The organism is bacterium, from assembly GCA_037147175.1.
GTDB lineage: Bacteria > Cyanobacteriota > Vampirovibrionia > Gastranaerophilales > UBA9971 > UBA9971.
On record JBAWVS010000011.1, the window covers coordinates 1 to 54560 of the forward strand.

The following is a 54560-nucleotide window of genomic DNA, read 5'->3' on the forward strand; positions in this document are numbered from 1 at the left end:
GAAAGGATGATAACTTATATTTTTTTCTGTCCGATTTCTACGGCATATTATATTATAAGACCGAATATATTTTTACTACTTTATTTTTTCCTTTAACCAGCACTTCATCCAGATATACTGAATCGATTTGATCTTTAACTTCTTCGTATGTAGATTGGCTAATAATTATACTTGTATTATATTCTTTATTTAGCCCTTCCAGTCTTGATGCCAGATTTACACTGTCTCCCATAACCGTATAACTGAGCATTCTTTTTGCACCTATATGACCTGCAATCATATCCCCAGTGCTGATACCAATTCCCAACTTTAACGTTTGTCTGCCTTCTTGTTCCCATTTTTTATTTAATTTTTCAAGAGCTTTAAATATTTCTTTTGCACTCAAAATTGCCTGAAGCGCATGATTTTTTATGGGCAGTGGATCTCCGTAAAATGCCATTACACCGTCTCCGATAAATTTATCCAGTGTGCCGTCATGGCTTAGAATTATTTCATATACTTCATTGTAAAGTTCGTTTAATTGCGCTACAAGCTGATGAGCTGGTAAAGTCTCGGATAAAGTTGTAAATCCTCTTACATCAGAAAATAAAACCGTAAGATGTTTTCTTGAGCCTTCTTTGGAAATTAACGAGGGGTCTTTTAGCAGCTTATTCAGAATTTGAGGAGATACGAATTTACCAAATAAGCCTTCTATTTCTTGTATTTCATTTTTTATAAGTTGATTTTTGTAGACATACGTCGCTATAGCGGTAATAAACATAAAAATTAGCGGATAAACAATATTTATCCAATATTTAAAATAAACGAACGAAGCAAAATTAAAGAATATAAACGTAATAATCAGTAAAAAGAACCAGAATATACTTAAATAATTTGATTTTGTTTTTATGTTAAAAACGCCGATAGCAAGACAAAATACTGCTAATATTATGAAATTAAGCCAGATAGGAGCATTTAAGGTGAATCCTCTCCGGTGTGAATCAGGTAAGTAAGAATCGTTTAAGATGTTATCTATGCAGGTAGCTACTATTTCTACTCCTGGATGATTTACTTCCATTGGAGTCTGGTGCAAGTCTGTGCCGGAAGCCGTTTGACCGATGACAATGATTTTATCTTTGAATATATCAGGAGAAATTTTATCTTCTTTGTCTATGGAGCTGATTTTTTTATTGTTGAATGCATTTGAAAGCACCACTTTAGCTATTGATATATTTTTATAAGTACTTCCAAAACGCCCATGCCAGTTAATTAAAAATTTGCCTTCATTGTTTAAGGGGATAGATCTGTGTCCTATAATGATTTTATCTTTTGTAAGTTTGAATTTTGTTTTTTCTTCGTCGGGAATAACTGTTAAAAGCGCAGAAAAAGCCAGTGACGGTAAATATATGGTACCGTTTTTCGTCATTAGTCTGTATACGGGAATGTGATAACGTGTAATTCCATCTGCGCAAGTTCTTAAATTAACAATACCAACATGATTCGTGTTTTCTATAAATGGTTGAAATAAAGGATCGAAAGAGAAAAAAGTTATTTTATTTCGCAAATCATTTGCTTTTGACAGGCTGTCAGTGACTTTCAATGCCAGAGTATTTTTAATAGGCAACAATTTTTCTTGAGATTTGCTTAAAAAGGCTTTTTCACAGATATCAGCTGAATATGGGCATTGAGCTTTTAGTACCATTCCTATAGAAGTATTTTTGGATTTTTTTAGAACTCTTGCCAGCTGTTCATCTGATTTTATATTTTGAGGGTAATCTCCCTCTTGCCCCATAAACATAAGGTCTAGAATAATTGCTTTAGGTTTCCCTTTATTTATAAAAGAAATAATATCAGCTATCGTGCTTCTTGCCCATGGCTGACGACCCGTTCCAATTCCTTTGTACGTTGAAAGTTTTGTGACGGCATAATCATCAATACCAACTAAAATAATGCTTTTGTCTGCTTTTTTATAGCTGTGTTTAAAAATACTGTAATCGGTTGTAAGCCCTACTCTAAAGTCGTATAGTTTTGTTTCAATATTAAACAGAGTTTGTTCTGATTTTGACCATAGGAATATTATCATTAATAATGTAGTAATAATTATAAAGGTATACTTAAAAGATTCTATTATTTTATTTTTATCATTCACTATCTTTTTATCCAATATATATTTTATGCTGATTATTCTATAGCCTTAAGTAAAAACATTCAAATTGATTAACAAATTGTAATACTAATGTTTAGAAACCCTTTAAACTTGTTTTAAAATGTGATAAAATAAAATAAACAAATTTTGGATAAATCAGTGTTTTATAATCAGGAAAGAAATTAATGAAAGTTATCAGAGCGTTCGGATTTAATAATAAATGCAAACATAAAAATGGAGAGAATTTAGTAGAGACCAATCTGATAATTGGTCTTGTTTCAATAATATTAATATTAGGAGTATATTCTCTGTCAACGACTGTAACAAGTATTTTTAGTACTGTAACTACACAGGCAGCAACAGCTAGCGCCCCTGAAAAAACAGGTGATGCTCCAATGATAGCCAGTCCTCCTGAAAAAACAGGTGCTGTGGCATTTAGTCCGGCACATCTATAACTCTATCACCATTTGCATTTGACTGTTTGTCAGTGATTTTTTATCCCAATAAAGTTATATTAATTAAAAAAAATCGAACTTAATATAATTATTTTGTTTAATATTCTTTTAATTTGGGAATAAATGATATAGAATTTATTAAAGAGAAATAAAACAGATGAGAAGAGTAAATGTGCATAAATACGTACAAACAGTTTGCGTGTAAATATAGTACAAGAATACTCAAAAGAAGAAGCAAAAAGCATTTAGAGTGCGGCTTTTCACTTTTGGAAGTCCTAATAGCGTTAGTAGTTGTGTCAATACTAATGGTGGCAACTGCAGCTGTTGTTTCTTCAAAATTAAAAGCTTCTACCAATGTCAGCAGGTATATAAGTACCTGTATAGTTAAAGATGCCGCTAATTTGACTACAGTCTCCTGCTTGGGAGCGATAAAGGGCTGTCAGGGAGGAGTAAAAAACGATTGCAGTGCGATATTCTCTTATGTTGATAATTATCCTACTCCAACATACAAACTGGCGAAGGCTATCTGTGATCAAAACGGAGAGATTGCCTGTAATTTTCTGATGGATAAATGTAATGAAAACTATGCAAATTGCGATATGACAGGCTCTAATGATATTGATTATTATCTGGGGCTTCTTCCTACGGATATTAATAAGGGCAGGGCGTATATAGAAACACTGGGTGCTTATTATTACAATCAGGGAATGACAAATTTCAGGACATTTGTTGTTTCAAAGTGTGGCGGCGCAAGCCCTCCTCGCAGCAACACAGCTTGCAGAATAGCAAATTTTGAAAAGGTTAATTATGACTACACGTTTGATACAAATACAAGAGCTCAGTACAACGAAAAAGATCCTATAAATGCCACACTGTTTGATGGAGGAGTAGTAAAACTTCTGTCACCCGCAAGTGCTTTGTGCTGGACAATGAACGGTACTTGGGATAGCAATGCTTACGGACAGTTCGGTGATGCAAATACTGGCGGTGGTGTAACAGGCGGACATACTTTTAATTCTATATCAGCAGGGTCTGAACATAACTGCGGAATAGATAACACCGGTTTGCCGGGAAATGCATGGTGCTGGGGTCGGAATAATTATGGACAGCTTGGCATTGGCAATACTACTAATAAAAATTTACCTGTGCAGGTAAATGATGGGCATATTTTAAATTCTATATCCACTGGAAATAGTCATACTTGTGGACTTGATACATCAGGAAATTCATGGTGTTGGGGATTTAATAATTATGGGCAACTTGGCATTGGCAATAATACTAATAAAACTACTCCTGTACAAGTAAGTGGGTATACTTTTAATTCTATATCTTCAGGAGTTGACTATACATGTGGGGTTGACACGTCAAATAACGCTTGGTGTTGGGGATTTAATGGGAATGGGCAACTAGGAATAGGGAACACTTCCAACAAGTCTACACCCAATGCCGTAAGCGGAGCTTCTTTTTCCTCTATATCCACAGGATATTATCATACCTGTGGAATAGATACATCTGGAAATGCCTACTGTTGGGGGAGAAATGACTTCGGACAGCTAGGTAATGGCTCAACTGCTAACAGTACTGTGCCTGTGTCAGTGTCGGGCGGACATATTTTTACATCCATAGCTGTGGCTCAATTTCATACCTGCGGATTAGATACATCTGGAAATGCCTACTGTTGGGGAAGAAATAATTTCGGTCAGTTGGGTATAGGCATTCAAGACCTCAATAATCATACTATTCCTGAAGCAGTGGGAGGAGGAAAGCTTTTTACTTCTATAACAAAAGGTTATAATTATAGCTGCGGGATAAATACATCCGGAAACGCATATTGTTGGGGACAGTATTTTGGTTCTCCTTACACTCCAATAATACAATCAAGCTCGAATCAATTTGCTGCTCTGTCAGCACTTAATTTAGTTATTTGTGGAATAAGATCAACAGCAGGAGTTTTTACCCACTCCTATGTGACGACCACCTGGCAAAACAGTTTGCAAAATGTAGGTTTAATTGATTCCGTTGACATCGATGAAACCGTTATAGATACCACAACACCATATCAGTCTACAACAAGATGGCTTGTCTCATTTGACGGTACAACATGGGGTAAACTCTCGGCACCTGTACTCTACAAATGTCAATGGACAAGCAAAACAACTGATCTTAGTACTTTTGATTTTCTAAATAACGGCAATACTTCAGCAGAAATAGAAAATTACCTGAATACATGCTCTCTTCCCGGTACAGCTACCACTCTTTATTTTGCAGTTGACCTTATCTCGGCAGACGGGCATGTATTGCCGCAGGTTAATAATATACAGGTTAAGTATTATAAATAAAAATGGCGGATAATTTAATGAAAGAAAATAAAAAATTTTTAAAGGGTTTTACTATTGCGGAGATATTAATCTCAATGATAGTATTATCTGTCATAATAGCAGCTGGTGCTTCTTTGGTAACAGTAGGTAAGTTGACACTAGGAGCAAGCAGGTATGCTCAGGCTTGTATATCCCAGAATAATGGGGATATAGCATCTAATAATTGCCAAAAAGCTATTTTAAGCTGCAAATATAATCTGGGGAAAAGTTGTCAGTCATTGTTATATATTGCGAACGGAAGCATCGCATCTTCAGCGGAATCTGCAAAAACTGTGCTTAAAGAAACATGCCGGCAGGGAGGCTCAAAAGCGTGTGATTATTTTATTGAGCAGTGCGTTGCTGACAGCACAAAATGTGATGTATCGGGCAGTACAAATGATTTAAGGTATTTTTTGGATTTAGATACAACTGATTCTTCAGCAGGAAAAACTTATGTATACAACAAAGTGTCAAAATGGTATAAAGACGGCATAACCAATATAATGAACGAAGTTAATAATGCATGCCAGGCTAACGGAGCAGGCATAGCCTGTACAATATACCTGAAACAAAAAGTTTATAACTTTGACAGGTCAGAAAGGGCAGAGTTTAGTGAACAGGACCCTATAAACGGAACTGTATTTGACAGCGGAATGGTAAAACTTCTTATTCAATCAGGTGCTCTATGCTGGGGATATAACGGTAATGGACAGCTAGGCAATAGCTCTACTAAAAACGCACTATTTCCTACGAGAGTTGTAGGTGGGCATGATTTTCAGTCTATAGCAATAACACACGGGACTTCCTGCGCAATTGAAAAAGGAACCAACTATGTCTGGTGCTGGGGACTAAATGCTAATGGACAGCTAGGCAATGGTTCTACTACAAGCTCTGCTGTTCCTGTAAACGCAAAAAATTTGGATGGCAGTAATTTTATTCTTTCATCTATAACAGCAAATGTAGCTATGTCGGATGGTGGAAGTACTGCAGCAAGTCCTTTTTGTGGTTTGGATTCTTTACAACAAGCCTGGTGCTGGGGAATTAATTCTAGCGGGCAACTTGGAGATGGCACTACTGCAACAAAAACTCGCCCTGTAAAAGTAAAAGCCTATGCCGGAACTCCTGCTTCTTTTATTTATATCTCACCGGGATATTCTCATACCTGCGGGATTGATTCAACTCATCAGGGATGGTGCTGGGGGAATAATTCTTATGGACAGCTTGGTAACGGTACTTTTACAAGTAATCTGGTTCCTCAAAAAGTTGTTGATGCAACGGGTAATCCCTATTATTTTAATACTATAGAGGCCTCGTTGAATATGACCTGTGCGCTGGATACGGCAGGAGTCCCTTGGTGCTGGGGAGACGGAACTACCGGAAAATTCCCTGCATCTCAAGATATTAATGTACTTAACCCGACAAAAGTTGTAGATTCAGTCGGTAACCCCATCAGCTTAAAATTTATAGGTCAACATGCAAGGATGCTTGGTCAGAGCGGAAGTTGTGGGATTGATGATTTAAGCAATATTTGGACCTGGGGGCGTTATGCTTCTAAGTCTACTTCCCTAGCCAGCTATAATTTTACTTATATAGGAGCAGGGTATGGATATTTCTGCGGATTAAATCCTTCAGGAACTGCTTATTGTTGGGGTTTAGGTAGTTATGGATCGTTGGGAAGCGGTACTACTGCTAGCTATTCTTCTCCTCATGCTGTGGATGGCGGTCATACTTTTTCTTCACTGTCTGTTGGAGGAACTAACGGTTATAGTGTCTGCGGCATAGATACAGCAAACCAGGCCTGGTGTTGGGGAGATCCTTTTTATAATTATCCTACAGTAGTAAAAGACGGCAGCGGAAATATTATGAATTTTAAAGAAGTATCTATATTCGCAAGCAGGTACTTTCTTGATATGGCAGGAAATGTATGGAACAGTACCCCCTCACAGATATCGAGCGGAATTGTTCTTCATTCTTTAACTGCAGGAAGTAGCTTTGGATGTGCTCTTGATGTGGCAGGCAACGCTTACTGCTGGGGGACGAATGGTTCAGGACAACTTGGTTCAGGAAATTCTACAGCTTATTCTTCTCCGCATGCAGTATCAGCCGGCGGTAAGCAGTTTTCTTTTATAGTCGCAGGAGTTTATCACACTTGCGCTATTGATAAAGATACCAATTATGGCTGGTGTTGGGGTTCTAATTCTCGCGGACAGCTCGGGAATGGGACTACAACAGCTAGCAATATTCCTGTATTAGTAACAGACACCGCTGGAAATCCATATACTTTTTCTTCAATAATAACAGGACGCGATTATAGCGGTACACAGTATACATGTGCGCTTGACTTATCAAAGCAAGTCTGGTGTTGGGGAGGCAGCAAGGAGACACTTGGAACCGGCGTGTCTCCTTATACAAAAAATCCGATAAGGGCTACTGCATCAAAAGTATTTACTTCATTGAGCTTGGCGGGATACCCGTCGATTTATGCATTAGATTCTTCGAATGACCTTTGGGTGTGGAGCGGCAAAGTGTCAGGGCATCCTAAATATACTTCTATATCACCTGGATCTGGTTGTCTCTGCGGGATTGATTTATCGAATAATGCATGGTGCTCGGGGTATAATACTTACGGGCAGTTGGCTGTTGGTTATACTTCTAACTGGATTTCGACACCTACATTAATATCCGGATATAAATTTTCTTCTATATCCTCTGCAGGTTACCATGTTTGCGGGATATTACTTACCGGTACTGCAAGCACACCTGTTAGTTATTGGCTATCCACAACAACAGCCAATCACGTCACAGACATCAACAAAATAATCAGTGTAGGCATAACACAGAGTGCGGACAACGCTAATGCCTACATAAAATGGCTGGTATCTTTTGACAACTGGGCAACATGCAAAACCTGGGACAGTGCCGGTTCTGTATGGGTTGCCGCTGCTGACTGTTCTGCAGCTTCTGCTGTAAATACTTCAGATGACATAGTACAAGGGCTGCAGGATTATGAATTTGCCTCAGGAGCCGGCAGTCTGGACTTTAAAGCTGTTTTGTACAACACAGACGGTGTAACAATACCTGATATAGATCAGGTTGTAGTCAATTATTATTAATTAAACTAATCAAAGGAAATATAAATGCATAGAAAAGGATTTTCACTTTTTGAAGCGCTCATTGCACTTTTACTCAGCGCAGTCGTTGCTACAATGATAATGCCTTTTATGACAACCAAAAAAATTAACAAAAATTTAGAGAATAATTCGGTTGTATGTGTGAGAAAAGATAATGGAGATTTAACTTCAAATGCATGTATAAATTCTGTAAATTTCGCCACATACGGAAGAATGAACGCCATAAAAGCTTTAATTTACTTCGCGGATCAAGGGACTGCTACAGAAAAAACAGCCGCAACAGCAGTTATAAATCAGGTTTGCGATAACGGAGGAGAAGATGCTTGCGCTTATCTGGCTGACAGTTGCAGAGAAAGCCCGACAAACTGCGCTAATCTGGTTTATTATCTTAATCTTGCCAATGATTATAATTATACCGGAACACCGCCTGCCAGAAACCCCTCACTTGGCAGAATGAGAATGCTGGACATAGTAAAATCCATGTATAACATTAGAAACAGTAATATTGTAACTATAGTAAACAATAATTGCTGTAATTCCTCTGTTAATACAACAGCCTGTAGTATTGCAGACGTCATAAGCTGCATTAAAAGCTGGAGTTGGGGCTTGAATACCAGCGGACAGCTGGGAGATGCTTCTGTTACTCAGCGTACCGCCGCGGTACTTATAAGCGGTTTGCATGTTTTTTCTTCAGTATCCGCAGGAACTTCGCATACTTGCGGTTTAGATACATCAGGAAACGCTTGGTGCTGGGGTGTCAATACTAACGGGCAACTTGGCGACAATTCAACTACTCAACGTAATGTTCCTGTAATAGTAGCAGGTTCGCATGTATTTACTTCCATCTCCTCAGGAGTTTCTCATTCCTGCGGTCTAGATGTAACAGGAAGCGCGTGGTGTTGGGGACTAAATACTAACGGACAGCTTGGCGATGCTTCTACTACTCAACGTCTTGTTCCTGTACTTGTAGCAGGTTCACATGTATTTACTTCGATATCTGCAGGCGGTTCTCATACTTGCGGAGTTGATACAGCAGGAAATGCTTACTGTTGGGGACTTAATGCCAATGGACAGCTTGGCGATGCTTCTACTACTCAACGAACTTCCCCTGTAGTTGTTAACGGTTCTCATTTTTTTACTTCCATAGACTCAGGTGGTTCTCATTCCTGTGCTATTGATACAATAAAAGCCGCATACTGTTGGGGGCTTAATACTAACGGACAGCTTGGCGATGGGACTACTACTCAACAGACTGCTCCTATACTTGTAACAGGCTTACATTCTTTTAATTCAATATCTTCAGGAAGTGCTCATACATGCGGTGTCGATGATTCAGGAAATGCTTACTGCTGGGGACTAAATAACAATGGACAGCTCGGTAACGGAACTACTGCCGATAGTTCATATCCTTTAAGTATAAGCGGGGTTGTTTTTTCTTCCATATCGTCAGGAACAGCTCATACCTGCGGAATTAATACTTCGGGGCGCGCGTATTGTTGGGGATTGAATACTAACGGACAGCTCGGCATAAGCAGTACTGCTTCTCCTAAGACTACTCCCAATGCTGTTACGCTTATAGCCGGTTCTTATCCTGTTACTTCCATATCAGCAGGCGGTACTCATACATGTGTAACTTCTTTGCCTTAATATATGTTTTAAATCAATTTTATTTATGCAAACTTTTGTTTAAGTAAAAAAGTTGTTATGAAAAAACCGGCACTAACTAAAACAATTGTTGCTCCGGTTGCAGTTCCCAAAAAATACGACAGTATTAAACCTGATACCCCTGAAATAATTGAAATTAATACAGAAAAGCGATGATATTGTCTTACATTTTTGGCAATATTTCTTGCTGCGGCAGCAGGAAGAATAAGCAATGAGTTTATAATCAAAAGACCTACCCACTGAATAGAGATAGTTACAACTACTGCAATAATAAGCGTAAATAGATATTCAATCAGCCTGATATTTACCCCTCTGCTTTTTGCCAGGGATTTATTTACACTGACCAGTAAAAGTTTATTAAAGATAAAAAACCACAATATAACTACGCATATCAGTACAATTACAAGTATAAAAATATTTTCAGGCGTAATGCTTAATAAGTCACCTATAAGGTATACGGAATATTTTGTAAATCCTCCTGCATGAGAAAGTATTACAATACCAAGAGCAACTGCTGCCGAAGAAAACACTCCGATAATAGTATCTGTTGATGCAGTGTTAGCATTTTTTACTGTCAATATTGCTACACCCAGCAGGACAGAAAAAGCAATCATTGCCCATATCGGGTCTTTTATGCCTAGAATAACGCCAATCGCAATCCCTGTTAAAGTCGAATGACCCAATGCATCAGAAAAGAAAGCCATTTTGTTATTAATAACCATAGTGCCAAGAAGGCCAAGAATAGGTGTTATTAATAGAACAGCGAGCAGGGCATTTTTCATAAAAATGTGCTGCAAACACTCAAATGGCAGTAGTTTATCAATTATAAAATACCAGATATTCATAAATCCTCTTGTTCTTCGTTTTTTGGCTTGTTAACAGAGTATTTAAACCAGATTTTACCAAAAACTTTTGTCAAACAGTCTTCATTTAAAACTTCTTCCGGTAATCCGACAGCTTGAATTGATTTATTCAAAAGGACTACACGATCAGAATGCTGCGCAACAAGGTTTAAATCATGTGAAACTAAAATTATAGACATATCGTAGTTTTTACGAAGTTCGGAGACAATATTATAAAAAAGCTCAAGACCATTCTGATCGATTCCCGATACGGGTTCATCAAGCAAAAGCAAATCAGGAAGAGGAACAAGGGCAAGCGCAAGCAAAACTCTCTGCAACTCCCCACCGGAAAGACTTCCGAGTCGTTTGTTGATAAGATGTTCAGCCTGAACAATTTTTAAGCTGTCCTCTGTTTGTTTGCGGATTTGTTTGTGCTTAAAAAGCCAGACAGGATTGTCTGTCAGGCATGCTGTAAAAATATCCGAAACACTTATGGGTGAGCTTTTATCAAAATCAAGATGTTGTGGCACATAACCAATTAATGGTTTTCTTGTATGAACATTTTTCATGTCCAAAAATTTCATTTTTCCTGAATGTTTGATTTCTCCAAGAATAGCTTTTAAAAGGGTGCTTTTTCCGGCTCCGTTAGGACCAATTAGCGCTGTTAATTCTCCACAGTGTATATGCAGATTGATATCTTTAAGTATTTCAGTATTTCCGTAGGTTACGCTTAGATCTTTTATTTTTGTGCAGCATAGCCCGCAGTAACTTCCGTAAGAAGTTTGTTTTTCGTTCGAGTGATTCATTTTAGCGCTTCTTGTAATGATTTTAAATTATTATCCATAATTTTAACATAAGCATCGGGGTTTAATTCTCCTGTTACTGCAGGATCTAAAGTGTACACCTTCGCTCCTGTTTCCTGCGCAATTATTTTCATGGATTTTGAAGGATACTGCGGTTCTGCAAAAAGAGCTTTTACTTTATCTTTTTTAATAATATTTATAGTTTCTTTTAATTCCTTTGCACTTGGCTGAGAACCTGGTTCACGTTCAATAACATCAACTATATTCAGATTAAATTCTTTTGCAAAATATGGAAAAGCTTCATGAAAAGTAATAATATTACGATTTGGTAATTTGTCTAAAGCTTTATGCATTTTTTCTCTTTCAGCTTTAAGTTTTGAAATATAAATATCCGCGTTTTTGCGATAACTAATAGCGTTTTCAGGGTTATATTCTGCTAATTGTTCCTTAATATTATTTACTTGCGAAATTGCGTTTGAAATACTCACCCAGACATGCGGATTCGGTTCACCTGTCTTTTGATCTTTTATAAGTTCAATTCCCCTGCTTGAATCCACAATTTTTAATTGAGGCTGCTGCTTGATAATTTTCTCTATAAAAGATTCCATGTCGGCTCCGTTTATGACAAAAATTTTCGCCTTTTCAAGTGTCTTTAAATCATCAGGGGTAACGCTGTAATCATGCAGACACCCTGTTTGAGGTTTTGTCATATTGATTACTTTAACGTCAGGAATATCCTTTGTAATATTAATTGTAGAAATATAAATCGGATAAAACGACGTACAAATTACAAGATTTTTCGCTGCAGATTTTTCAGAAGAAAGGTTTTTATACGAGTTGCATCCGCTTAAGATACCACATAACAAAACTAAAATAATTAACCTTGTAAATTTGAAATTCATTTTATTTACCCCTTTTAGATACTATTATAATTAATAATTCCATAATTAAAACAGTTTTTATTGGTAACAGCTTTGTACATATTCCTTTTTTAAAAATGTATCTTTTGTTGTATTATTAAGTAGTCATAAAGACTTATCGAGGAGATATTTCAATGAAACAAAAAGTTGTTTTAGCGTATTCAGGCGGACTTGATACAACTGTAATAATCCCATGGCTCAAAGAAAACTATGATTTTGACGTAATTGCGGTTTGTGTTGATGTCGGACAAGGGAAAGAAACAGACGGACTTGAAGCAAGAGCATTAAATACCGGTGCGTCCAAATTTTATCTTGAAAATGTAGCTGAAGAATTTATAAAAGACTATGCTTTCCCTACAATGAAAGCGGGGGCTGTTTATGAAGGTAAATATCTTCTCGGCACTTCTATAGCAAGACCTTTGATTGCAAAAAGGCTCGTAGAAATTGCACTTAAAGAAGGCGCATCAGCAATTTGTCATGGAGCAACCGGAAAAGGTAATGATCAGATAAGGTTTGAGCTTACAATCAAAGCACTTGCGCCTCATCTTAGTATAATTGCCCCATGGAGAATATGGGACATTAAATCCAGAGAAGACGCTTTGGCTTATCTTGAAGAAAGAAATATTCCTGCTCCAATGAAAAAAACTGATATTTATTCACGCGACAGAAACTTATGGCATTTGAGCCATGAAGGAATGGAACTTGAATATCCTGATCAGGAACCGATATATGAAAGGCTTTTGCAGCTGTCTGTTACCCCTGAAAAAGCTCCTGATGCACCGACATATCTTGAACTTGATTTTGAAAAGGGTATACCGATAAAACTTAACGGAGAAACTTTAAGTCCTGCAACTTTGCTGGCTAAACTCAATGAAATAGGCGGTAAAAACGGTGTAGGTATTATAGATATTCTCGAAAACAGGGTTGTAGGAATGAAATCAAGAGGAGTTTATGAAACTCCAGGTGGAACAATCCTTTATGCGGCTATCAGTGAACTTGAAAGAATGTGTTTTGATAAGCAAACTCTGGCTTTTAAAAATACTTCTGCCGTTAAATTCGCTGAACTCGCTTATAGCGGAGAATGGGAAACTCCTTTGAGAGAATCACTTTCTGCGATGTTCGATAAAATGCACGAAGTTACAACAGGAAAAGTAAAATTAAAGCTTTATAAAGGTAATATTATTCCTGCAGGAACTACATCGCCATATTCTCTGTACAACGAAAGCCTTGCCAGCTTTACTACAGGAGAGCTATACAGCCACAAAGACGCTGAAGGCTTCATCAATCTTTTTGGCTTGCCTCTAAAAGTCAGAGCGTTGATGAATGAAAGTAATAAATTATAAAAATTTAAATATATAAGAACAGAAGCGGTCTTGATTTTAACAAGACCGCTTCTGTGCAATATTAGATATAAAAAAACGGAAAGGCTTTAAATCCTTCCCGCATAAGAGTGACAGGGAATCTTTTTGAGGTAAAAGTTGCCGGAGCTGAATATTTATTTTTTTTCCTGCAGATGTTTTCCGATTAAAAATTTCAGCTCATAAATCAACTCTGACCATTCATTTTCTGATCTTGTTTTATTATCAAGACCTACGATTGATATGAAATTCTGAAAATCACCAATTTGTTTTAGTAAATCAGGAGAAATATTTTTATTTTCAGAATTTAAAAATTTATCGCTAACAATATTTTTTTCTTCAGTAAAATATTCATCTTCCTGAATAATACCGCGTGCGATCCGTTGAAGAAATTCTACAGAAACATCTAAACCTTTAGATAATTTTTCAAAAGTTATAAGAGTAGGACTTATATTTTTCTTTGTACTTGGACTAATGCCCTTAATTAACTGGTTTAAATATGAATGACTGATTCCGCATTTTGCCGAAATTTCTCTTTCTGAAACTTTTAATTCTTTCAGTTTTTTCTTTAAGTATTTTCCAAGATAATTCATTGCTTTGCCTTCTTCATAATACTGTACTCATTACAAATTCAGATAAATTAATCTAATCATTGTCCTATTAAAACGATTTTGATTTACAAATATTTTTACAATTACATATAAATTTATCTCCATATTAATATTAAGTCAATGTTAAAAGTTTGTGTGTGAATTTATATGTCTTTTTATTTCTTATTTTTGTATAAATATCATTGTCATTTATTATAACTCTAAATATAAAAATTCCAATATGTTGTTGAACATTTTAAAAAAAATTAAAAAGTTTTTTTATCTGTTTATATTCTTGGTTTTTCAGACATAATTGAAGCGAAATGAAAAATAATACTTTATAATAAAATATAGAAGTATTTGTTTAAGAGCCTATTTTGTTAAAAAGATATAAAGATATTATTTAATATAAGGAATAAATTATGAAAAAAACCATGCTGATTCTTTTCTCTATAATTTTCTTTAATTGTATTTTTTTAATAAAAACTAATGCGCAAGAAAACGCTTTAAATTTGATTATAGGAGCAGAAGGGCAGTATTCTAAACAAAATTTAGAACTTATTCAGCAAAAAATACATGATTTGAGTATTAAATTAAATCTAACAGATGAACAGAAGCAAAAAGCTGAAGAACTTGGAAAATATTCTGATGAAAAACTTAATATTTATAGAGTTAAATTTATAAAAGAAAAAAATAAATTAATTACACTAAAGAAAAGCAGCGCACCGCTTACTCAAATTCAAACACAGGTTAGGCTTGTAAAATCAGCTAAAGCGAGATTAAATATTGCACGCAAAAAAAATATTCTGGAATTTGAAGCAATACTTACTCCGGAGCAGCAAACATATTTTGATCAATTTAAAGTTGAGTTACAGGGAATAAAAGAAAAAGAAATTCGTGTTAACAGAGAGCAATATGAAGTTAAGAGCAGAGACGACGCTTTGAAAAATATAGAAGATTCAAATTAATAAATTCTAACTAACCCGAATTGCCAAATAGTCGAAATCTAAATGAATATTGGTATTGTCATTCTGAGGGCTAAAGCCCGAAGAATCTGTCCAAAAAAGTATTTAAGCTTAAAACCCAAAAAGGACAGATGTTTCGCTTTGCTCAACATGACAAGAAGAAAATTAATTGGCAATTGAAGTTAACTAAAGAAATTTAATAACTGGTATTTAAGAACATGTTAAAATCAAAACAGGTTATTAAATGTCGGGAGTTCATAAATGATTTATGATATAGCTGTTATAGGTGCTGGGCCGGGAGGGTATGTTGCAGCAATTCGCGCAGCACAACTCGGAGCAAAAGTTGTACTTATAGAAAATGATAATCTTGGAGGAACATGCCTGAACTGGGGATGCATTCCGTCAAAAGCAACTTTAACCTGCGCAGAAAAATATAATTCTGCAAAAAAATTCTCAAAATTTGGTATTAATATAGAAAATTTGAGTTTTGATTTTCAAAAAGTTTCAGATAGAAAATGGTCAGTAGTTGATAAAATGAGGAAAAATCTCACACAACTGATTAAAAGCAACAAAATAGATGTTCTTTTTGGAGAAGGTTGTATTGAAGCACAAAATAAATTAAAAGTTATCAATAATTCGGAAGAAACTTATGTGGAATTCAAAAAGCTTATAATTGCATCCGGCTCAAGACCAACTTCGCTTCCCGGGCTGCAAATTGACCATGATTTTGTTCTTGATACAAATGACATTATAAAGCTTGAAAAAATCCCCGAATCTGTTTTGATTGTTGGAACAGGTCCTAGCGGAGTTGAATGGACAAGAATTTTTGAGATTTTCGGATCAAAAGTTACTCTGGTTGAAATGGCTCCAACCCTTGTTCCAATGTGTGACAAAAGTATTTCTGAAAGGCTTGAGCGGATTTTCAAAATAAAAAAAATCGAATGCTATACCGCTGCAAAAATTAAAGAAATTACGGAAAGAAAAGTTACTCTGGATAACGGGCATGAAATTAAGCCCGAAATAATTTTTGTAGCCGCAGGAAGAACTCCGAACACTGATATAAAAGGAATAGAACTGTTAAATCTTTCGATGAACGGTCGTTATATCAAAACAGACAACAATTTAAAAACAAGTGCAGATAATATTTATGCGATTGGCGATGTTACAGGTCTTGTTCCATTGGCTCATACAGCTTCTCATCAGGGTGTTGCCGCTGTTGAAAATATTCTTTTGAATAAGCAGGCAAATATTAATTATGAAGCAATTCCTCATATTGTCTACGGAAATCCGGAGTTATGCTCGGTAGGATTAAGAGAGCAAGATTTAGTAAGAAAAAAAATTGAATATAAAGTGAGTACTTTCCCAATAAGCGCAGCAGGAAAATATTTTATAGAAGATGAACTGGAAGGGTTTGTAAAAGTTCTTTCATCTGAAGACAAAATTCTCGGAGTTCATATTGTTGCAGATCACGGCTCAGACTTGATTCAGCAGGCAGCAATAGCAATCAGTAACGGATTAACTGTCAAACAGCTTCAAGAAACTATTTTTGCTCATCCGACTTATTCTGAAGCACTATACGAAGCTTTTTTAGGTATAGATAATAAAGCTTTGCATCTTCCACCCAAGTAGTTAAATTGGATTATTACCCATTACCTATATAGCCTTCTGTTTCCGCAACTCTTTCAAAACTTTTATCCAGCGCTTTACTAATAAATCCATCATCACTAAACGGATTGTTTTCAGAGTTATCTCTATGCTTCGCACGAGCAATGCCTTCTTTTAGCAGATTATAATCAGTTAGTGACCATTGTCTATTATTTGTAATTACATAAACATCTGTTTCTTTAGGATAAGCTTTTAGTTGCATTTTCATTTTATCGTCAGTCGGCGTATTATTAAGATGTATTGTTAAGTTATCTGCGTTTTTCTTAACGTCTGCCTTTATGCAGTAATTACCGCTAAATCCAATTTTAGGAACATTCATGTTCATTTTTTGTTCTCCTTTTTATTTCTTATTAAAATTAATTTTATTACTAATTACTTAATGTCCCTGATAAAATATTATTGATAATAAGAAGAAGAATTATTAATTTTTTGTTACAAAAAAAGGAAAAAAAATGCATCAACGTCTTCCTGATTGGATTAAAAGAGGAATAATAGACACAGAAAAAACAAAATTCGTCAGAAGAATTTTGAAAAAACATAACCTTAATACTGTTTGCGATAGTGCAAGATGTCCTAATAAAGGGGAATGTTACGCAAAAAATACGGCTACATTTATGATTTTAGGCAAAATATGCACAAGAAATTGTCGTTTTTGCAGTTGTGAAGCAGGAGGAAAGCAACTTAGAAATAAAAACGGCAAGTTCCTGCTGGAGGATTTGAGTATTTCCGGTTCATTCAACGGAAAAGAGACAGAACCGATAAATTGCGAAGAGCCAAAACTTGTCGCGCAAGCGATTGCAGAACTGGGCTTAAACTATGCGGTAATAACTTCAGTAACAAGAGATGATTTGCCTGACGGAGGTGCAGGGCATTTTGCAGGAACAATTCAAGAAGTAAAAAAACTTACTCCCGAAGTAAAAATTGAAGTTTTGACTCCGGATTTTCAAGGAAATAAACAATCAATAGATAAAGTAATTAACGCAAAACCTGATGTGTTTAATCATAATATTGAAACAGTAAAAAGGCTTTATTTTGTTGCAAGACCACAGGCAAATTATGAAAACTCTCTTAAATTTTTAGACTATATAAAAGAACAAGCTCCTGAGATTTATACAAAATCAGGCTTTATGGTGGGACTTGGCGAAACTGTAGAAGAAATTAAAGAATTATTATGTGACCTAAAAAAACATAATTGTGACATCGTAACAATAGGACAATATGTACAGCCGACTAAAAACAATTTGAAAGTCGAAAAATACTATACCCCTCAAGAATTTGAAAATTTAAAGCAAGAGGCAATAAAAATTGGGATTAAACATATTATTTCTTCTCCTCTTGCAAGAAGCTCATATAAAGCCTCAGAAGTTAAAATTAACTGAATATTATGGACTGCGCTTAAAACCTATATTGCTTGTTTGAAATATCAGTTTTGATTTTAACAAGACAGTTTTTGCATATTTAATACAAAAAAGAAGTTTTTCTAACTAAAGTTGGAGAAACTTCTAACTTTATATGAATGTAAACAAAACGTAATAAAGCTTAATATAAATTTACTAAGAAATGTAACGGCTCTGAATGATTTAGAGCCACAAGGATGTAATTAATAAAGATAAGGAGAATCTTATTATGGGTATTGTAGTAAACACAAACGTTAACTCTCTTTTAGTTCAAAGAAGTTTATCATCAGCATCAAGTGAAATTGGAAAATCACTTCAAAGATTATCAACAGGCAGCAGAATCAACAAAGCTGCAGACGATGCTGCAGGCTTAACAATTTCCGAAAGCTTGAGATCACAGGCAAGAGGCTCTCAGGTAGCTTCTCAAAACGCGCAAACAGGCGTTAACCTCTTACAAACGGCAGAAGGCGATCTCGGTATTATTCAAGACAACCTTCAAAGAATAAGAGATCTTTCTGTTCAAGCGTCAAACGATACAAACGGAACAAGTGAAAGAACAGCAATTCAATCAGAAGTTAAACAGCGTTTAGATGAAATTACAAGACTTGCAAAAGGATCTAAATTCAATTCCATTAATTTATTAGACGGAAGTAAAACAAAACTTAACTTCCAAATCGGTGCAAATTCAGGATCTACTACAAACGCTATTGACGTTGCAAGCAGTGCTAACGGCACAAGCCCTCTTAGTGACGCTACCGCATCAGGATTGGGTATCAGTATTACAACAGATCAAACACTTGCGACTGCTTCAGCAGCATCTGCTTACATTGATACAATTGACAAAGCAATTTCTGATGTATCCTCAAGAAGATCAACAATCGGTTCGATACAAAACAGGTTAGATTCAGCTATTCAAAGCTTATCAGTTAAGTATGAAAACATGTCAGCATCCGAATCAAGAATCAGAGACGTAGATGTTGCAAAAGAAGCTGCTTCTTTAACCAAAAACCAAATATTGCAACAAGCTTCCGCTACATTGTTAGCTCAAGCTAACCAAGCGCCTCAGGTAGCATTAACACTAATTTAAGATAACAAGTGCAGTTGAGAGGCTTATCAGGAAGATAGGTTTCTTAACTCATAAATTACTATAATACCTACAGATAGCTAGATAGAGAAAGTGAGTATTATCGTCGTTTTTATCTACCCAAGAGGCAGTTTGAAATTTCAAACTGCCTCTTTTTTATTTTATAAATAAATATCTTAAAGAGTTCTTCCCAAAATAGGAGCAATAGACTTTAAATCGCCAAATAATTTTTCAAATTGCTCGGGATAAAGCGATTGCGCTCCGTCACAAAGAGCTTCATCGGGGCAGTTATGAACTTCTATTGTTATTCCGTCAGCACCTGCTGCTATAGCAGCCCTCGACATAGGTGCAACTTTATCTCTTAATCCTGTTGCATGACTAGGATCTACAATAATAGGAAGGTGACTGATTTTTTTAATAACGGGAATCGCAGAAATATCAAGAGTATTTCTTGTTGCAGTTTCAAAAGTCCTGATGCCTCTTTCGCAAAGAATTATGTTTCTATTACCGCCTGCCATAATATATTCTGCTGACATTAAAAGCTCGTCAATAGTAGCAGAAAGACCTCTTTTTATTAGTACAGGCTTATTTATATAGCCAAGCTCCCTAAGAAGGTTGAAGTTTTGCATATTTCTTGCCCCAACCTGAAATATATCAACGTATTCAAGAAGCATCGATATTTGAGAAATATCCATTATTTCTGATACGACATGCATATTATATTTATCAGCGACTTGTCTTAAGTACTTAAGCCCCTCTTCTCCCAATCCCTGAAAACTATAGGGCGATGTTCTAGGCTTAAAGGCTCCGCCTCTCAAAAATTTTATACCGCATTTGCTTAGTTTTTCAGCAACGCTTTCCAGCTGCTCGAGTGATTCTACTGCGCAAGGACCGGCTATTACAGCAAGTTCATCCCCGCCAATTTGCGCATTTCCTACTGTTATTATGGTATTTTCTCTTTGGAAAGCGCGGCTTACCAATTTATAACTGGAAGTTATTTTGATTACTTCCTGAACGCTTTCTAAAAGTTCTATATCTCTTCTGTCAATGACTTTTCCGCCAACAGCCCCGATAACTGTGTTTATTTCTCCTCTTGAAATATGAGCATCAAACCCTTTTGTTTCGATAAGACTCACTACTTTTTCAATTTCTTCTTCCGAAACACCGGGTTTCATTACAATTAACATTTAAATTATACTCCTTTGTTAGCACTTACATTATATTATATGTGCTTATTTTAAACATACAACAAACTTTTACTTAATCCGTTGTCTATAATAATTAGACAACAAAATACCTGATAGAATATATTTTTAAATTTTAAAGTTATTTAAAATTTAAAAATAGTAAAACCGAAAATATGTTAGTTCACAATTAGAATAATTAAATTATAATTTATGTACAAATTCAAATACAAAGCTAAATAATTATTTGTCCTGTTTAACTTAAATAACCATGGAGTTATTAAAAACAGTATGCCGGATATTTATTGTCATATACATACACCTGTAAATATTCTTGAAGAAGAAAACAATTTTTTTATTCCTCCAATAATTGCAGACGGCAATTTATATGTTATTAAAGAAAAAAAATTGCATGATATTCTCTTATACCTCGGATATTTTCAAGAATATATTGGATATACACGAGAAAACGGCTATGAAAATGTTTCTAAATGGCTTAATAAAAAGAATTTATTAAATGGTAGTTTCCTTGAGGCTGTTAGCCAGTACTTTATAGAAAATATTCATTTGAAACAGGTTTATGACTACAAGTATTTTCACAAAAATAATCTTAATAAAGCGGTTATTTCAGATGAATACCTGAAAAATATTTTTATGAAAGTTGTTTTATATAAATATATTAAAGAAAATCAAGATAAATTTAATGAAGAAGTAGAAAAAAATCTAAACATAATCGAAAATGAATTATCTTTTATTAATAATGAAAAAAATCGCAATTTAAAAAAGCTTCATTATCAAAATAAAATTTTTGAGATATTTCTGGAGAACTTTATTACTAAACATGAAACCAACGATATATTACAAGAACTTAATAATATTAATTTTTCTTGTGAAACATTGTTGAGCAGTAACGATTTATTCGTTTATAAAACAGCAAGTATAAACTGTTATAAAGATTTCAATTTTAAATTGTCAAAAACTTCTCATAGCGAATGCCTTAGAGAAAATACTTTTGTGAAATTATATGCAGGCGCAGCTACAAGTTGTGTTAAAGAAGGTCAAATAAAATATATTCTTGAACAACTGAAAACTTATTCCCAGCTTTTTACTCAAGATACTATAGATTTTGGAGTAGTTCATCTTCAAAAAATCATCTGTTGCGAAAATTCTGGAATCAAAAAGAAACCTGAACCTCATAAATATCAGAATAAAGAAATTGAAGCTTCAAGCGTAGCAATGCTCCAAAGAACTCAGACAATTATTTCAGAAGCTGAGGAACATATAATTTCTCGATACAATTCTTTAAAAAACCATACCAATATATATTTTGCGCCTGAAAAAGAAATAACAGCACTTATTAATGTATTAAATATGAACAAAGAACACTTAACAAGGCTAAACAGTTTGATCATGGAAAAATCAAATAAAGTTGAAGCTGAGCTTATAAAATTTACATTTAAAAAAGGAAATTTGCCTTATTCTGCTTATGGTTTTGCCAGTCTGAATTTTTAATTGGCAGGTTGAAATCCGGCGATAACTTCAAAAATTTCTTTGATAACAGCTTCACGGGACTCTTTGGAAGCTCTTCTGTTAATTATTAAATCAGCATTTTCTTGAGAAGGCCGAATAAATTGTTTACTGCCTTGTTTGACTCTATTCCAGACATAGTCGGTTTCTTCCGCAGAATTAAATCTTTGAAGCGCTCGTTCAAACCAGTGTCTTTTTATAGATTTATGTTTTCTGTGTACGTATATGCGTACATCAAAAATATCACTAACACCGTTAATTAGTGTAAACAATCCTTCTGCAAGAATAATTTTGGCAGGCTTTTTTTCTTCGTCATTTTCAATTAGTTGTGATGTTTTAAAATCCCATCTGGAGGTTTGAATAGTTTCACCTCTGGTTAATCTTTCAATTTCTTCTTCGAATCTTGATAAGTTAATAGCATCAGGAGAATCAAGATCATGTCCTGTTCTTTTCAAATAATCAAGAAGTGTTTCGCCCTTAATTTTATTTTTTAAGGGTTTATAATAATTATCACAAGAAATCATGGTAATAAGATTCGGTTGATTAAAACTTTCACAAACTTTTATAACATGGTTAGCAAAAGAGGTTTTTCCTGAAGCAGACTCTCCCGCAATAGCAATTTTAACAGGCGTGTTAGTATTTTTAGCGATTTTTTGGGCTAGTTCTTGAATAAATCCTGCTCGAATCTTTTTGAATACGGGAATTTCTCGCTTAGAATCTTTTTCAATAATTTCATTTAACTTTTCTTGCATAACTTTTTAAATTTCTTTTTTCACAAATCTTTTCATAATATTTTATTTTATATTTTTTATGACTAAAATTCAATCTACTGGTATTATTTTAATATGTTAGAACCGTTGTTGGAATTGGAGAAAAATTAATGGGAAATATTTTAAAAACAGCAGTTATATTAAGTGCTATAGTCGGATTAGCGGCAGGATTTTTATTTTTAATCAATTTCTTATTATTGAAATTCCTTATTGTATTTGCACTATTTGTCTTAACAGGAGCCGGTATAATCATATATCTTAAAAAAAACGCACTTGTGGGACTTTTAACAGTTCAAAATGGCGCTCTGGTGGGAGCTGTTTCCGGGTTTATTTCTTTGACATCTGCTGCGATTGTTTTTATGCCAATAAACTATATTATCGAATTATTTACGAGTCATTATAAACAGACCCTGTCCTTTACTGATTTTACCTATACTTTTATAATTACAATTGTGATGATATTTTTTGTGGCATTAGTGATTAGCGCTCCGTTTAATGCCATTTCTGCAATGTTTGCGGCTTATTTATATGAAAAAATAGAAGATAAGCCTTTTGAATTCCATACTCATCTTGAAATTGAGCAGGATGACTAAGTAAAATTGACCTGAAGCCTATAATTATGGTAGAAAAGTATAAAGATATCATTAAAAATACCGAAAGAGATAATGGTGATGAGTAATATTATGCAAAATATAGAAACTTCAAAATTAAAAACACACTGGTGTACAGAACTTTCCGAAAAGGATACAGGAAAAAGAGTTAATCTGGCAGGATGGGTTTCAAATGTCAGAGACCTCGGCGGAATTATTTTTGTTGAACTCAGAGACAGAAGCGGTATTATTCAAATCGTTGCAGATCCTATTAAAAATACTGAAATTCACAAGGTTTTTCAGCAGCTTAAAAATGAATACGTGATAAATATATCCGGGCTTGTTACACAAAGACCCCAGGATACTTTCAACCCTAACCTTGTTACAGGAAGTATAGAGATTTATCCCGATAAAACAGAAATTTTAAGCGAAGCAGAAACCCCTCCCTTCATTATAGAAGACGGACAGGAAATTAACGAAGATCTACGCTTGAAATACAGATATCTCGATCTTAGAAGACCTAAAATGCTTAATAATCTGCTTTTAAGGCACAAAATTACTACAAATATCAGAAATTATATGAACTCTCTTGAGTTTTTAGAAGTAGAAACGCCTATATTAATTAAAACTACTCCTGAAGGTGCAAGAGATTATCTTGTTCCAAGCAGGGTTCATCCAAATAAATTTTATGCACTGCCACAATCACCACAGATTTATAAACAATTATTGATGGTAGGCGGCATTGAAAGATATTATCAGATAGCAAAATGTTTCCGTGATGAAGACTTAAGGTCTGATAGACAACCGGAATTTACTCAGGTAGATATAGAAATGTCTTTCGTAGACAGAGAAGATATTGTTTCTGTAACAGAAGGTCTTGTCACAGAATCCTTTAAAGCAGCAGGAGTTGAAGTTAAAGCACCTTTTACAAGATTAACGTACAAAGAAGCTATGGAAAACTACGGTTCAGACAAGCCGGATACCAGATTTGACCTTAAACTTTTTGATTTAAGCGATATTATGCAAAAAAGTTCCTTTGAAGCTTTTGCAGAACAAGTACAACAAGGAGGTTCTGTCAGAGCTATTCGTGTTCAAGGGATATCCGAATACAGTCGTAAAGACATGGATGATATAAGAAATCTTGCTATTTCTTTTGGGGCAAAAGGTCTTGCCTGGATAACTTATGGACTTGACGGAACAATCAAATCTCCTATACTGAAATTTCTTAACGAGGAAGAATCTGCTGAAATCCAAAAAACAGCCAAGGCAAATCCGGGAGATGTTATTTTTCTTGTTGCAGACAAGAATAAAGTTGTTTTTGATGTTTTAGGCAGGCTGAGATTGCATTTTGGAGAAAAATTAAATCTTATTGACGAATTAAAACACAATTTATTGTGGGTTACTGATTTTCCAATGTTTGAAAAAGACGAGGAAGAAAATAGATACGTAGCTGTTCATCATCCTTTTACTTCTCCAAATCCGGATGATATAGCTATAATGGAAACCCATCCCGATAAGTGCCGTGCTTTAGCTTATGACATAATATATAACGGAACTGAATTAGGTGGAGGCAGTATAAGAATTCACTCTTCCGAGCTTCAGAAAAAAGTCTTCAGCTTAATGGGCATGTCTGATGAAGAAACTCAGGAAAAATTCGGGTTTATGATAAATTCATTCAAATACGGCACACCACCGCATGGAGGAATTGCTCTTGGTTTAGACAGGCTAGTTGCAATGCTTGCAAAGACAAATTCAATTAGAGAAGTCATCGCTTTCCCTAAAAACAGCCAAGCAAGGTGCTTAATGACTGATGCTCCGGAAAGTTCTTCAGAAAAACAGTTGGATGAGCTCTATCTGAAATTAGTTATTCCAAAGAAAAAATAAACAAAATATTTCTTGAAATATCATATATAGGACTCTTGAATTTATAATTATTTTGGTATATCCTTTTTATATTAGACAAGATATAAGGGTATTTCTTTATGACCGAAGAAAATAAAATCCAAGCGGTATTTAAGTGGAAAAATAAAAATTCAGGATCAGAATTTTATGATTATACAAGTAAAGAATATTTGTCCGAAGAAGATGCAATGCTCAATTTCTTTGAATGTTACAAGGCAAAATTAGATGAATTATCACCATTAGAAATCTGGTCTTCTAATAACTGTTATAATTTTCATTATATTGCTCAATATTGGCTACATTCTGGGTGGATAACAGATGATGCAGCGGAAGAAATCATTTCTACCGCAGATACTGAAAATATTAATTTATAAGACGTTGTTTGAATTCTTCTAAATCAGCGGGTGTATCAATTCCAATCGGCTTATAATCAACTACAACAGTTTTTATGATCATTCCATTTTGCAAAGCTCTTAATTGTTCAAGACATTCGGCTTTTTCTAAATTAGTCTGTTTTAGTTCGGTCATTTTTAACAGAGAATTTCTTTTGTAAGCATAAAGCCCTATGTGTGCATAAAATTTCGTCTGATCGGCTTCCCTTTCGTAGGGAATTGCAGCACGCGAAAAATATAGTGCTTTTCCTGAGTTATCAGTAATAACTTTGACAATATTCGGATTTAAAATTTCTTCTTTTGTTGTAATTTCTCTTATTAATGTTGAAATATCAGCGTCTTTGTCAGAAATCAAGCAATTTATTGCATTATCTATACTTTCAGGGGATATTAAAGGCTCATCACCCTGAACATTAACAATGATGTCTATATCAGGATTTTCTTTTGCTATTTCTGCAATTCTATCGCTGCCACTTTGATGAGAAGAAGAGGTCATTTTTACATGACCTCCAAATTCTTTTACTGACTGAAATATTCTTTCATCATCTGTAGCAATTATTACATCCTGCGCAAGTTTTGACAGGCAAGCTCTTTCATAAACCCATTGAATTATTGTTTTACCATTAATTTTTATAAGGGGTTTTCCGGGTAATCTTGTAGAAGCATACCTTGCCGGAATAATTATTGCTGCATTAGGCATTTATACTACTTCTTTCCAAACTTCCTGATTTCCAAGAAGATCATAATCAAGTTCGCCTTCCCCCGATGCTATTATTGAAGCCACAACAGTGTCGCTGGTTACATTTATAACAGTTCTAAACATATCAAGCAGACGATCAATAGCAAATATAAGAACATAAATAGGAGCAACCTGCTCAATTGAAAGACCTAAGCTTCCTTTCACAATTAAAGCAAGTGTAATTAAACCTGCACTTGGTATTCCTGCTGATGCACTTGAAGCTATAATTGATAAAACAGCAATGAGAATTATACTTAAAAGGCTTAAATGGACATTATAAGCTTGAGCAATGCAAACCACTGCGAGTGATTGGAATAAAGCTGTACCGTCCATATTCATTGTGGCGCCTATAGGCAGAACAAAACTGCAAATTTTGCTTGAAATACCTGCTCTTCTTTCGCAACAGGCAATAGTTACAGGCAATGTTGCCGAACTGCTGGCTGTTCCAAAGGCTACCATCATCGCTTCTGCTACTGCCTGATATAAAGCAGTTGCTTTTATTTTGCTAAACAATTTAAGTATTAACGGGTAAGTTACAAATAATTGTATTGATAAGCCTAATAATACTGCTACTACATAGAGCCATAGTTCTTTTATGGATTCAAATCCGCCCTTTGCTACAGTGTAAAAGGTTAATGAAAAAATGCCCGGCATTGCAACAACCATTAACCAGTCTGTTACTTTCATTGTCGCAGCAAAAACTGATTCAAAGAAAGACACGACAGGTCTGTTTATATCGCCTATAAAGGCAAAAGCGCATCCAAAAATTATTACGGCAATGATTACCTGAACTAATTTTGTTTCTGATTGAGTGTCAGCTTCCTGATTTGTTAAAAAAGATCCCGGAAGCATATTTAAAATAAGATTTGAAACATTAGACTTACTGTTATCAATCTGGGCTACTTTTTCTTGAACGGCAGTCTGCTCTTGCTTATTAATAAGAGGCTGCAAACTCTGACCAGGTTTTAGTATAAAAGCTAAAGAAAGACCTATAACTACAGCAGTAAAAGTAATTAGAGTATAATACAAAATCATTTTTAATCCGATTTTGCCCAGCTGTTTACTGTCACCCATACTTGCAATTCCAACTATGATCGCACTGACAACAAGGGGAATTACAACCATTTGAATAAGTCTGATAAACCCCTGACCTATAAGAAATAAAAAGTCATGAAAGGCTGTAGGTTCGCCTCCCTGAAATGGAAAGAATATCCCTGCAACTACACCGCCGATTAAAGCAAGAAAAATATGCCAGTTTCTTTTTATTCCAAGTCCTAACGCTACTAAAATTTGCCAGTGTAATTTCATGTATTTATCCTTTCAACTTATATAAAGTAATGCAAATATTTTAATATTTATTATGATTGAAATCCATATAAATATTTTTTACAATTTTCCATAATCACAATTTTATTATTTAAAGAGTTATTTTAGATCATTCATATTAAGTAAAATTTATTTCTATTTATATATTATATACAAAAAGAGACTGGTCTTCAGCCTCTTTTGACAAAAACATTATATCATTGATTTGATTTTAGGTGTTAATGTTTATTTTTTGGCAAGCATATATTTGTATATTTTAGACATTTGCGTTCTGTTAGTACCGCCTTTTACTTGGTTATCAACGGCTCTTAGAACAACATTTGCAAATTCTGTATTTGCAATATATCCAATATTTCCTAATATATGCAGAGCATCAATCGAGGATTTTGCTGCTATGTCTGAAGCTTTAACTTTTGCCATTGTAGCAATTTTGATATTAGATTTGTTTTCATCAATCGAATTAGCACTAAAATATGTAAGCATTCTTGAAGCTTCAATTTCTGCAAACATGTCTGCCAGAGTAAACTGTATATTCTGGCTTGAAGAAATTGCCTGACCTTCATCATTTTTAACTTCTTTAGCAACGCCAATACTTGCAATCAATGCACTGTGAGCGATACCTATTGAGGTTGCAGCAATAACAGTTCTGGCTACTGTTTGAACATGCTCAAATTCATCACTAATCACGCCAACATGAGCGGTTTCATTAATTGTTACGTCAATAATTGCCTGTGTTAATGAAACTTTTGAAGAAGCAATATTTTTATTAATTGTATTAATATTTAATTGATCTGAATTAAGAATAAATAGTCTTATTAAACCTTCTTCATCTTGAGCAAAAACCAGATAGCTGTCAGATGAAAGCTGTTCATTATAAATTTGTTTTTTGCCGGTAATTGTCCATTGGCCATTATTTCTGATTGCTTTTGTTGAAATATTGCTTATTGAGGTTAAACCTGATTCAGAGCATAAAAGACCAATTGTTTCTTTTGAATTTAAAACTTCACTTGCATTATTGTTTCCATAAGCTTTGAAGATTTCTCTGATTAAAACTTGATCAGCTATAACTGATGCAGCATCAGATGAAATTTTTGAAATTTCTTCAAGAGCTACAGTTAATCCCAGATAGTCATCATAAACATGACTTTCTGACGGAAGAAAACCGTAAGTTTTTTCGATTAATTTTTTTGCGGTTTCTTTTGGATTTATATCCTGTGCTTCACGTAAGTTTTGATTTGCAACTTTCATGCATTCAATGTGTTTTGATCCTAATTCGAATTGTCCAGCCATATTCATTGTATCCTTTATATTTATCAATAAATTATAATGTCATGCATTTAGTTTTTTAAGATATCACAAATATATTAATAAACCAAATTTTTACCTTGAGTTTATAAATATTGTTTAACAAGCTTCATGCTGCAGTATTCTCCGCACATTGTGCAAGGAGATCCGTCGTCAATATTTTCAAAAATATCTTTATCGATAGCGTATTCTGCCTGTTTTGACCAATCAAGATTCATTCTTGCAATAGACATCTGTTTGTCACGTTCTACGGCACTTTTTCTTCCTTTCGCGACATCAGCTGCGTGTGCTGCAATTTTGCAGGTAATCACTCCTTGTCTTACCTGTTCTAAGTTCGGTAAACCGATATGTTCGCTTGGTGTTACGTAACAAAGGAAGTCAGCGCCTGACATAGCTGCGAGAGTTCCTCCAATAGCTGAAGTTATGTGGTCATATCCCGGAGCTATATCAGTAACTAAAGGGCCTAGCACGTACAAAGGCGCTCCATGCGTAAGAGTTTTAATGGTTTGAATCATTCCGGAAACCAGATTAAGCGGGACATGTCCGGGACCTTCAACCATTGATTGAACACCGGCTTTTCTCGCTCTGTTGACTAGTTCTCCGAGAACTATAGTTTCCATAACCTGAGCCCTATCGCCTGCATCTGCGCCGCATCCGGGTCTAAGTCCGTCCCCCAGAGAAATTGTTGTGTCGTAAGTTTTTACTATATCAAGAAGTTCGTCATAAAATTCATAAAGAGGATTTTCTTTTTTGTGTCCTTCAATCCATGCCGCATGCATTGAACCGCCTCTGCTTACAATACCTGTAACTCTTTTTTGTTCTTTCAATGCACTAATCACAGCTTTTGTAACTCCGCAATGAACAGTTATAAAATCAACACCATCTCTGCATTGTTCTTCAATTGCTGAAAACAATCTGTCTTTATCAAGTTCAAGCACTGATTCTTTTTCTCTTATGGATTCAACACCTGCCTGATAAACAGGAACTGTACCGACAGGGACTTTTGCTCTCGACATGATTTCTTTTCTTGTTTTAGTAATATTCTGTCCCGTGGAGAGATCCATTATTGCATCTGCGCCTGTTTTTTCTGCCATATCAAGTTTAATTAATTCTTCCTCAAGGCAGCTTCTTTGGTTAGAGGTACCAAGATTAGCATTAACCTTTATTGAAAGACCTTCTCCAACACCGGTCGGGATTACATTTTCGTGGTTTATATTTTTAAGGATTACTATTTTTCCTTCACCGACTTTTTGCATAAGCTCTTCAGGAGAAATATCTTCTTTTATTGCTACTGCATTCATTTCAGGAGTAAATTCTTTTCTTTTTGCTGATTCTAATTGAGTCATTTTTGTATTGTTCCTTTAATTAGCGGTTATTGTGAGTTAAATATTACTATAAATAGAAAATTATTTCAGTATAAAAATGATGAAAATTAAAGCATGCCCTGAAATAAAAAAAAAATAACATGTTTTGAAAAATATGAGAATTCTTTAATATACATAGCTTTAGAACTTATAATTTGATAATATTGAAAAAAATTTTATTCAAGATAAAATTATTATGAATTATGAGTAAAATAAACAAATAAACATTAAATTTAATTAATAATATAAGTATATAAAGACAGTATTACAGGATTTAAAAATCAAATCTGCTCGATATAAAAAGAAAAATTTCTTCATATTTGCTATAATCAAATTGAGGTGATAAATATTTGAAGCAACAATTATCCTTAATATAGTTGACATAAAAAATAAATTAACTTAGATTTAAGATTTACGGTGTATTTTGCATCAAACCTCATTTACGAGGAATTGTTAAGATATTTAATTTAAAGGGTAAGGATAAAAATGACATTACCAAATGTAGCATACTTCTCAATGGAAATGGCGATTGACCAGACATTAAGCATTTATGCAGGCGGTCTGGGATTTTTGGCTGGCAGCCATATGCAATCAGCAGGTTATCTTGGAGTGCCGATGGTCGGAGTTAGCATTCTCTGGTCATTTGGTTACTATGACCAAAGGATCAACAGCGAAGGTACAGTTGAATTAGCTTATGTTAGAAAATACTATGATTTTTTAACAGACACAGGTATTACTGTTGATGTTCAAATCTATGGAAGAAACGTTAAAGTTAAAGCTTTCAGGCTTGAACCCGAGATTTTCGGAACATGTCCAATCTATTTATTGTCGACAGATCTTCCTGAGAATACTCCTGAAGACAGAGCTATTACACATAAACTTTATGACGGAGACGAAAGAACACGTATTGCTCAAGAAACAGTGTTGGGTATAGCAGGCGTTAGAGTTCTTAGAGCTGCACAATACGAATTCGATCTTATTCATATGAATGAAGGGCATGCGTTGCCTGCGGCATTTGAACTTTTAAGAGAATTCAACGGCGATTTAGCTAAAGTCAGAGAAAAAACTGTATTTACAACTCATACACCTGTTTCGGCAGGAAATGAAGTCCATTGGGTTGATACATTAAAAGAAGGCGGTTTCTTTGCCGGTACTTCCAGAGAAAGAGCCGTTCAATTAGGTGGCGAAAACTTCTCTCTTACTGTTGCAGCCTTAAAAATGAGCAGACTCGCAAATGCTGTTTCTCAGCTTCATGGGCTGGTTTCAAATAAAATGTGGGAACATGTTGAAGACAGATGCCCTATTATTGCAATTACAAATGCTGTAAATCTTCATTACTGGCAAGATTCCAGAATCCCTGCGGCAGAAAAATCATCAAATTACCAAGATATTCTTGATGTTAAAACAGAAATGAAAAAAGAACTGTTCAAATATATTGCAGGGACAACAGGTAAACGTTTTGATCCTAATGTCCTGACAATTACATGGGCAAGAAGATTTGCGGATTATAAAAGAGCCTGGATGATCTTGATGGAAAGAGATCGCATCTCCAAACTTCTTAAAGAAGGAAAAATCCAACTTGTATTTGCAGGAAAATTCCACCCTGCTGATACTCTTGGTCGTGATATGTTTAACAATATTCTTAAACAATCTTATGAACTCCCTAATGTTGTTGTTCTTCCTAACTACGAACTTGAACTCAGCTCTCTTATGAAAAAAGGCAGCGACGTATGGTTAAATACACCGTTAAGACCTTTTGAAGCGTCAGGTACATCAGGTATGTCAGCTAATATGAACGGTGCACTTCACCTCTCAACATTCGACGGTTGGGCTGTAGAAGGTACTTTCCACGACATTAACGGATTTACTATCACTTATCCGGGACTTGATGATGATATCCCTTGGGAAGAAAGACACTGGAAAGATTATGAATGCTTAATGGATATAGTTGAGAATAATATCCTTCCTACATATTATGAAAATAAACCAAGATGGTCTCAATTAATGCGCCAGGCTGTCAGAACATCAGAAGCTTATTTCCACTCTGACAGAATGGTTACTGAGTACTATAACAGACTTTATAAGCCAATCGCTCTTGGCGTCCCAAATAGCGAAGGCTCAGAAGTTATAATTACAGAACAAACAGATTCAAACTCATTTACATGTTCATCTGTTAAATAAATAGATTTTCTGAATAAAAAAACTCGGTATAAAAACCGAGTTTTTTTTATTTTTTCATATTATTAATAAAATTTTCAGCATGTCCTGAATTATTACTCATGAACCTTGCTTCTTCTGTTTCAGGATTAAACATAAAATACTTCAACACTTCATCGAGAACCCCTTTTTTTACAAGTCCTTTAGGTCGTACTGCCTGATCAACAATGCCGCTTCCTGTCCAACTGTCAATCAAAATAGCTTCTCCCTAGGTTTTAGGGTCAGTCAAATCAGCCTCTTTAGGCAATCCTCTGAGTAAAAAGCAATGATCTCTTTTTTTTATATTTGTGCCTTTGATAAAAATATCTAAATGTATTTTATGAGTTTTTATTCCTTTAATAAGGTGTTCATGTTGTACAATTATATTCATTTCTCCACAATTTCCGACTTTTTTTTCTAACATTAATTCTTTTAATTTTTTTGCATATTCGGAAAAATCTTTAAAAAATAATCTGTCGAAATAGTCTCTAAATTTACATATTTGCGCAAAATATTTATATGAAGGGACTTTAAGTTTTTCTATAATATCAGCATATTTAGGATCACCTATATGCTGAAGCATTTTGATTTGTATATAAGTATCCGAATTAGGTCTGCCGACTTCTTTGCGAAATTAACTCACTATTTTTTGACTGAATTTAATGTCTTCATGCAAGCCTGTAAAAGAAATATTCGGTTTTGAATTAAAAGAAAGTAACATAAATTTATCTGCTTAAATATCCTAACGTTTAAAAATATAAAACAGGTAAATTATAAAAATTGCTATATTTTAAAATTAATATTTTTTAAAATATTAATTTGATATAATTAAATAATGAAAAAATTGGCATTTGTTATAAACGTTTTTAGAGAAGATGGTTTTCACAGTGGCGGCGAGAGGGTATTTTACGAGCTTGTCAACAGAGCCGTGAATTTGGGCTGTATTGTTGATCTTTACTGTACCACTTATTTAAGCTGCCAAAATATTTTAAAATCAAAAATCAATAAAATTAACTTTATCGGTCATCCAAAGGATTTTAAGCATCCTGAAAAAATAGAAAAATTTTATGATCAAGTTAAAGAAATGATTCATGATGAAAATTATGACCATGTGATTTCGGAAAATATTTCTGTATCGATTGATATCGGGGTTTTGCAGGGGCATTCTTTGCTTCATTATAAAGACTTATCAGGAAATTTTTTCTCAAAATTAATATTTACAATTCAAAAATACAAGTATATAAATGCACAGAAAAAATGGCTTAAAAATCAATATAATAAAATAATAGTGCCCTCAAACACCTTAAAAGACGAATTAATAAGAAATTTCAAGATAAGTGACGAAAAGTTTGTTGTAATACACCCCGGAGTCGATATTCCGAAAGTAAAATCGCATGCAGCTTGTAATAAAGAACTTGTTTTCGGACTTTCCGCCCCCAGTTTCAGTAAAAAAGGAGGAAACGTCTTTCTGAAAGCCCTTTCTCTGCTTAAGAAAAAAGGCTATAAGTTTAAAGCAAAAATCATTTATTCAAAGTCAAAGATAAATCTAAAACTCCAGTTTTTGCTTTCTATGTACGGATTAAAAGATTTAATCGAATTTTTGCCTTACCAAAAAGACATGCAGGAATTTTATAATTCTGTTGACGTTGTAGTAATGCCGTCTTTAATGGAAACTTTCGGGCTTGTGGCTCTGGAAGGCATGATTAATAATAAACCTGCTGTTGTAAGCTCTTTTTGCGGTGCATCAGAGATTTTAGAAGATGAAGTTAACGGCTTTATCTTTGATATGAATAAAAATTCGTCTGTAAATCTTGCAGACAAGCTTATTTATCTTCTAGAAAATCAAGAAAAATATGAAGATCTGTCAAAAATGGCTTATGAAACAGCTATAAAACATAATTGGCAAGGGTTTTGCGACAAGTTTTTTGAGGAATTGAAATAAAAAGATGAAAAAAATAGCTTTTGTTATAAGACTTTTTCAGAAAGACAATTTTCATGGCGGTGGTGAAAAACTTTTTTTTAACCTGATAAAAAGATTTATTGCAGCGAATTATGAATTAGATATATATTGCAGTAATTCAGATATAGAGAGTATTAAGGGCATTAATAAAATAGTTGTTGTCGACAGGCATTATGATCACTTAAAGCCGGAAACAATGGAAAATTTTTATGATGAAGTTAAAAATCTTATTAAAAATGGAAGTTATGACTTTGTGATTTCTGAAAACATAACGCCTGCTATAGATATAACTTTTTTGCAAGGGCATTCTCTTTTAAACAGGCTTAAAAGAGATAAAAATCCTTTGGAAGCATTTTTTTATAACTTTAGAAAAGTTAAAAAAGAGCGAATGAAATTTCATAAAAAATGGTTTAATGAAGGATTTAGAAAAATATTTGTGGTTTCTGAGGTTTTAAAAAGTGATATTGTCGAAAATTACGGTATTTTAGAAGATAAAATTTCTGTAATATATCCGGGTGTTGATGTTCCGGAAGAAACGCCTGAACTAAGCAACAATAATATTATAACTTTCGGGCTTTCTGCACCGGGATTTAAAATTAAAGGCGGATTTATCTTTCTTAAGGCACTGGGATTGCTCAAAAAACAGAGATATGCGTTTAAGGCAAAAATAATTTATCCTAAATATTCGAAAAATTTGGGCGTTAAAATACTGGTTAAGCTTTTAAATATTGAAAAAAATGTGGAATTTTTGCCGTATCAAAATAATATTATGAAATTTTATAAATCAATAGACGTTCTGGTTGCCCCTTCGGTCGAAGACACTTTTAACCTTGCAGTTTTGGAAGCTATGGCTAACTATAGACCTTGTATTGTTAGTAATAACGCAGGAGCTTCTGAAATAATTAAAGATGGTAAAAATGGCTTTGTTTTTGAAATAAAAGGTAAACCTGATAAAAATTTGGCTGATAAAATGGTGGAATTCCTTAATATTTCAGACAAAAAACAGTATATTTGCGATAAAGCTTTACAAACAGCAAAATATTACAACTGGCAAAGAACTTTTGAAAAATTTGTAGAAGAATTGAAAACTCTTTAGATATATATTATACAGTTCGTAACAATAATTAATAAAAAAGTTTTAGTTAAAGTGATATTTAATAAATTAAAAATCCCTTTATTTTTCCTTTATCCTTGTGCTGCCGATTTATTAGGCTTATCTTAACTGACAATAATATGTATTTTAATTAATATGACTCTCTGGTGCTAGCAATTCGTTTTTAAAAAATGTGTTTATTATATCAAGGATATATATTTAATATTTCGAGAATATAACTTTTAAGTATATGTGTGATTAGACAAATAAAAAAGGAGAAATGCTAATGAGTTTTTCAGTCAACAGAACTAACGGACAACATCGTCAACAGCCACCCTCCGGAGGTAATCCTCCTCAAGAAATTATCAGTGCACTTAAGGCAGGAGGAGCAACTTCTGCACAATTAGCGGCTATTAATGGACCTGAATCTGCTAAAAGTCTGGCTGATTCTCTTGGTGTTAATCTTCCTGAACCCCCTCAACCACCACAGGACGGTATATTTGATGGTCAAAATAATGCAAATAGTACAAATAATAATCAGGGTAATTCAATGAAGGCACAAGTTGATGCCCAACTCAAAGCAGCAGGCGCGACCTCTACAGAATTAGCTAACGCTCAGGCACAAGGAATTGAAGGAATTAAAGCTCTGGCCGCAAAATACGGTGTCCAGCTTCCTCAACCGCCACAGCCACCTCAAGGAACTTCTTCCTCCTCTTCTTCCTCCTCTTCTAATATTTCACAAATGATCGCCAGCTTACTTCAATCTTTAGGTATTAGTGCATAGAAATGTAGATACAAGATTTGAAAGAAAAAAATAACGCTTTGTACAAAGCGTTATTTTTTTAATAAATATTTATTTTGATTGATTTTTAATTTCCTGAGCGGTTTGTCTGGCTTTAAATTCTGCTATAACAGCCTGTTCAGCCTCTTGTTCCGAAACATTGGGATGTTGTTGCCTATATTCTTCTACTTTTGCCTGAAATTCAGCTTTATGATTGCCATGATGATCTCCATGTGTTCTTTGGGGAAGCTCAGGCAGTTGAATATTATGTTCTTGAGCATATTTCATAACAGCTTGAGGCCCTTGTTTAATTATATCATCAGGTACTCCAAGAGCTTTTAATTTTTGTACAAATTGGTCTTGATTAGCATCATTGTTAGGCGGTGGCGGTGGTGCCTGAATACCGTGAGATTTAAGCAATTCCTCAAATGCACTCGGTCCTTGACTTCTTGCTGTTTGCAGTTCTTCTTGAGAAATTCCTGCGGCCTGAAGTTTTTGAATAAATTGCTCCCTGTTAAATTTTACTGCATTAATGCCTTGTACCATAACTTTTCTCCTTGATTTGTTATTTTAATAAATTCAATTTTTCATATTAAAAATTATAATGATATTATTTTAAGAAAAACCCTATCTTTATACGAATTTCAAAAAAATAACTCTAGAGAGCTAGTTTTAACTTATAGCAATAAAATGTTATATATATAAAGTGAAAGAGAGATTATATGTTTAAATTCGCAAGATATTTTTTCGCGGTTTTCTTTATTACCACTATAGTTCCGCTAGTACTGATGTTTTCATGGAATCATTATCAAATGAATCGCATGATGAAAGAAAAAAATCAGCATTTCCTTGATTTTGGAAGCAAAGAATTAAAACGGACAACCCAGCAATATTTGAAAATCAGAGAAAGTTATATTTTAGAGAAAATATTATATTTGCCGACAGAAAAAGTTCTTTTAAAGAATCTGCAAGATATTTTTAAAACAGAAAAAATAGAGTTAATTTATGATAAAAAAATAATTAAAGTTGAATCTTATTATGAAGCAATCAAATCTAAATCTTCTAATAAACCTGAACTTTACAATGTTTTAGTAACTCCATTTAAAAATTCAAAAATAAAAGGCATAAAAATTGCTGAAAAAGTAGACCTTAAACAGTTTCATCCCAATGGTCCTTTTGATATAGAAATATATCTGGGAAATAAAACAGATAAAAATTCTTTTTTGAAAAGTCTTAAAGATCCTTTATTTCCTCAAAATCTTCCTCCTTTTATGCAAAATAAAATGCCTCAAATTTCAAGATTTATCGATTTTGCTAAAATAGAAAATTCTGAACATAAAGAAGTAAAAATAAACGATAATTATGGCAAAACAGTCGCTATTTTGCTAATAAAACCTGCGGACATGCCGATTTCTTCATTTTCTTCACCACCGCATGGTTTTCAAGGTCCCCCACCCCCACCGGGGACAGGACATGATGTTGAGAATGAATTAGGACTGCTAATTTTATTGGCAGGGTCTGTTTTTAGTTTATTAATGGGCTTTTATCTCAGTAGAAATTTCATCAAACCTCTGTTGGTTCTTTCCAATGCTTTAAAACAGGTTCAGCAGGGTAATTTATCATTTGAACTCGATACTCATATTAAGCAGGAACAAATATTTGGCATTTTTAACGATTTTAATCAAATGATAAAAGGTTTGAGAGAAAAAGATACACTAAGAAAAAGCTTTGTAACCAATTTGACACATGATCTTAAAACTCCATTAATAGCTCAAGAACGCTCTCTTGGAATAATAGCAAATGAATTCGAGTCACTGGGATTAAAAGGTCCTTATGCACTGGCTAAAGGATTAGAAAAAAATAATAAACATCTGTTAAGAATGGTTAATTTAATTTTGGAATCATATCGCTTTGATTCTCAAAATTTGAATCTTATAATTTCAAATATAAATCTTTCTGAATTAATAGATAATTGTTATGAAAAATTAAATCCGCTTGCTTTAGAGAAAAATCTTCAGCTTTTAAACAATATTCCAAAAGATTTTGCCCTATTTAATGCAGATATTACAAGTGTTAAAAGAGTTTTCTTGAATTTAATTTCAAATTCCATCGATAATTTAACCCAAAATGGCAAAATTGAAATTAGTGCGGAATCCTGTAATGAATTTATCAAGATATTTGTTCAGGATAACGGTTCAGGTATTGCACAAGAAGATTTAATGAGCATATTTGATCCCTACTATAGCGGAAAAAGCGCTGAAAGGAAAATTGGTTCAGGTTTAGGGCTTTATGTTTGTAAAAAATTAATCGAAATACATCATGGAGAAATAACTGTTGATAGTGAAATAAATAAATATACAAAATTTATTATTAAACTGCCGCTAAAAGTTCAATTATAAGAGGATAAAAAATAATGAGTATAAAAGTATTGATAGCCGAAGACCATGATCATACAAGACAGGGACTGATTTATGGACTTGAAAAATATGAAAATATAAAAGTGGTTGCCGAAGCTGTCAACGGTGATGAGGCTGTCGAGTTTGTTAAAAAAACAAACCCAGATGTAGTATTAATGGACATTATGATGCCTGTTTTAAACGGAATAAAGTCAGCACAAAAAATTAAGGCTATTAATAATGATATAAAAATAATTATGCTGACTTCGTATAACGAAAAAGAACAAGTTTTGTCAGCTTTTAATTCCGGTGCTAATGCTTATTGTATGAAAAATATTTTGATTGAAGATCTTGTTAATGTAATCAAAACAGTAATAGATGGCTCTTTATGGGTAGATTCCAGTATAGCAGGATATATTTTAGAACTTTTACAGTCAAAATCAATTACGCCTGCGGGTAATACACAAAAAGAAAATGCTAATAATCTTACAAACAGAGAAAAAGAAATCTTAAAATTAATTGCAAACGGCTTAAATAATAAAGATATTTCAGAAAAGCTCTATCTCTCTTTGCATACTGTAAAAAATCATGTCCGCAGTATAATTCACAAACTTGCGGTAAGTGACAGAACACAGGCAGCCATACTGGCTTTAAAAGAAAATCTTATATAGCATTAAAAAACCTGCTGTTTTTCGGCAGGTTTTTTAGTGCTGAAGTTTTGATTCTTCAAAAATTTTATACTCTGATATCTATAGGAGATTCAAGTTGATCAGAAGTTATAGTTGAAGGATCTTGAGGATCAGTTGAAGAAGAATCTGATTTTAAATCCTTTATAGCTTTTTGAATAGCGGCTTCAGTCAGTGTACTACTGCTTGAAGACTTGCCGTAATTTGATATAGCTTGTTGTATTTGTTTAGCTATATCACTATCTGAAGCATTCATTGTTTTTAATTCGTTCAGATAGCTCTGTAATTCATCTTTTGTAAGCTTGCTGCTGCTTGAGGAACTTGTGCTTTTAGTGCCGTCAGCTGCATCTGCACCTTTAGCTCCTTTTGAACCTTTTGAACCACCTTCGGGTGGTTTCATGTAATCTTTTCCTTTTTTTAAATCATCAGCTGTAATGCTATCGCTTCCGTTTGAAATTTTATTAAAGTTAGAGTCTAACTGTTTAAGGAATCCTAATTTGTGCTTGTCGGCGGAACTGGTACTGCTGTCAGATTCAAGTTTTTTGATATAGCTTTCCAGTTGATCTTTTGTAATAGTTTTTCCCTCGCCGCCAACATCCTGTGTCAGTTTATTAAACATATCCTCAGCGCTAGGCGGTTTTTTGGGGGTTTGCTCGGATTGAGAAACATAAGACTGTTGAGAATCAATACTACCAATTGACATAAATTCAACTCCTCTTTAAAAAATAATTAACAAAATAAAAAAATAATAAAACTTAATAATTATTATATACCCGATTAATTTATTTATTTATAACACCTGAGAGTCATTTTTTATTAAGACTCCATAGGTTTTTCAAAGGAACATTCTTTGTTTGAACAGGCAATTTTATTACCTCTTTTAAGGTATTTTTTTATAAGCATTGATTTGCATTCGGGGCAGGTCTCTCCGGCAGGCTCATTCCAGAGTGCAAAAGTACATGCCGGATATTTATCGCAGCCGTAAAATACTTTTCCGTAGCGGGATTTTTTCTCGATTAATTCCCCTTCGCATTCTACCTGCGGGCATTTAACCCCAGTTTTTTTGATGAATTTTTTTCTGTGTTTGCATTCTTCGTTTGTGCAGGAAAGATAATCCCCATAAGGACCTCTTTTTATAAGCATTGAAGAGTTGCATTTTTCGCAAAGTTCATCTGAAGGTCTGTCTTCAGGGAGAGGTTTTTGGTCTTTGGCAAGAGGCATGGTGTTTTTGCATTCAGGATATCCCGAACAGCCCAAAAATTGTGAACCGAAAGTCGTTTTTAAAGCCATTTGTTTTCCGCAATCGCTACAAACATGCTCAGTTAAAATTTCTATTTTTTCCATTTCTTTTTTTGCCTTTTTCAGAACTTCTGCAAAAGGCTCATAGAAATTGCCGAGAATTTTCTTCCATTGCGCATGATTTTCGGCTATATCGTCGAGATTGTTTTCCATATTTGCAGTAAATTGAGAATCAACAATCTCGGGGAAATGTTTGACGAGAAGTCCATTTACCGCTCTGCCCAGCACTGTAGGAACAAGAGCTTTTTCTTCCTTGATTACATAACCCCTGTCCTGAATTGTAGAAATAGTCGGAGCATAAGTACTTGGTCTTCCTACTCCTAATTCTTCAAGGGCTTTAACAAGAGTTGCCTCGGAATATCTGGGAGGCGGCTGGGTAAAATGTTGTTTCGGGTCAATTTTTTTGAGTTTTAAAACATCATCTTTGTTTAAATCAGGAATAGCATCAGTTTTTTCTTCGTCTTCCCTGTCGTCATAAACTATAAGAAAGCCGTCAAAAGTAATTTTGCTGCTGCTTGCCCTAAAAGTATATTTTGCCGCTTCTATTTCAACAGAAATAGTTTTAACTTCAGCGCTTTGCATCTGGCTTGCTATAAATTTTTCCCATATAAGCTTATAAAGCTTATGCTGTTCGGGAGTTAAATATTGTCTGACTGATTCAGGGTTTTTATCTATATAAGATGGACGTATAGCCTCGTGAGCATCCTGTACGTTCTTGCCTTTTTTGGCATAAACTCTTGGCTCTTCGGGGTAATAGTTCTTGCCGTAGTGTTCAATTATATATTCTTTAGCTGCATCTCTTGCTTCATCAGAAATTCTGGTGCTGTCAGTTCTCATATAAGTAATAAGACCGACATGTCCGCTTGAGCCGAGTTCTATCCCTTCATAAAGTTTTTGTGCAACCTGCATCGTCTTTTTAACGCTATAACCGAGTCTGCTGCTTGCTTCACGCTGAAGTGTACTTGTTATGAATGGTGCTTGAGGTTTTCTTTGTGTATTTCTTGTTGTAACTTTCGAAACTTTAAACTCTGTTGACGATTTAGAAAGTGTTTCCACTATTTTAGCCGAGTCATCACCGTTTTTTATTTCTATTTTTTCGCCGTTATATTTGGTTAATTCTGCATTAAAACAAACTGAAGACTTGAGTTTGGAAAGCTCTGCGGTTATTGTCCAGTATTCTACAGGAATAAATGCTTCAATTTCTTCTTCCCTGTCGCAAATAATTTTGACTGCAACACTTTGAACTCTACCGGCAGACAGACCTTTGCCAACTTTTTGCCAGAGAAGCGGACTAATTTTGTAACCAACCAGCCTGTCAAGAATTCTTCTTGTTTGTTGGGCATTGACCATGTCCATATCTATGTTTCTGGGAGTTTTTACAGCTTCCAGAATAGCGGTTTTTGTAATTTCGTTAAATACAATCCTGTGAATATTTTTTTTAGGCTTATTAAGAATAGTCGAAATATGCCATGCAATAGCTTCCCCTTCACGGTCAGGGTCGGGAGCGAGGAAGATGTCATCAGCTTCTTCTGCTGCCTGATTTAAATCATCTACAACTTTCTTTTTGTTTTCCAGAATTTCGTATTCCGGCTCAAAATTGTTTTTTACATCCACTCCGAGTGATTTTTGCGGTAAATCCCTTATATGTCCGACAGACGCTTTTATAAAGTAAGAATCTCCGAGAATTTTCTTAATAGTTTTTGCTTTTGCAGGAGATTCAACAATTACAAGGCTTTTTTTGCCTTTTTCTTTTTTTGCTTTGGGTTCTTTTTCTTTAGTCGGTTTAGTAGTGGCTTTTGCCATTATATTTTATGGTTCCTCTTAAAAGTCTCTTCATTTTGTATTATTTATAAAGAGTCGCTATCTTTAATCATTTTTTCAGTTTTTATTTTACCACTATAAAAAAATTATCAACCAATTATTTTTCAGCTTATTTTATATATAAAGCTGTTTTTATTAATTAGGCAAGTTTTTTACAAATTGCTGACCGGGAAGTTGTTTGATAACACCCTCTAATTCCAGAGAAGTCAAAGCCATCATCAATTCATCTATACTTATGTTTGTTTCTTTAAGTATAGTATCAAAAGATTTGGACTCAAGATCGAGAAGTCTGTATATTTTTTGCATATTTCCTGATAACTCAGGCTCGATATTTTTGTTTTCAGCATTAAAAGCAGGACTAAAATTCCAATTAAGCTGATTAAAAATATCTTCAGCCCTTGTAATTACGGCAGCCCCTTCTTTAATGAGCTTATATGTCCCTTCAGTATTTGGATTTGTAACCATACCAGGGATGCACATAAGTTCTCTATTCTGGTCGAGGCATAATTTTGCAGTAATTAGCGCGCCACTTTTAAGACCTGCTTCGCCAACTAAAGTTCCCAGAGAAAGTCCGCTGATTATTCTGTTTCTCCTTGGAAATGTCCAGGGAGCTGCTTTTTGGGACGGAAAATATTCAGAAATTATTGCACCGCCGGAATTAATAATATTTTTATAAAGCGGTCTGTTTTTTTCCGGATAAATATTGTCAAAACCCGAACCTATTACAGCTATTGTATTCAAACCATTATCAAGAGCTGTTTGATGAGCGCAAGTGTCAACGCCTAAAGCCATTCCGCTGATTATCGTAATATCATGCCCTTTTATCTCGGAAAGTATTTTTCTTAAAACTTCTCTTATATAATGGCTTGCTTTTCTGCTGCCCACTACTGCAAGGCTTTTTTGCTGATTGAAATTATTTAAGCTGCCTTTTACGAATAAAACTATAGGCGGATCATAAATTTGTTTAAGATAATAGGGATAATTTTCGTCTGCAAGTGTAATTACCTGCATGTCATGGCTTAGAATATCATCTTCTATTTTGTTTAAATCCCCGATAGAATTTCTTTCGTTGACAAACCGCTCTATCGTATTTGTCGAAAATCCGTCTATTTTTAGCAAATCGGCAGAAGATGCATGCCAGCATTCTTTTATAGAACCAAAATGCTCCATAAGCCTATTTAAATTAATTGTTCCTATTGAATAAATTTTTGAAAAAGCCAACCAGTATTTTAATTGCGCAGCGCGAGCAGATAAATCAGTAGCTTCGGGCTTTTGATTCTGCACTTCGTCCTTTATTAATTCACTCATTTTTGCCTTCTGTTTTTCAATCATAATGCTATTAATTTTATAAAAAAAATTGACAAATTAAAAGGAGTTTTTTTGCCACCTATTAATTTTTTGAGCGACAGTGTATTTTAAAACTAGCATATGACATTGCTCTATTGAGGTTTTAAGTTTTTTTAAAATGGCTATTTAATAAATAAGTTTTTACTTAATATATTGAATAAACAAAATGCAAAACGGCTTTTTTTCTCCGGGAATAAGTTTATTAAATAAATACAAATATCTGACTAAAATCAGCATAATAAGTTTTCTTATTATTTTATTGATAACGATTATGTTTGTTAGCATTTATTCAGAAATTGAATATGAAATTAAGTTTGCGCAAAAAGAAAAAATCGGTCTTGAATATATAGACGGACTTAAAAATCTTTTGCAGGATGTCCAGCAGCATAGGGCGCTGGCAACAGCTTATTATTACAAAAAAAAACTGCTTGAAGGTAATTTATCAGAAAAAAGCGAAATAATTTTATTAGATAAAAAAATCGATGAAGATATTGATTTTGTAAACAAAGCTCAACAAAAAAATCATTATGTCTTCAAAATGAATAAACTCTGGTTACAAATCAATGATAACTGGCTAAACTTAAAAAAGAATTCTTTAGAATATGACCCCTATGAAAAATTTAAAAAACATACATTTTTAATAAATAAAATTATTTATTTGATTTCTTATATAAGCGATGTTTCAAATCTTGTGCTGGATTCTGACATAGAAAATTTTTATCTCGCGCGAGCAATTTCTGGAAATTTGCCGGAACTGACAGAAAATACTGCACAGGCAAAATCTATCGGAGTAGGTATAACTTCAAGAAAAAAAATAATTGAGGATGAAAAAGTATTTCTTATTGTCAAAGCAACTTTAATAAAAGATTCTCTGCGCCGTGTAAACACAAAATTTTTAATAATTTTTGATAAAAATAAAATAATAAAAGAGCGATTGGAAAGATTTCTTGATGATATTAATTTTTCTACAAATTATTTTTTGAATTTGATGTATAGAGAAATAATTAATTCAAAAAATATTAAAATATCTCCAAAAAGTTATTATAGTGCAGCAACTTCTTCAATTAATTCAAGTTTCATGTTTTATGAAGAAGAAATAAATACTCTTAATGATCTTTTAACAAAAAAAATAAATAAACTTGAACATAAAAGAATAATAATAATTTCCTGTGTAACTATTATTATTTTGGTTACAATTTATATGTTTGCAAGTTTTACTTATGCTCTACTGGCTTCATTAAATACTCTTGAAAAAACAGCGCTGAGCGTTTCTGAAGGAAATCTTGATGCAAGAGCTGAAATTTTTGGTGAAGATGAAATGGGCAGTTTGTCTATTTCTTTTAATAATATGATTAAAGACTTGAAATATCTTAGGGAAAGAGAATTTATTTTAAGAGAAATTGTAATAAGCTCGCTGGAATCACGAAACATAAATGAACTTCTTCAAAATATTGTTAATAAAACAGGAAAAATTTTTGAAGCAGATAAATGTTTCTTCGTTAATTATGATTCTCAGCATAATGAGTTTTTCCCCATAAATCCTAATGACATTTATATTTCATCTTTAGAGTATAAAAATATTGCAGGAAAAAAATTTACAAAAGAAGAAATGGAAGTTTATACAAATATAGCCATAAAACAAAAACAGGTTCTTGCTGTAAATGATGTAAGCAAAATAACAATTCCGGAAGCGACAAGAAATTTAATGCAAGAACTTGGAATCAAATCATTTATGATGGCGCCATTGTTTTATGCGGGAGAACCGATAGGTCTATTAATAACTGATTCCATTAAAAAAATAAAAGAATACACCGAAGATGAAAAAAATCTAATAGAATCAATAGCAAATGAGTCTGCCGTAGTGATTAATCAGGCTGGTTTGACAGAAAAATATAGAGAAACCATAAAAAGAGAAACTTTTTTGAGGAAAATAATAAATAATATTCTTACAAGTGAAAATCTTGAAAAGGCTCTTAATTTGATATGCGAAGAAGTAGGAAAACTTTTTGATGCGGAAAGAGTAAAAATAAGAATTTATAATCAGGCAAAAAATATTTTTTCTGAAGTTATTTCAGAATACAGAAAAAATAATCAAATACGTTCTTTTCTTAATACTGATGCTTATAGCAAAGATGTTTCCGAATATATTTCAAGTGTTTTGATAAAAAAACAGGAAATTATTGTTGAAGATGTTGAACATATTTTAGTCCCTGATTATATGAAAAAGTTTTGCGACATTATGTCTATAAAATCTTTTATTGATGCGCCTATTTTTTATGAAGATAAATTGCTGGCAACAATTATAATTGAAAATACAACTGTTCCAAAAATTTGGGATAAAAAAAATATCGATCTTCTAAAACCTGTATGTCAGCAAGTTGCCCTCGGAATAAATTTGTTTAATCTTAACGAAGAAATAAAAGAAGCTCTTGTTAATGAAAAAATCTTAAGGGATATGATTTTAGAAACCAGAAAATTTACTGACCATGATGGAATATATAATTATCTTCTTAATCAAATATCAAATTTATTTAATCCCAATAGATGTTTACACTTGCAGCGTGATGAAAAAAACAATTTATTTGTTACAAATGAAGTCCTTAACGATGGGAACATCCAGCCTTTATTGAATCAGGCTTTTCTTTCCGCAGAATATACGAGCGAATTGACACCAAAAGAACTTTCAGAGGTTAGTATTGTAAAAGATGTTAATCAGGAAATACTTAATCCGAAATTAAAAGAATATTTGATTTCTAATAAAATACAGTCTTATTTGTTATATTTTACAACCAGAATACTTAGGAAAGAAAAAATTGAAATTTTAGGCTATACAATGATTTGTTTCCCTGAACCAAAAAATTGGTCATCTGCCGAAACGAACTTTTATAAATTTATAATTGATTCAGTATCTATAATTTACTTAGAACTAAAGCAAAGACTGGAAACAGAAGAAATCAAAAAAACTTTTATGGCAACACTTACACATGACTTAAGAAGTCCGATACTTGCCGAGCAAATAGCACTTGAGGCAATGATTTCTAAAAAAATAACCTGCTCAAGTGAACATTATGCCGAATATCTTGAGGATCTTTATAATACGAATAAAGGTTTATTGAAAATAGTAAATAATTTGCTGTCAGTCTATCATTATGAATCAGGGCTTCCTGTGTTAAATCAGCAGGAAACAAACATAAAAGAGTTGCTGGAAGAGTCAGTAAGGGCTTTAAAATATCTTGCAACCGATAAAGATTCTCAAATTTCTTTTGATATTCAGGAAAATTTGCCTTTAATAAATATTGATAGAGGTGAAATAAGCAGAGTTTTTTCAAATCTTGTCGGCAATGCCATAAAACATACAAAAAAAGGAACGCAGATAAAAATAAGCGCTTTTGTTAAAGATAATTGTATTCAGTTTGCAATACAGGATAACGGAGAAGGCATCTCCAGAGAACATATTAATAAAATATTTCAGAGATATCCTGTTGAAAAAAGAAAAATCGGAACAGGTCTTGGCTTATATCTTTCAAAACAAATAATCGAAGCGCATAAAGGAGAAATATGGTTTGAAACAGAAGAAGGAGAGGGGACCACATTTTATTTTACCCTGCCTGTTTAACAGCATTGCTTAAAATGCTTTAAATCTTTTTCCTGTTTCCGTATCAAAAATCAGAATTTTTGATATGTCAGGAGTAAGATTAATTTCTTTTCCTGCCAAAACTTCTTTGTCAGATGAAAGCTTGGCGACAATTTTTTTGCCTTCCAGAATATAATGAACAAGTTTTTCGCTGCCGAGCATTTCTACAAGTTCAGGAACGATTTTTAGCCCGTCAGAATTTACGGAGAAATGTTCTGGTCTGATGCCAATAGTAACTTTTTTATCGATTAAATCATTATTGTGAATAACCGCTTTTAAATTGTCATCGGGATAAATTGTATAATTTCCGAGTTTTATGGTTTTGTCAGGCAAAATATGTGTCTCAATAAAATTCATTGCAGGAGAACCAATAAAACCTGCCACAAAAATATTTTCAGGCCAGTTATAAATTTGCTCCGGAGTGTCTGCCTGTTGAATTATACCGTTGTTTAATACTACGATTTTGTCGCCCATTGTCATAGCTTCCACCTGATCATGGGTTACGTATACAAAAGTTGTTTTTAGTGAGTCATGCAGCTTTTTAATTTCGAATCTCATTTGAACCCTGAGTTTTGCATCAAGATTGGAAAGCGGTTCATCCATTAAAAACACCTGCGGATCTCTTACGATTGCTCTTCCAAGAGCAACTCTTTGTCTTTGTCCGCCGGAGAGTTGTCGGGGTTTTCTGTTCAAATATTCTGTAAGGTTCAAAATTTCGGCAGCTTCTCTCACTCTTTTATCAATTACATCTTTTTTGAATTTGCGCATCTTTAAACCAAATGCCATGTTGTCATATACGTCCATATGCGGATAAAGCGCATAATTCTGGAAAACCATAGCAATATCACGGTCTTTAGGGTGAACGTTATTTACAACTTTATCCCCGATAAAAATTTCTCCCGAGGTTATTTCTTCAAGACCTGCTATCATTCTTAGTATTGTTGATTTTCCGCAGCCGGAAGGTCCTACCAGCACTATAAATTCTTTATCGTTAACTTCAAGATTTATATTTTTTACTATTTCTACTTTTTTTTCGTAAGATTTACAGACGTTTTTTAATTCAACTTTTGCCATGATTATTTCCACCCAACCATCAATTATTTTTAAATTTTACCATAATTTTTATTAGACATAAAAAAGAGAAAGTTTTTTATAACTTTCTCTTTCTTTGAAAAAATAAAACTCAAAAAATTCTTGCTACAGCATTGTGCATAAAAGCATATAAACAAGCCCGAAACTTAAGCAAGTAAGCCCAAAACACCAATGCATTACAGGAGGCTGATTTTCCCAGATTTGACCTAATGTTATTCTTTCCGTTATTTCACCGTTTAAATTTACATCAAACTCAGTTGAATATTTATCCATAATTTCCTCCTGTTTAACACACAAACTTTTTGCACTTCGGCAATCAATCTCTTCCCCATAAGAATATAACTACAGTTTGCATTATTTTGTAAAAGCAGACATCAACCCCGAGATTTATAAAAAATTAATCCGCGGGTTAAAGTTTTATATTTTAAAAACCCATTTCTTCCAGTTTATAACTCAGAAGCGTAGGATTATTAGAAAGCGCATATTTGGCAATAAAATCCACATTAAGCTCTTTGGCGACATAATTAATATCAAAGCTTGCGGAAATAATTAATATTTTGGAATTTTTGCATTCTTTTCTTTTAAGAATATTTCTTATAAACCAAATTCCTGCATAAGACTCTTCAGTTATTTCTTCCATTTCCAGATCAGAAATTATTAAATCATAACGGGTTTCCTGATTTTCAATAATTCTGTTAAAACCTGACCTTGCGCTCATTTCAAAATCAATTTCACAAGAATTATTCTCAAAATAATTGTTTAAGAGGTTTATATGGAATTTTATCCATTGAGGAGTGTCTTCTACTATAAGAATTTTTATTTTGTTTTTGTTCATAAATACCTGTGATTTTTTTGACTCATTTAATATATTCGAATTTTAAAACAAAAATCTGTTTTTTATAACGCCAAAAAAATAATCAATAAATAAATTCAACATTTGCTTTATATATAAAATTGTCGACAGATATTCACAATAATTAAATCACTTAAATCTATCAAAAGGTTAAGCTTCTTTAAGAAATGTAAATATATTATTTTATATAAATTAAAAATGTGGAAATGCTTTTAATAATTATTATTCTAATTATCGTTAGGGATAAAAAGCTTTATTTGCATTGATTTATGGTTTTGTTATACAAAAAAACCTTATTTTTACAGTGTGGTTAAAAGGATAGGAAAAGAGAAATATTTTAGGAAATTTGAAAATATATTAAGAATTTAAAATTTTTTTAAATCAAAAAATTAAAGAATAAATTGATTGTGCCGATAAATTAATTAAGTTATTAAAAGACAATATGGAGATTGAAAATATGGGTTTAGCCGCCAGTCAAGCAAGATTCTTATCGCTTACAGCAAGAAAAAGCAACGTTGAGTACAATGGTCAGCAAGTAAACCAACAGAGAATGATACTTTCTTCCATAGAACAAAATTATGCTACGGCAATGACTGCGTTGATGAATACTACAGATTTCAGCGGTTTTACAGTAATCCAAACTACAGGGAAGTTAGTTACTGCCGGAGGTGATGCAGCAATTTCTGCAGAGTATAACCGACTGGTGGATCAGATTGGTGCTATACATAATCAGGATAAAGCTCTTGAGCAGAATCTTAAAGATATTGATACAATGCACAACGAAATTCAGACAGAAATAGATGCAGTTAAAAAAGTTATCGATAAAAACATCGATGCTACTTTCAAAACATTCGCATAGTTTTTAGGGAAACTAAAGATTAAGGAGAGGAAAAATCAGGAAGGGATAAGTATAGAAAAATGAGTTATAAATACGACGGAATGTTGGTACTAGCCAATAAATTCGGTTTAGCCAGTAATGATGCAAAAGCAGAAATGTTTGAAACTTATGACAGGATTAGAGATCTTACCGTAAGTGGTTCTAATACAGGTGGAGCCGGTAGTTATGGTGTTGCAGGTTCGTTTTTGATGAATCTTGCTAAATTAGTCGGTCCGTCAAGTTATTCCCCTGTTTTAGGCTCATCAGCAATAAATGTTCCTGGGACTTCTTATTATTCCTCAGGTACAGCAGGTAATGCAACTTCAAGTACACAATCATCCTTTGGAATGGGCGATATGGCAAAATATCCCGGATTTCCGTCAGGCGGTGCTGCACCTCTTGCTGCGATAGGTGCATTGGGGTTAAATAGTTTGACCGGAATAGGAAATGAACTCGGTTCGCTCTCTGATAGCTTTGCTGTAGGCGGAGTGCCCACAGGTGGCGCGGCTTCTACCGTAGCAGGAAGCTCTTATATCCCTGCTGCCGGAGCATTGACCGGCATCGGCGCAACAACAGGCAATTATTCTGATATTGTCCTTCCTGTCGCAGGGGTAGTTGGAGGACTAGGAGGACTGGTCAGTTCACTAGCTCCATATTTCGGGCCTTTTGGCGTTCTTGCCGGCATGTCAGGTAATCTGGCAAGTGGATACGCAGGCGCAGTTCTTAGTACTTATCAGACAACAACAGGTCAAATCTTAAATAATGCCGATACAGTTCTTTCGATGAAAGTTAAAAATATTGAAACGGTCGTAAAACAACTTGATGTACAGGGCGATATAGTCAGGAAAATGCTAAAAACCGGATTAGAAGCTGATTCTAAATCAGTACAGGATATGTAAAATGAGTAACGTTAGGTTATATGTAAGATCAACTCACAGGGCAATTATTAATCAAGGGACAATTCTTATTAATATCAAAAATATGATTCGTGATTTGTTTCAAATTCTAAGGAAAAAAGAAAAAATTAATCAAACTATTACTTTAACAAGAGCAAAATTGCAAAAGCAAAATGAAATAATAAGTTCCGAAAGCTCTGATTTGCAAAGTAAAGTTCTGAATTTTATCAGATAACTTCTAAATAAAAATTTACAAAAATTTACAAAAAATAGGAAATTTACAGCACTCAATTGTTTTTATATATATAAGAGCATAGTGCCCAATTTCTAAAAAGGAGTACAAAACCTGTATGTTAGCAATTGCGGCAAAAATAAACAATAAATTTCAGGATTGGGTAAGTTTTTTCAGAATTAGCCAATCTTATATCAAACGCAAAAATCCATTATTAAATATGGTTTCAAATACTTTAAATTCTATTCAGAATTTTTTAGTTTCCAGAAAACAGTTAAAAGCCCTTAAATACAGAGTTCAGTTAATGAATTACAGAATATATCAAATGGAGCAATTAATTCAGCAAAATAATCCTCATAATTATAAAGGAGGAATAAACATAAACCACCTAAGGTAAAATATATATTAGTAACTAGAACAGGGGAAAGAAAAATGGGACTTGTCTCAGGCATAATAAGACTACAATATTTGCAACAAATGCAATTGGATCTTGAATATAAGGTTCAGACATTAACTCAAACAAAAATGCAGCTTTCATCTCAGGGAGTTGAGCTTGTTACAGTAGGTTCTGATCTTGAACCTGATTCTCCTGAAGTCAAACGTCTTGAAGCAAGGCGGCAAAAACTTGAATTAATGGAAAAAAAGATTGATGCAGAAGTACTTAAATACCAAAATCTGTTAAAAATGGCGGAAACAGAAATGCAATCCGCTCAAAAAATCGTAGATAACAGTATAAAACGTTCTTTCTCCTACGGAGGAGGCGGACAGTAAACTCAAATAATTAAATAATTAAATAATTTATAAATTTTCAAATTAAAGAGGCTGCTAAAAATTTTTTTAGTCAGCCTCTTTTGAAATGTGTTGTTATTAATGATTTGAAGCAGCAGGTAAAAAACATTGTAAAGAAATATTGCAAAATTATAGACAATTTATATAAGAAATAGCAAATCTTATAAAATCTTACCACACTCCCCCTTTCCCTTTTACACTACCTACCTACATCACAAAAGTTTTAGACAGTTAACCAACTGTCTTTTTTTTTGCATAAAAATCATTTTTTGGTTTTAAGTATATAAATATCAATTTCTTAATGATTTTGATAAGATTATTTCTATAGTTCAAGGAAAATAAAATAATGATTAAGCTTGGAATAATCGGTTATCCTTTAGAACATTCTCTTTCCCCCGTAATGCACAATGCAGCTTTGAAAGAAATTGGCATTGAGGGAAGTTATGTTCCTCTTGAAACCTATCCGCAAAATCTTGCAGAAAAGATTTGTTTTCTTAAAGAAAACGGGTTCAGGGGTTTTAATGTGACCATTCCTCACAAAATAGCGGTGATGCAGTATTTGGATACGATAGATGATTTTGCAAAAGTCGTTGGTGCTGTAAATACAGTTGTTATTGACAAAGATAAAAAACTTTACGGCTATAATACCGATGTTTACGGATTTGTTCAGGCAATTCCCACGGTGTTAAAAGAAAATATTAAAAATAAAAAAGCGGCTGTTATCGGTTCAGGCGGAGCAGCAAGAGCTGTTATGACTGGATTGAACCAACTGGGAATAAAGGAAATTTCTATTTTTGCCAGAAATCAGGAGAATTCACAAAAATTAAAAGAAATAATTCTAAAAAATTTCCCGCATATTAATATAATTTGTTTGTTTCTAGAAGAAAATGCCGATTTGTCAGAGTTTTCTGTGGTAGTAAATACTACACCGCTTGGAATGTACGGAAAAAACGAAAGAATTTCTCCTTTAAGTAAGAATTCATTAGCAACTTTGCCGGAAAATGCTTTAGTTTACGATATTGTTTATAAACCTGAAAAAACAAAACTTCTTGAATATGCCGAGCAAAGAGATCTGATAACGCTAAATGGTCTTGAAATGTTGATTTTGCAAGGAGCAAAAAGCTTTGAGCTCTGGATAGGGCAAACTCCAACTTTAGAAGTTATGAGAAATGCATTAATTCAAAATATATATCGCTTATAAAAAATATGTTTTAAATTAATAGAAAAGTACTATAGCTTAAGATATCTTAATTTTATGTTTAATTTTTCCGATAAATAGGAATATTAAATAAATAAAGGACTGCAATCATGATTCAAGGAATAAAAAACACTCCTTCAATAAGTACCTCTTTCCCTTCTGAAAAGAAGGCTATTTGCTCGGGGAATGAACCTCTGAATTCTTTCGAAAATGAAGATACGGCTATAATAAGCGCACAGGCAAAGTTATTAAATGAACTTGATAAATATAATGCAGGTCAAAGTAATGAAACAGATCTTGCTATTACTTGTATAAACTCTAAAATTCAAGTAAATGCCGCTGCAAAAGTTATTAATACCAAAAAAAAATAATGGATACTATTCTTGATTCTTTTTAAAATATTTACGATTGTTTACCCGGATCAACAAAGCCACCTTGTTTTAAAAACCCTATTATAGCATAGGCGGCACTTTTCTGAAGCTTTGAAGGGGCTTGTCTCATAAGATCTACAGCTTCCGCAAGGACAGGATCAAGGTCATACCACCTTCTTCTTAAGGTATTATTATGTTCATGGAAAAACCATTCTATTGGTTTGTTATAAAAATCAGCAAGCTTTTTTAACTCAAAGACATCAACTTTTCTGGTACCTGATTCCATAACTGAAATCGCAGAAATAGGTAGGTTTAGATGTTTTGCGACATGTTCTTGTTTTAAACCTGCTTCAATTCTTGCTGTCCTGAGTTTTTGGCAGAATACTTTCCTGTCCATATGCCTTTTTACTCCTTTTTTCAAATCCTAAATAATCATTTTTTTGTGTTTTTAACTATAGTTATATTTTATATTATAAAACATCTTTCTGAAAATCCAAAATTATTAAGTGGCTTTTATTACAAAAATTTAAATTATAGTGCTCTGAAAAAGTAATTAAGAAATGAAATATTTTTTGCGAAAGCA

General features: G+C 33.6%; 49 protein-coding genes. 27 read left to right on the forward strand and 22 right to left on the reverse strand.

What is annotated here, in order from left to right:
- Positions 1-52: 52 nt before the first annotated feature.
- A complete protein-coding gene (locus WCG23_04120; protein ID MEI8389054.1) occupies positions 53-2128 on the reverse strand; it encodes a CHASE2 domain-containing protein in 2076 nt (691 codons plus the stop codon).
- Between the two features lie 182 nt (positions 2129-2310).
- Between WCG23_04120 and WCG23_04125 the strand changes: the two genes are divergently transcribed.
- The 4 genes from WCG23_04125 (at position 2311) to WCG23_04140 (ending at position 9715) form a co-directional block, all read left to right on the forward strand.
- Positions 2311-2580 carry a hypothetical protein gene (locus tag WCG23_04125; protein MEI8389055.1) on the forward strand — a complete coding sequence of 90 codons (270 nt, stop codon included), beginning with the start codon at positions 2311-2313 and terminating at the stop codon, positions 2578-2580.
- A 170-nt stretch (positions 2581-2750) separates the two neighbouring features.
- On the forward strand, positions 2751-4919 hold the full coding sequence (locus tag WCG23_04130) for a prepilin-type N-terminal cleavage/methylation domain-containing protein (GenBank protein ID MEI8389056.1): 2169 nt from the start codon (positions 2751-2753) through the stop codon (positions 4917-4919).
- A gap of 74 nt (positions 4920-4993) precedes the next feature.
- Entirely contained in the window at positions 4994-8050 is a 3057-nt protein-coding gene (locus WCG23_04135) for a hypothetical protein (protein MEI8389057.1), read from the forward strand.
- Between the two features lie 24 nt (positions 8051-8074).
- On the forward strand, positions 8075-9715 hold the full coding sequence (locus WCG23_04140) for a prepilin-type N-terminal cleavage/methylation domain-containing protein (GenBank protein MEI8389058.1): 1641 nt from the start codon (positions 8075-8077) through the stop codon (positions 9713-9715).
- A gap of 23 nt (positions 9716-9738) precedes the next feature.
- Here WCG23_04140 and WCG23_04145 read toward each other — a convergent pair whose 3' ends face one another.
- The 3 genes from WCG23_04145 to WCG23_04155 are packed head-to-tail and all read right to left on the reverse strand — an operon-like array spanning position 9739 to position 12280.
- The gene (locus WCG23_04145; GenBank protein MEI8389059.1) at positions 9739-10578 is read right to left on the reverse strand and encodes a metal ABC transporter permease; all 840 of its coding nucleotides are present in this window, start codon (positions 10576-10578) and stop codon (positions 9739-9741) included.
- On the reverse strand, positions 10575-11381 hold the full coding sequence (locus WCG23_04150) for a metal ABC transporter ATP-binding protein (protein ID MEI8389060.1): 807 nt from the start codon (positions 11379-11381) through the stop codon (positions 10575-10577). The genes WCG23_04145 and WCG23_04150 overlap by 4 nt, the downstream gene beginning before the upstream one ends.
- Positions 11378-12280, reverse strand: coding sequence for a metal ABC transporter substrate-binding protein (locus tag WCG23_04155; protein ID MEI8389061.1), 903 nt, complete (start codon positions 12278-12280; stop codon positions 11378-11380). Before WCG23_04155 ends, WCG23_04150 begins: the two co-directional genes overlap by 4 nt.
- Before the next feature lie 146 nt (positions 12281-12426).
- On the opposite strand from WCG23_04155, the gene WCG23_04160 reads away from it, so the two are divergent.
- A complete protein-coding gene (locus tag WCG23_04160; protein ID MEI8389062.1) occupies positions 12427-13641 on the forward strand; it encodes an argininosuccinate synthase in 1215 nt (404 codons plus the stop codon).
- Between the two features lie 152 nt (positions 13642-13793).
- On the opposite strand, the gene WCG23_04165 is transcribed toward WCG23_04160, so the two are convergent.
- Positions 13794-14249 carry a helix-turn-helix transcriptional regulator gene (locus WCG23_04165; protein MEI8389063.1) on the reverse strand — a complete coding sequence of 152 codons (456 nt, stop codon included), beginning with the start codon at positions 14247-14249 and terminating at the stop codon, positions 13794-13796.
- Between the two features lie 419 nt (positions 14250-14668).
- Between WCG23_04165 and WCG23_04170 the strand changes: the two genes are divergently transcribed.
- Both WCG23_04170 and lpdA read left to right on the forward strand, forming a co-directional pair.
- A complete protein-coding gene (locus WCG23_04170; protein MEI8389064.1) occupies positions 14669-15214 on the forward strand; it encodes a Spy/CpxP family protein refolding chaperone in 546 nt (181 codons plus the stop codon).
- 258 nt (positions 15215-15472) lie between these two features.
- Positions 15473-16840, forward strand: coding sequence for a dihydrolipoyl dehydrogenase (gene lpdA / locus WCG23_04175; protein MEI8389065.1), 1368 nt, complete (start codon positions 15473-15475; stop codon positions 16838-16840).
- Positions 16841-16853: 13 nt separating this feature from the next.
- Here the strand turns inward: lpdA and WCG23_04180 are convergent, their stop codons facing one another.
- Positions 16854-17201: a hypothetical protein gene (locus WCG23_04180; protein MEI8389066.1), complete on the reverse strand. Its 348-nt coding sequence runs from the start codon at positions 17199-17201 to the stop codon at positions 16854-16856.
- A gap of 127 nt (positions 17202-17328) precedes the next feature.
- Here WCG23_04180 and WCG23_04185 point away from each other — a divergent pair, with 127 nt between their 5' ends.
- A complete protein-coding gene (locus WCG23_04185; protein MEI8389067.1) occupies positions 17329-18255 on the forward strand; it encodes a lipoyl synthase in 927 nt (308 codons plus the stop codon).
- Between the two features lie 247 nt (positions 18256-18502).
- Positions 18503-19360 carry a flagellin gene (locus tag WCG23_04190; GenBank protein MEI8389068.1) on the forward strand — a complete coding sequence of 286 codons (858 nt, stop codon included), beginning with the start codon at positions 18503-18505 and terminating at the stop codon, positions 19358-19360.
- Positions 19361-19533: 173 nt separating this feature from the next.
- Here the strand turns inward: WCG23_04190 and aroF are convergent, their stop codons facing one another.
- A complete protein-coding gene (aroF, locus tag WCG23_04195; GenBank protein MEI8389069.1) occupies positions 19534-20544 on the reverse strand; it encodes a 3-deoxy-7-phosphoheptulonate synthase in 1011 nt (336 codons plus the stop codon).
- Positions 20545-20832: 288 nt separating this feature from the next.
- Between aroF and WCG23_04200 the strand changes: the two genes are divergently transcribed.
- Positions 20833-22053, forward strand: coding sequence for a hypothetical protein (locus WCG23_04200; protein ID MEI8389070.1), 1221 nt, complete (start codon positions 20833-20835; stop codon positions 22051-22053).
- Here WCG23_04200 and WCG23_04205 read toward each other — a convergent pair.
- Positions 22050-22820: a hypothetical protein gene (locus WCG23_04205; GenBank protein ID MEI8389071.1), complete on the reverse strand. Its 771-nt coding sequence runs from the start codon at positions 22818-22820 to the stop codon at positions 22050-22052. The genes WCG23_04200 and WCG23_04205 overlap by 4 nt on opposite strands.
- A gap of 128 nt (positions 22821-22948) precedes the next feature.
- On the opposite strand from WCG23_04205, the gene WCG23_04210 reads away from it, so the two are divergent.
- The 3 genes from WCG23_04210 (at position 22949) to WCG23_04220 (ending at position 25704) form a co-directional block, all read left to right on the forward strand.
- A complete protein-coding gene (locus WCG23_04210) occupies positions 22949-23431 on the forward strand; it encodes a hypothetical protein (GenBank protein MEI8389072.1) in 483 nt (160 codons plus the stop codon).
- A gap of 90 nt (positions 23432-23521) precedes the next feature.
- Entirely contained in the window at positions 23522-25312 is a 1791-nt protein-coding gene (gene aspS / locus WCG23_04215) for an aspartate--tRNA ligase (GenBank protein ID MEI8389073.1), read from the forward strand.
- A 98-nt stretch (positions 25313-25410) separates the two neighbouring features.
- The gene (locus WCG23_04220) at positions 25411-25704 is read left to right on the forward strand and encodes a hypothetical protein (protein ID MEI8389074.1); all 294 of its coding nucleotides are present in this window, start codon (positions 25411-25413) and stop codon (positions 25702-25704) included.
- Here the strand turns inward: WCG23_04220 and kdsB are convergent.
- The 4 genes from kdsB to thiC form a co-directional block, all read right to left on the reverse strand.
- On the reverse strand, positions 25694-26422 hold the full coding sequence (kdsB, locus tag WCG23_04225) for a 3-deoxy-manno-octulosonate cytidylyltransferase (GenBank protein ID MEI8389075.1): 729 nt from the start codon (positions 26420-26422) through the stop codon (positions 25694-25696). The two genes, WCG23_04220 and kdsB, sit on opposite strands and share 11 nt — an antisense overlap.
- Positions 26423-27769 carry a dicarboxylate/amino acid:cation symporter gene (locus WCG23_04230; GenBank protein MEI8389076.1) on the reverse strand — a complete coding sequence of 449 codons (1347 nt, stop codon included), beginning with the start codon at positions 27767-27769 and terminating at the stop codon, positions 26423-26425.
- Between the two features lie 243 nt (positions 27770-28012).
- Entirely contained in the window at positions 28013-29077 is a 1065-nt protein-coding gene (locus WCG23_04235) for an acyl-CoA dehydrogenase family protein (GenBank protein MEI8389077.1), read from the reverse strand.
- 101 nt (positions 29078-29178) lie between these two features.
- Positions 29179-30438: a phosphomethylpyrimidine synthase ThiC gene (thiC, locus tag WCG23_04240; GenBank protein MEI8389078.1), complete on the reverse strand. Its 1260-nt coding sequence runs from the start codon at positions 30436-30438 to the stop codon at positions 29179-29181.
- A 504-nt stretch (positions 30439-30942) separates the two neighbouring features.
- Between thiC and glgP the strand changes: the two genes are divergently transcribed.
- A complete protein-coding gene (glgP, locus tag WCG23_04245; GenBank protein MEI8389079.1) occupies positions 30943-32637 on the forward strand; it encodes an alpha-glucan family phosphorylase in 1695 nt (564 codons plus the stop codon).
- Positions 32638-32683: 46 nt separating this feature from the next.
- Here the strand turns inward: glgP and WCG23_04250 are convergent, their stop codons facing one another.
- Positions 32684-32869, reverse strand: coding sequence for a hypothetical protein (locus WCG23_04250; GenBank protein ID MEI8389080.1), 186 nt, complete (start codon positions 32867-32869; stop codon positions 32684-32686).
- A gap of 12 nt (positions 32870-32881) precedes the next feature.
- On the reverse strand, positions 32882-33235 hold the full coding sequence (locus WCG23_04255; GenBank protein ID MEI8389081.1) for a hypothetical protein: 354 nt from the start codon (positions 33233-33235) through the stop codon (positions 32882-32884).
- Positions 33236-33487: 252 nt separating this feature from the next.
- On the opposite strand from WCG23_04255, the gene WCG23_04260 reads away from it, so the two are divergent.
- The 3 genes from WCG23_04260 (at position 33488) to WCG23_04270 (ending at position 36489) form a co-directional block, all read left to right on the forward strand.
- Positions 33488-34594: a glycosyltransferase family 4 protein gene (locus WCG23_04260; GenBank protein MEI8389082.1), complete on the forward strand. Its 1107-nt coding sequence runs from the start codon at positions 33488-33490 to the stop codon at positions 34592-34594.
- Between the two features lie 4 nt (positions 34595-34598).
- A complete protein-coding gene (locus WCG23_04265) occupies positions 34599-35708 on the forward strand; it encodes a glycosyltransferase family 4 protein (GenBank protein MEI8389083.1) in 1110 nt (369 codons plus the stop codon).
- Positions 35709-35991: 283 nt separating this feature from the next.
- On the forward strand, positions 35992-36489 hold the full coding sequence (locus WCG23_04270) for a hypothetical protein (protein ID MEI8389084.1): 498 nt from the start codon (positions 35992-35994) through the stop codon (positions 36487-36489).
- A gap of 69 nt (positions 36490-36558) precedes the next feature.
- Here WCG23_04270 and WCG23_04275 read toward each other — a convergent pair whose 3' ends face one another.
- Positions 36559-37032 carry a hypothetical protein gene (locus tag WCG23_04275; protein ID MEI8389085.1) on the reverse strand — a complete coding sequence of 158 codons (474 nt, stop codon included), beginning with the start codon at positions 37030-37032 and terminating at the stop codon, positions 36559-36561.
- A 266-nt stretch (positions 37033-37298) separates the two neighbouring features.
- On the opposite strand from WCG23_04275, the gene WCG23_04280 reads away from it, so the two are divergent.
- Positions 37299-38885, forward strand: a complete 1587-nt coding sequence (locus WCG23_04280) for a HAMP domain-containing sensor histidine kinase (GenBank protein ID MEI8389086.1) — start codon at positions 37299-37301, stop codon at positions 38883-38885.
- Between the two features lie 14 nt (positions 38886-38899).
- Positions 38900-39553 carry a response regulator transcription factor gene (locus WCG23_04285; protein ID MEI8389087.1) on the forward strand — a complete coding sequence of 218 codons (654 nt, stop codon included), beginning with the start codon at positions 38900-38902 and terminating at the stop codon, positions 39551-39553.
- A 64-nt stretch (positions 39554-39617) separates the two neighbouring features.
- Here the strand turns inward: WCG23_04285 and WCG23_04290 are convergent, their stop codons facing one another.
- From WCG23_04290 to dprA, 3 genes are all read right to left on the reverse strand, one after another.
- Positions 39618-40271, reverse strand: coding sequence for a hypothetical protein (locus tag WCG23_04290; GenBank protein MEI8389088.1), 654 nt, complete (start codon positions 40269-40271; stop codon positions 39618-39620).
- Positions 40272-40384: 113 nt separating this feature from the next.
- A complete protein-coding gene (gene topA, locus WCG23_04295) occupies positions 40385-42670 on the reverse strand; it encodes a type I DNA topoisomerase (GenBank protein ID MEI8389089.1) in 2286 nt (761 codons plus the stop codon).
- Between the two features lie 153 nt (positions 42671-42823).
- Positions 42824-43996, reverse strand: a complete 1173-nt coding sequence (gene dprA / locus WCG23_04300; protein MEI8389090.1) for a DNA-processing protein DprA — start codon at positions 43994-43996, stop codon at positions 42824-42826.
- Positions 43997-44201: 205 nt separating this feature from the next.
- Between dprA and WCG23_04305 the strand changes: the two genes are divergently transcribed.
- Positions 44202-47651: an ATP-binding protein gene (locus tag WCG23_04305; protein ID MEI8389091.1), complete on the forward strand. Its 3450-nt coding sequence runs from the start codon at positions 44202-44204 to the stop codon at positions 47649-47651.
- Positions 47652-47660: 9 nt separating this feature from the next.
- Here WCG23_04305 and ugpC read toward each other — a convergent pair whose 3' ends face one another.
- The 3 genes from ugpC to WCG23_04320 all read right to left on the reverse strand — a co-directional run bounded on the left by ugpC (position 47661) and on the right by WCG23_04320 (position 49596).
- The gene (gene ugpC, locus WCG23_04310; GenBank protein MEI8389092.1) at positions 47661-48743 is read right to left on the reverse strand and encodes a sn-glycerol-3-phosphate ABC transporter ATP-binding protein UgpC; all 1083 of its coding nucleotides are present in this window, start codon (positions 48741-48743) and stop codon (positions 47661-47663) included.
- Positions 48744-48866: 123 nt separating this feature from the next.
- Positions 48867-49034, reverse strand: coding sequence for a hypothetical protein (locus tag WCG23_04315; protein MEI8389093.1), 168 nt, complete (start codon positions 49032-49034; stop codon positions 48867-48869).
- 151 nt (positions 49035-49185) lie between these two features.
- On the reverse strand, positions 49186-49596 hold the full coding sequence (locus WCG23_04320) for a response regulator (GenBank protein ID MEI8389094.1): 411 nt from the start codon (positions 49594-49596) through the stop codon (positions 49186-49188).
- A 475-nt stretch (positions 49597-50071) separates the two neighbouring features.
- On the opposite strand from WCG23_04320, the gene WCG23_04325 reads away from it, so the two are divergent.
- The 7 genes from WCG23_04325 (at position 50072) to WCG23_04355 (ending at position 53977) form a co-directional block, all read left to right on the forward strand.
- Positions 50072-50473, forward strand: a complete 402-nt coding sequence (locus tag WCG23_04325; protein ID MEI8389095.1) for a hypothetical protein — start codon at positions 50072-50074, stop codon at positions 50471-50473.
- Between the two features lie 59 nt (positions 50474-50532).
- Positions 50533-51390, forward strand: a complete 858-nt coding sequence (locus tag WCG23_04330) for a hypothetical protein (GenBank protein MEI8389096.1) — start codon at positions 50533-50535, stop codon at positions 51388-51390.
- 1 nt (position 51391) lies between these two features.
- Entirely contained in the window at positions 51392-51622 is a 231-nt protein-coding gene (locus WCG23_04335; protein MEI8389097.1) for a hypothetical protein, read from the forward strand.
- A gap of 115 nt (positions 51623-51737) precedes the next feature.
- Complete coding sequence (locus WCG23_04340; GenBank protein MEI8389098.1) at positions 51738-52016, forward strand: hypothetical protein; 279 nt, start codon at positions 51738-51740, stop codon at positions 52014-52016.
- Positions 52017-52051: 35 nt separating this feature from the next.
- Positions 52052-52390, forward strand: coding sequence for a hypothetical protein (locus tag WCG23_04345; protein MEI8389099.1), 339 nt, complete (start codon positions 52052-52054; stop codon positions 52388-52390).
- A gap of 364 nt (positions 52391-52754) precedes the next feature.
- The gene (locus WCG23_04350) at positions 52755-53609 is read left to right on the forward strand and encodes a shikimate dehydrogenase (GenBank protein MEI8389100.1); all 855 of its coding nucleotides are present in this window, start codon (positions 52755-52757) and stop codon (positions 53607-53609) included.
- A gap of 107 nt (positions 53610-53716) precedes the next feature.
- Positions 53717-53977: a hypothetical protein gene (locus WCG23_04355; GenBank protein ID MEI8389101.1), complete on the forward strand. Its 261-nt coding sequence runs from the start codon at positions 53717-53719 to the stop codon at positions 53975-53977.
- Positions 53978-54008: 31 nt separating this feature from the next.
- Here the strand turns inward: WCG23_04355 and WCG23_04360 are convergent, their stop codons facing one another.
- Entirely contained in the window at positions 54009-54374 is a 366-nt protein-coding gene (locus tag WCG23_04360) for a helix-turn-helix transcriptional regulator (GenBank protein ID MEI8389102.1), read from the reverse strand.
- Positions 54375-54560: the final 186 nt, after the last annotated feature.

Excerpts from the sequence above, each read along its gene's own strand:
- WCG23_04125 (MEI8389055.1), top strand. The coding sequence starts at position 2,311 with ATGAAAGTTATCAGAGCGTTCGGATTTAATAATAAATGCAAACATAAA.
- WCG23_04130 (MEI8389056.1), top strand. The coding sequence starts at position 2,751 with ATGTGCATAAATACGTACAAACAGTTTGCGTGTAAATATAGTACAAGA.
- WCG23_04135 (MEI8389057.1), top strand. The coding sequence starts at position 4,994 with ATGATAGTATTATCTGTCATAATAGCAGCTGGTGCTTCTTTGGTAACA.
- WCG23_04140 (MEI8389058.1), top strand. The coding sequence starts at position 8,075 with ATGCATAGAAAAGGATTTTCACTTTTTGAAGCGCTCATTGCACTTTTA.
- WCG23_04145 (MEI8389059.1), bottom strand. The coding sequence starts at position 10,578 with ATGAATATCTGGTATTTTATAATTGATAAACTACTGCCATTTGAGTGT.
- WCG23_04150 (MEI8389060.1), bottom strand. The coding sequence starts at position 11,381 with ATGAATCACTCGAACGAAAAACAAACTTCTTACGGAAGTTACTGCGGG.
- WCG23_04155 (MEI8389061.1), bottom strand. The coding sequence starts at position 12,280 with ATGAATTTCAAATTTACAAGGTTAATTATTTTAGTTTTGTTATGTGGT.
- WCG23_04165 (MEI8389063.1), bottom strand. The coding sequence starts at position 14,249 with ATGAATTATCTTGGAAAATACTTAAAGAAAAAACTGAAAGAATTAAAA.
- WCG23_04170 (MEI8389064.1), top strand. The coding sequence starts at position 14,669 with ATGAAAAAAACCATGCTGATTCTTTTCTCTATAATTTTCTTTAATTGT.
- lpdA (MEI8389065.1), top strand. The coding sequence starts at position 15,473 with ATGATTTATGATATAGCTGTTATAGGTGCTGGGCCGGGAGGGTATGTT.
- WCG23_04180 (MEI8389066.1), bottom strand. The coding sequence starts at position 17,201 with ATGAACATGAATGTTCCTAAAATTGGATTTAGCGGTAATTACTGCATA.
- WCG23_04185 (MEI8389067.1), top strand. The coding sequence starts at position 17,329 with ATGCATCAACGTCTTCCTGATTGGATTAAAAGAGGAATAATAGACACA.
- WCG23_04190 (MEI8389068.1), top strand. The coding sequence starts at position 18,503 with ATGGGTATTGTAGTAAACACAAACGTTAACTCTCTTTTAGTTCAAAGA.
- aroF (MEI8389069.1), bottom strand. The coding sequence starts at position 20,544 with ATGTTAATTGTAATGAAACCCGGTGTTTCGGAAGAAGAAATTGAAAAA.
- WCG23_04200 (MEI8389070.1), top strand. The coding sequence starts at position 20,833 with ATGCCGGATATTTATTGTCATATACATACACCTGTAAATATTCTTGAA.
- WCG23_04205 (MEI8389071.1), bottom strand. The coding sequence starts at position 22,820 with ATGCAAGAAAAGTTAAATGAAATTATTGAAAAAGATTCTAAGCGAGAA.
- WCG23_04210 (MEI8389072.1), top strand. The coding sequence starts at position 22,949 with ATGGGAAATATTTTAAAAACAGCAGTTATATTAAGTGCTATAGTCGGA.
- aspS (MEI8389073.1), top strand. The coding sequence starts at position 23,522 with ATGCAAAATATAGAAACTTCAAAATTAAAAACACACTGGTGTACAGAA.
- WCG23_04220 (MEI8389074.1), top strand. The coding sequence starts at position 25,411 with ATGACCGAAGAAAATAAAATCCAAGCGGTATTTAAGTGGAAAAATAAA.
- kdsB (MEI8389075.1), bottom strand. The coding sequence starts at position 26,422 with ATGCCTAATGCAGCAATAATTATTCCGGCAAGGTATGCTTCTACAAGA.
- WCG23_04230 (MEI8389076.1), bottom strand. The coding sequence starts at position 27,769 with ATGAAATTACACTGGCAAATTTTAGTAGCGTTAGGACTTGGAATAAAA.
- WCG23_04235 (MEI8389077.1), bottom strand. The coding sequence starts at position 29,077 with ATGGCTGGACAATTCGAATTAGGATCAAAACACATTGAATGCATGAAA.
- thiC (MEI8389078.1), bottom strand. The coding sequence starts at position 30,438 with ATGACTCAATTAGAATCAGCAAAAAGAAAAGAATTTACTCCTGAAATG.
- glgP (MEI8389079.1), top strand. The coding sequence starts at position 30,943 with ATGACATTACCAAATGTAGCATACTTCTCAATGGAAATGGCGATTGAC.
- WCG23_04255 (MEI8389081.1), bottom strand. The coding sequence starts at position 33,235 with ATGCTTCAGCATATAGGTGATCCTAAATATGCTGATATTATAGAAAAA.
- WCG23_04260 (MEI8389082.1), top strand. The coding sequence starts at position 33,488 with ATGAAAAAATTGGCATTTGTTATAAACGTTTTTAGAGAAGATGGTTTT.
- WCG23_04265 (MEI8389083.1), top strand. The coding sequence starts at position 34,599 with ATGAAAAAAATAGCTTTTGTTATAAGACTTTTTCAGAAAGACAATTTT.
- WCG23_04270 (MEI8389084.1), top strand. The coding sequence starts at position 35,992 with ATGAGTTTTTCAGTCAACAGAACTAACGGACAACATCGTCAACAGCCA.
- WCG23_04275 (MEI8389085.1), bottom strand. The coding sequence starts at position 37,032 with ATGGTACAAGGCATTAATGCAGTAAAATTTAACAGGGAGCAATTTATT.
- WCG23_04280 (MEI8389086.1), top strand. The coding sequence starts at position 37,299 with ATGAATCGCATGATGAAAGAAAAAAATCAGCATTTCCTTGATTTTGGA.
- WCG23_04285 (MEI8389087.1), top strand. The coding sequence starts at position 38,900 with ATGAGTATAAAAGTATTGATAGCCGAAGACCATGATCATACAAGACAG.
- WCG23_04290 (MEI8389088.1), bottom strand. The coding sequence starts at position 40,271 with ATGTCAATTGGTAGTATTGATTCTCAACAGTCTTATGTTTCTCAATCC.
- topA (MEI8389089.1), bottom strand. The coding sequence starts at position 42,670 with ATGGCAAAAGCCACTACTAAACCGACTAAAGAAAAAGAACCCAAAGCA.
- dprA (MEI8389090.1), bottom strand. The coding sequence starts at position 43,996 with ATGAGTGAATTAATAAAGGACGAAGTGCAGAATCAAAAGCCCGAAGCT.
- WCG23_04305 (MEI8389091.1), top strand. The coding sequence starts at position 44,202 with ATGCAAAACGGCTTTTTTTCTCCGGGAATAAGTTTATTAAATAAATAC.
- ugpC (MEI8389092.1), bottom strand. The coding sequence starts at position 48,743 with ATGGCAAAAGTTGAATTAAAAAACGTCTGTAAATCTTACGAAAAAAAA.
- WCG23_04315 (MEI8389093.1), bottom strand. The coding sequence starts at position 49,034 with ATGGATAAATATTCAACTGAGTTTGATGTAAATTTAAACGGTGAAATA.
- WCG23_04320 (MEI8389094.1), bottom strand. The coding sequence starts at position 49,596 with ATGAACAAAAACAAAATAAAAATTCTTATAGTAGAAGACACTCCTCAA.
- WCG23_04325 (MEI8389095.1), top strand. The coding sequence starts at position 50,072 with ATGGGTTTAGCCGCCAGTCAAGCAAGATTCTTATCGCTTACAGCAAGA.
- WCG23_04330 (MEI8389096.1), top strand. The coding sequence starts at position 50,533 with ATGAGTTATAAATACGACGGAATGTTGGTACTAGCCAATAAATTCGGT.
- WCG23_04335 (MEI8389097.1), top strand. The coding sequence starts at position 51,392 with ATGAGTAACGTTAGGTTATATGTAAGATCAACTCACAGGGCAATTATT.
- WCG23_04340 (MEI8389098.1), top strand. The coding sequence starts at position 51,738 with ATGTTAGCAATTGCGGCAAAAATAAACAATAAATTTCAGGATTGGGTA.
- WCG23_04345 (MEI8389099.1), top strand. The coding sequence starts at position 52,052 with ATGGGACTTGTCTCAGGCATAATAAGACTACAATATTTGCAACAAATG.
- WCG23_04350 (MEI8389100.1), top strand. The coding sequence starts at position 52,755 with ATGATTAAGCTTGGAATAATCGGTTATCCTTTAGAACATTCTCTTTCC.
- WCG23_04355 (MEI8389101.1), top strand. The coding sequence starts at position 53,717 with ATGATTCAAGGAATAAAAAACACTCCTTCAATAAGTACCTCTTTCCCT.
- WCG23_04360 (MEI8389102.1), bottom strand. The coding sequence starts at position 54,374 with ATGGACAGGAAAGTATTCTGCCAAAAACTCAGGACAGCAAGAATTGAA.